The 57,211-nt window shown below is 59.2% G+C and carries 52 protein-coding genes and 1 pseudogene (1 of these 53 cut by a window edge); 24 read left to right on the forward strand and 29 right to left on the reverse strand.

Going from position 1 to position 57,211, the window contains the following annotated elements:
- Positions 1-29: 29 nt before the first annotated feature.
- The 6 genes from dnaA (at position 30) to JQ848_RS00030 (ending at position 9,946) form a co-directional block, all read left to right on the forward strand.
- Entirely contained in the window at positions 30-1,538 is a 1,509-nt protein-coding gene (dnaA, locus tag JQ848_RS00005) for a chromosomal replication initiator protein DnaA (protein ID WP_127196614.1), read from the forward strand.
- Positions 1,539-1,576: 38 nt separating this feature from the next.
- Positions 1,577-2,680 (forward strand): DNA polymerase III subunit beta, encoded by a 1,104-nt coding sequence (gene dnaN / locus JQ848_RS00010; RefSeq protein ID WP_161719240.1) that lies wholly within the window; start codon positions 1,577-1,579, stop codon positions 2,678-2,680.
- Between the two features lie 21 nt (positions 2,681-2,701).
- Positions 2,702-3,805, forward strand: coding sequence for a DNA replication/repair protein RecF (gene recF / locus JQ848_RS00015; protein WP_003437976.1), 1,104 nt, complete (start codon positions 2,702-2,704; stop codon positions 3,803-3,805).
- A gap of 5 nt (positions 3,806-3,810) precedes the next feature.
- Positions 3,811-6,228 carry a DNA topoisomerase (ATP-hydrolyzing) subunit B gene (gene gyrB, locus JQ848_RS00020; protein WP_003437974.1) on the forward strand — a complete coding sequence of 806 codons (2,418 nt, stop codon included), beginning with the start codon at positions 3,811-3,813 and terminating at the stop codon, positions 6,226-6,228.
- A 344-nt stretch (positions 6,229-6,572) separates the two neighbouring features.
- Positions 6,573-8,228, forward strand: a complete 1,656-nt coding sequence (locus JQ848_RS00025; protein WP_202210151.1) for a GMC family oxidoreductase — start codon at positions 6,573-6,575, stop codon at positions 8,226-8,228.
- A 95-nt stretch (positions 8,229-8,323) separates the two neighbouring features.
- Positions 8,324-9,946 (forward strand): MFS transporter, encoded by a 1,623-nt coding sequence (locus JQ848_RS00030; protein ID WP_003437971.1) that lies wholly within the window; start codon positions 8,324-8,326, stop codon positions 9,944-9,946.
- A gap of 232 nt (positions 9,947-10,178) precedes the next feature.
- On the opposite strand, the gene JQ848_RS00035 is transcribed toward JQ848_RS00030, so the two are convergent.
- The 4 genes from JQ848_RS00035 to glyQ all read right to left on the reverse strand — a co-directional run bounded on the left by JQ848_RS00035 (position 10,179) and on the right by glyQ (position 14,588).
- The gene (locus JQ848_RS00035; protein ID WP_003437968.1) at positions 10,179-10,961 is read right to left on the reverse strand and encodes a lysophospholipid acyltransferase family protein; all 783 of its coding nucleotides are present in this window, start codon (positions 10,959-10,961) and stop codon (positions 10,179-10,181) included.
- Positions 10,962-11,038: 77 nt separating this feature from the next.
- Entirely contained in the window at positions 11,039-11,575 is a 537-nt protein-coding gene (gene gmhB, locus JQ848_RS00040; protein WP_029612713.1) for a D-glycero-beta-D-manno-heptose 1,7-bisphosphate 7-phosphatase, read from the reverse strand.
- Between the two features lie 8 nt (positions 11,576-11,583).
- The gene (glyS, locus tag JQ848_RS00045; protein ID WP_003437966.1) at positions 11,584-13,638 is read right to left on the reverse strand and encodes a glycine--tRNA ligase subunit beta; all 2,055 of its coding nucleotides are present in this window, start codon (positions 13,636-13,638) and stop codon (positions 11,584-11,586) included.
- Complete coding sequence (gene glyQ, locus JQ848_RS00050; RefSeq protein ID WP_003437964.1) at positions 13,635-14,588, reverse strand: glycine--tRNA ligase subunit alpha; 954 nt, start codon at positions 14,586-14,588, stop codon at positions 13,635-13,637. Before glyQ ends, glyS begins: the two co-directional genes overlap by 4 nt.
- Positions 14,589-14,669: 81 nt before the next feature.
- On the opposite strand from glyQ, the gene JQ848_RS00055 reads away from it, so the two are divergent.
- Together JQ848_RS00055 and JQ848_RS00060 are read left to right on the forward strand one after the other, a co-directional pair.
- Positions 14,670-15,227, forward strand: a complete 558-nt coding sequence (locus JQ848_RS00055; protein ID WP_202210152.1) for a DNA-3-methyladenine glycosylase I — start codon at positions 14,670-14,672, stop codon at positions 15,225-15,227.
- Between the two features lie 76 nt (positions 15,228-15,303).
- On the forward strand, positions 15,304-16,191 hold the full coding sequence (locus tag JQ848_RS00060) for a lysophospholipid acyltransferase (RefSeq protein ID WP_003437960.1): 888 nt from the start codon (positions 15,304-15,306) through the stop codon (positions 16,189-16,191).
- 80 nt (positions 16,192-16,271) lie between these two features.
- Here the strand turns inward: JQ848_RS00060 and JQ848_RS00065 are convergent, their stop codons facing one another.
- The 5 genes from JQ848_RS00065 to def all read right to left on the reverse strand — a co-directional run bounded on the left by JQ848_RS00065 (position 16,272) and on the right by def (position 20,974).
- The gene (locus tag JQ848_RS00065) at positions 16,272-16,583 is read right to left on the reverse strand and encodes a hypothetical protein (protein WP_160626466.1); all 312 of its coding nucleotides are present in this window, start codon (positions 16,581-16,583) and stop codon (positions 16,272-16,274) included.
- Positions 16,584-16,593: 10 nt separating this feature from the next.
- Complete coding sequence (gene trkA, locus JQ848_RS00070; protein ID WP_003437955.1) at positions 16,594-17,970, reverse strand: Trk system potassium transporter TrkA; 1,377 nt, start codon at positions 17,968-17,970, stop codon at positions 16,594-16,596.
- A 19-nt stretch (positions 17,971-17,989) separates the two neighbouring features.
- Positions 17,990-19,300 (reverse strand): 16S rRNA (cytosine(967)-C(5))-methyltransferase RsmB, encoded by a 1,311-nt coding sequence (gene rsmB / locus JQ848_RS00075; RefSeq protein WP_003437953.1) that lies wholly within the window; start codon positions 19,298-19,300, stop codon positions 17,990-17,992.
- Entirely contained in the window at positions 19,297-20,256 is a 960-nt protein-coding gene (gene fmt, locus JQ848_RS00080; RefSeq protein WP_003437951.1) for a methionyl-tRNA formyltransferase, read from the reverse strand. Before fmt ends, rsmB begins: the two co-directional genes overlap by 4 nt.
- A 211-nt stretch (positions 20,257-20,467) precedes the next feature.
- Positions 20,468-20,974: a peptide deformylase gene (gene def / locus JQ848_RS00085; RefSeq protein WP_003437949.1), complete on the reverse strand. Its 507-nt coding sequence runs from the start codon at positions 20,972-20,974 to the stop codon at positions 20,468-20,470.
- Positions 20,975-21,370: 396 nt separating this feature from the next.
- Between def and dprA the strand changes: the two genes are divergently transcribed.
- Together dprA and JQ848_RS00095 are read left to right on the forward strand one after the other, a co-directional pair.
- Complete coding sequence (dprA, locus tag JQ848_RS00090) at positions 21,371-22,468, forward strand: DNA-processing protein DprA (RefSeq protein ID WP_037001082.1); 1,098 nt, start codon at positions 21,371-21,373, stop codon at positions 22,466-22,468.
- Between the two features lie 35 nt (positions 22,469-22,503).
- Positions 22,504-23,061 (forward strand): L-threonylcarbamoyladenylate synthase type 1 TsaC, encoded by a 558-nt coding sequence (locus JQ848_RS00095; RefSeq protein ID WP_010656728.1) that lies wholly within the window; start codon positions 22,504-22,506, stop codon positions 23,059-23,061.
- A gap of 120 nt (positions 23,062-23,181) precedes the next feature.
- On the opposite strand, the gene JQ848_RS00100 is transcribed toward JQ848_RS00095, so the two are convergent.
- Complete coding sequence (locus JQ848_RS00100; protein ID WP_003437943.1) at positions 23,182-24,159, reverse strand: NADPH:quinone reductase; 978 nt, start codon at positions 24,157-24,159, stop codon at positions 23,182-23,184.
- A gap of 161 nt (positions 24,160-24,320) precedes the next feature.
- Between JQ848_RS00100 and hemF the strand changes: the two genes are divergently transcribed.
- Both hemF and aroE read left to right on the forward strand, forming a co-directional pair.
- Positions 24,321-25,247, forward strand: a complete 927-nt coding sequence (gene hemF / locus JQ848_RS00105; protein WP_003437941.1) for an oxygen-dependent coproporphyrinogen oxidase — start codon at positions 24,321-24,323, stop codon at positions 25,245-25,247.
- Positions 25,247-26,068 carry a shikimate dehydrogenase gene (aroE, locus tag JQ848_RS00110; RefSeq protein WP_003437938.1) on the forward strand — a complete coding sequence of 274 codons (822 nt, stop codon included), beginning with the start codon at positions 25,247-25,249 and terminating at the stop codon, positions 26,066-26,068. The genes hemF and aroE overlap by 1 nt, the downstream gene beginning before the upstream one ends.
- A gap of 84 nt (positions 26,069-26,152) precedes the next feature.
- On the opposite strand, the gene JQ848_RS00115 is transcribed toward aroE, so the two are convergent.
- Complete coding sequence (locus JQ848_RS00115; RefSeq protein ID WP_202210153.1) at positions 26,153-27,721, reverse strand: SulP family inorganic anion transporter; 1,569 nt, start codon at positions 27,719-27,721, stop codon at positions 26,153-26,155.
- Between the two features lie 146 nt (positions 27,722-27,867).
- Positions 27,868-29,376 carry a choline-sulfatase gene (betC, locus tag JQ848_RS00120; protein WP_202210154.1) on the reverse strand — a complete coding sequence of 503 codons (1,509 nt, stop codon included), beginning with the start codon at positions 29,374-29,376 and terminating at the stop codon, positions 27,868-27,870.
- Positions 29,377-29,488: 112 nt separating this feature from the next.
- Here betC and JQ848_RS00125 point away from each other — a divergent pair, with 112 nt between their 5' ends.
- The 3 genes from JQ848_RS00125 (at position 29,489) to betT (ending at position 33,073) form a co-directional block, all read left to right on the forward strand.
- Positions 29,489-30,400, forward strand: coding sequence for a choline sulfate utilization transcriptional regulator (locus JQ848_RS00125; protein WP_010656731.1), 912 nt, complete (start codon positions 29,489-29,491; stop codon positions 30,398-30,400).
- A gap of 28 nt (positions 30,401-30,428) precedes the next feature.
- Positions 30,429-30,755, forward strand: coding sequence for a DOPA 4,5-dioxygenase family protein (locus JQ848_RS00130; protein ID WP_202210155.1), 327 nt, complete (start codon positions 30,429-30,431; stop codon positions 30,753-30,755).
- Positions 30,756-31,075: 320 nt separating this feature from the next.
- A complete protein-coding gene (gene betT, locus JQ848_RS00135) occupies positions 31,076-33,073 on the forward strand; it encodes a choline transporter BetT (RefSeq protein ID WP_202210156.1) in 1,998 nt (665 codons plus the stop codon).
- A 91-nt stretch (positions 33,074-33,164) separates the two neighbouring features.
- Here the strand turns inward: betT and JQ848_RS00140 are convergent, their stop codons facing one another.
- The 4 genes from JQ848_RS00140 to JQ848_RS00155 form a co-directional block, all read right to left on the reverse strand.
- On the reverse strand, positions 33,165-33,905 hold the full coding sequence (locus JQ848_RS00140; protein ID WP_003437932.1) for an SDR family oxidoreductase: 741 nt from the start codon (positions 33,903-33,905) through the stop codon (positions 33,165-33,167).
- A gap of 227 nt (positions 33,906-34,132) precedes the next feature.
- A complete protein-coding gene (locus JQ848_RS00145) occupies positions 34,133-37,195 on the reverse strand; it encodes an efflux RND transporter permease subunit (RefSeq protein ID WP_003437931.1) in 3,063 nt (1,020 codons plus the stop codon).
- Entirely contained in the window at positions 37,192-38,274 is a 1,083-nt protein-coding gene (locus tag JQ848_RS00150) for an efflux RND transporter periplasmic adaptor subunit (RefSeq protein ID WP_003437930.1), read from the reverse strand. The genes JQ848_RS00145 and JQ848_RS00150 overlap by 4 nt, the downstream gene beginning before the upstream one ends.
- Entirely contained in the window at positions 38,271-39,362 is a 1,092-nt protein-coding gene (locus JQ848_RS00155) for an efflux RND transporter periplasmic adaptor subunit (protein WP_003437929.1), read from the reverse strand. Before JQ848_RS00155 ends, JQ848_RS00150 begins: the two co-directional genes overlap by 4 nt.
- Positions 39,363-39,480: 118 nt before the next feature.
- Between JQ848_RS00155 and JQ848_RS00160 the strand changes: the two genes are divergently transcribed.
- Complete coding sequence (locus JQ848_RS00160) at positions 39,481-40,647, forward strand: AAA family ATPase (RefSeq protein ID WP_010656734.1); 1,167 nt, start codon at positions 39,481-39,483, stop codon at positions 40,645-40,647.
- Between the two features lie 51 nt (positions 40,648-40,698).
- Here the strand turns inward: JQ848_RS00160 and JQ848_RS00165 are convergent, their stop codons facing one another.
- From JQ848_RS00165 to JQ848_RS00175, 3 genes are all read right to left on the reverse strand, one after another.
- Entirely contained in the window at positions 40,699-41,481 is a 783-nt protein-coding gene (locus tag JQ848_RS00165; protein WP_003437927.1) for a MetQ/NlpA family ABC transporter substrate-binding protein, read from the reverse strand.
- Positions 41,482-41,681: 200 nt separating this feature from the next.
- Complete coding sequence (locus tag JQ848_RS00170; RefSeq protein WP_127196624.1) at positions 41,682-42,578, reverse strand: sigma 54-interacting transcriptional regulator; 897 nt, start codon at positions 42,576-42,578, stop codon at positions 41,682-41,684.
- Between the two features lie 50 nt (positions 42,579-42,628).
- Complete coding sequence (locus JQ848_RS00175) at positions 42,629-43,210, reverse strand: alpha/beta hydrolase (protein WP_003437925.1); 582 nt, start codon at positions 43,208-43,210, stop codon at positions 42,629-42,631.
- Positions 43,211-43,364: 154 nt separating this feature from the next.
- Here JQ848_RS00175 and JQ848_RS00180 point away from each other — a divergent pair, with 154 nt between their 5' ends.
- The gene (locus JQ848_RS00180; RefSeq protein WP_003437924.1) at positions 43,365-43,844 is read left to right on the forward strand and encodes an Mpo1 family 2-hydroxy fatty acid dioxygenase; all 480 of its coding nucleotides are present in this window, start codon (positions 43,365-43,367) and stop codon (positions 43,842-43,844) included.
- Positions 43,845-43,909: 65 nt separating this feature from the next.
- Here JQ848_RS00180 and JQ848_RS00185 read toward each other — a convergent pair whose 3' ends face one another.
- Both JQ848_RS00185 and JQ848_RS00190 read right to left on the reverse strand, forming a co-directional pair.
- Positions 43,910-44,557 (reverse strand): HAD family hydrolase, encoded by a 648-nt coding sequence (locus tag JQ848_RS00185; protein ID WP_003437923.1) that lies wholly within the window; start codon positions 44,555-44,557, stop codon positions 43,910-43,912.
- Positions 44,558-44,579: 22 nt separating this feature from the next.
- Positions 44,580-45,128: a gamma carbonic anhydrase family protein gene (locus JQ848_RS00190; protein WP_003437921.1), complete on the reverse strand. Its 549-nt coding sequence runs from the start codon at positions 45,126-45,128 to the stop codon at positions 44,580-44,582.
- Positions 45,129-45,203: 75 nt separating this feature from the next.
- Here JQ848_RS00190 and prlC point away from each other — a divergent pair, with 75 nt between their 5' ends.
- Together prlC and JQ848_RS00200 are read left to right on the forward strand one after the other, a co-directional pair.
- Positions 45,204-47,282, forward strand: a complete 2,079-nt coding sequence (gene prlC / locus JQ848_RS00195; protein ID WP_202210157.1) for an oligopeptidase A — start codon at positions 45,204-45,206, stop codon at positions 47,280-47,282.
- Entirely contained in the window at positions 47,279-47,560 is a 282-nt protein-coding gene (locus JQ848_RS00200; RefSeq protein WP_003437919.1) for a YheV family putative zinc ribbon protein, read from the forward strand. The genes prlC and JQ848_RS00200 overlap by 4 nt, the downstream gene beginning before the upstream one ends.
- Positions 47,561-47,607: 47 nt before the next feature.
- Here the strand turns inward: JQ848_RS00200 and JQ848_RS00205 are convergent, their stop codons facing one another.
- From JQ848_RS00205 to oscA, 5 genes are all read right to left on the reverse strand, one after another.
- Positions 47,608-48,588 carry a sulfate/molybdate ABC transporter ATP-binding protein gene (locus JQ848_RS00205; protein WP_003437918.1) on the reverse strand — a complete coding sequence of 327 codons (981 nt, stop codon included), beginning with the start codon at positions 48,586-48,588 and terminating at the stop codon, positions 47,608-47,610.
- 3 nt (positions 48,589-48,591) lie between these two features.
- Positions 48,592-49,464 carry a sulfate ABC transporter permease subunit CysW gene (gene cysW, locus JQ848_RS00210; RefSeq protein WP_003437917.1) on the reverse strand — a complete coding sequence of 291 codons (873 nt, stop codon included), beginning with the start codon at positions 49,462-49,464 and terminating at the stop codon, positions 48,592-48,594.
- A 13-nt stretch (positions 49,465-49,477) separates the two neighbouring features.
- Positions 49,478-50,296, reverse strand: a complete 819-nt coding sequence (gene cysT, locus JQ848_RS00215; RefSeq protein ID WP_003437916.1) for a sulfate ABC transporter permease subunit CysT — start codon at positions 50,294-50,296, stop codon at positions 49,478-49,480.
- A gap of 90 nt (positions 50,297-50,386) precedes the next feature.
- Positions 50,387-51,400: a sulfate ABC transporter substrate-binding protein gene (locus tag JQ848_RS00220; RefSeq protein ID WP_003437914.1), complete on the reverse strand. Its 1,014-nt coding sequence runs from the start codon at positions 51,398-51,400 to the stop codon at positions 50,387-50,389.
- A gap of 68 nt (positions 51,401-51,468) precedes the next feature.
- Positions 51,469-51,651, reverse strand: coding sequence for a sulfur starvation response protein OscA (oscA, locus tag JQ848_RS00225; RefSeq protein WP_003437913.1), 183 nt, complete (start codon positions 51,649-51,651; stop codon positions 51,469-51,471).
- Between the two features lie 406 nt (positions 51,652-52,057).
- Between oscA and JQ848_RS00230 the strand changes: the two genes are divergently transcribed.
- Positions 52,058-52,327 carry a TIGR02647 family protein gene (locus JQ848_RS00230; RefSeq protein WP_003437912.1) on the forward strand — a complete coding sequence of 90 codons (270 nt, stop codon included), beginning with the start codon at positions 52,058-52,060 and terminating at the stop codon, positions 52,325-52,327.
- Between the two features lie 178 nt (positions 52,328-52,505).
- Positions 52,506-53,780 (forward strand): annotated as a pseudogene (locus JQ848_RS00235) (class I adenylate cyclase); the annotation flags it as partial.
- 56 nt (positions 53,781-53,836) lie between these two features.
- Here JQ848_RS00235 and rnk read toward each other — a convergent pair.
- From rnk to cyaY, 3 genes are all read right to left on the reverse strand, one after another.
- On the reverse strand, positions 53,837-54,250 hold the full coding sequence (gene rnk / locus JQ848_RS00240) for a nucleoside diphosphate kinase regulator (protein ID WP_003437910.1): 414 nt from the start codon (positions 54,248-54,250) through the stop codon (positions 53,837-53,839).
- A 144-nt stretch (positions 54,251-54,394) separates the two neighbouring features.
- Positions 54,395-54,616, reverse strand: coding sequence for a DUF1289 domain-containing protein (locus JQ848_RS00245; RefSeq protein ID WP_165439565.1), 222 nt, complete (start codon positions 54,614-54,616; stop codon positions 54,395-54,397).
- The gene (cyaY, locus tag JQ848_RS00250) at positions 54,613-54,945 is read right to left on the reverse strand and encodes an iron donor protein CyaY (protein ID WP_003437908.1); all 333 of its coding nucleotides are present in this window, start codon (positions 54,943-54,945) and stop codon (positions 54,613-54,615) included. The genes JQ848_RS00245 and cyaY overlap by 4 nt, the downstream gene beginning before the upstream one ends.
- 203 nt (positions 54,946-55,148) lie before the next feature.
- On the opposite strand from cyaY, the gene lptM reads away from it, so the two are divergent.
- The 3 genes in view from lptM to dapF are tightly spaced (at most 9 nt apart) and all read left to right on the forward strand, a layout consistent with a single transcriptional unit that may run on beyond the window.
- Positions 55,149-55,304: an LPS translocon maturation chaperone LptM gene (lptM, locus tag JQ848_RS00255; RefSeq protein WP_010656736.1), complete on the forward strand. Its 156-nt coding sequence runs from the start codon at positions 55,149-55,151 to the stop codon at positions 55,302-55,304.
- A gap of 9 nt (positions 55,305-55,313) precedes the next feature.
- Entirely contained in the window at positions 55,314-56,561 is a 1,248-nt protein-coding gene (gene lysA, locus JQ848_RS00260) for a diaminopimelate decarboxylase (RefSeq protein ID WP_003437906.1), read from the forward strand.
- Between the two features lie 4 nt (positions 56,562-56,565).
- Positions 56,566-57,211: the 5' portion of a diaminopimelate epimerase gene (gene dapF, locus JQ848_RS00265; RefSeq protein WP_202210158.1), read on the forward strand. The gene runs 185 nt beyond the window's last position; the window shows 646 of its 831 coding nt (coding positions 1-646); it begins with the start codon at positions 56,566-56,568; its stop codon lies beyond the right edge, outside the window.

Consider the following 57,211-nt stretch of genomic DNA (forward strand, 5'->3'; position numbering starts at 1 on the left):
CTCACCGGCTTTCAACTTAGGGGATATCCGTGTCAGTGGAACTTTGGCAGCAGTGCGTAGAGCTTTTGCGCGATGAACTGCCTGCCCAGCAATTCAACACCTGGATCCGTCCACTACAGGTCGAAGCCGAAGGCGACGAGTTGCGTGTGTATGCACCCAACCGCTTTGTTCTCGACTGGGTCAACGAGAAGTATCTGAGCCGTTTGCTCGAACTGTTGAATGAGCACAGCAATGGCATGGCGCCTGCGTTGTCCTTATTAATAGGCAGCAAACGCAGTTCAGCTCCTCGTGCAGCACCCAATGCGCCGCTGGCGGCCGCGGCTTCTCAACAAGCCCCGGCCCCGGCGAGCACACCGACTGCCTCGGCTCCTGCGTCAGCGCCCGCACCTAAACAGTCGGCTCAAGCAAGCGAAGAACCTTCGCGTGCCAGCTTCGACCCGATGGCGGGTGCCAGTTCGCAACAGGCGCCTGTACGCGCCGAGCAGCGAACTGTTCAGGTTGAAGGTGCGCTCAAGCACACCAGCTACCTGAACCGCACCTTTACCTTCGAAAACTTCGTAGAAGGCAAGTCCAACCAACTGGCCCGCGCTGCGGCGTGGCAGGTGGCGGATAACCCCAAGCACGGTTACAACCCGCTCTTCCTTTATGGCGGCGTTGGCCTGGGTAAGACTCACTTGATGCACGCGGTGGGTAACCACCTGCTGAAGAAGAACCCGAATGCCAAGGTCGTGTACCTGCATTCCGAGCGTTTTGTAGCTGACATGGTCAAGGCCTTGCAGCTCAACGCAATCAACGAATTCAAGCGTTTCTACCGTTCGGTGGACGCCTTGCTGATCGATGATATTCAGTTCTTCGCACGCAAAGAGCGCTCGCAAGAAGAGTTCTTCCATACCTTCAACGCCCTGCTTGAAGGCGGCCAGCAAGTCATCCTCACCAGTGACCGTTATCCGAAAGAAATTGAAGGTCTTGAAGAGCGTCTCAAGTCGCGCTTCGGCTGGGGTCTGACGGTTGCTGTTGAACCGCCGGAGCTTGAGACCCGGGTCGCGATCCTGATGAAGAAAGCCGATCAGGCCAAGGTCGACCTGCCTCACGACGCAGCGTTCTTCATTGCCCAGCGCATTCGTTCCAACGTGCGTGAGCTCGAAGGTGCGCTCAAGCGTGTCATCGCTCACTCGCACTTTATGGGCCGTGACATCACCATCGAGCTGATTCGCGAATCCCTTAAAGACCTGCTGGCGCTACAGGACAAACTGGTCTCTGTGGATAACATCCAGCGCACAGTGGCCGAGTACTACAAGATCAAGATTTCGGACCTGCTGTCCAAGCGCCGTTCGCGCTCGGTGGCGCGACCACGTCAGGTCGCCATGGCACTGTCCAAAGAACTGACCAACCACAGTCTGCCGGAAATCGGTGACGTGTTTGGCGGTCGCGATCACACCACGGTCTTGCACGCATGCCGCAAGATCAACGAACTCAAGGAATCCGACGCGGACATCCGCGAGGACTACAAGAACCTGCTGCGAACTCTGACAACCTGATGACACCAGCGCAGCTTATTAAGGCAAGGGACTAGACCATGCATTTCACCATTCAACGCGAAGCCCTGTTGAAACCCCTGCAACTGGTCGCAGGCGTTGTTGAACGCCGCCAGACCTTGCCGGTATTGTCCAACGTGCTGTTGGTTGTCGATGGCCAGCAACTGTCGCTGACCGGTACCGACCTTGAAGTCGAGCTGGTTGGTCGGGTACAGCTGGAAGAGCCGGCTGAGCCAGGCGAAATCACCGTGCCTGCTCGCAAGCTGATGGATATCTGCAAAAGCTTGCCCAACGATGCCCTGATCGACATCAAGCTCGACGACAACAAGCTGGTGGTCAAGGCCGGGCGTAGCCGCTTTACGTTGTCCACCTTGCCAGCCAACGATTTCCCGACTGTGGAAGAAGGCCCGGGTTCGCTGACCTGCAACTTGCAGCAAAGCAAACTGCGACGCCTGATCGAGCGCACCAGCTTCGCGATGGCCCAGCAGGACGTGCGTTACTACCTCAACGGCATGCTGCTGGAAGTATCGGCCGGCATCATCCGTGCCGTGGCCACTGACGGTCACCGTCTGGCCATGTGCTCGATGAAAGCCGAGATCGGCCAGCCGGACCGTCACCAGGTGATTGTCCCGCGCAAGGGTATCCTTGAGCTGGCGCGCTTGCTGACCGAACCGGATGGTGAAGTCAGCATCGTTCTGGGTGCTCACCACATCCGTGCCACCACCGGCGAGTTCACCTTCACCTCCAAGCTGGTAGACGGTAAGTTCCCGGACTACGAGCGTGTGCTGCCCAAAGGCGGTGACAAGATCGTGATTGGTGATCGCCAGGCACTGCGTGAAGCGTTCAGCCGTACCGCGATCCTGTCCAACGAGAAATACCGTGGTATCCGCCTGCAACTGGCCAATGGCCAGCTAAAGATTCAGGCCAATAACCCGGAACAGGAAGAAGCGGAAGAAGAAGTGGGCGTTGACTACAACGGCGGCTCGCTGGAAATCGGCTTTAACGTAAGCTATCTGCTGGACGTGCTGGGCGTAATGACCACTGAACAAGTGCGACTGATCCTGTCTGACTCCAACAGCAGTGCCCTGGTGCAAGAGTCTGACAACGACGACTCGGCCTACGTTGTTATGCCGATGCGCCTGTAACTTATGCACAGCCCAAGCTAGATGTCCCTCAGTCGTGTCACAGTCACCGCGGTGCGTAACCTGCACCCGGTGACCTTCTCCCCTTCCCCCCGCATCAATATCTTGTACGGCGCCAACGGCAGCGGAAAAACCAGCGTGCTTGAAGCCATTCACTTGTTGGGGCTGGCGCGTTCGTTTCGAAGCGTGCGGCTCAATCCGGTAATTGCCCACGAGCAACAGAGCTGTACAGTTTTTGGCCAGGTCGAGCTGGCTGAGGGCGGGCACAGCGCGCTGGGTATCTCCCGGGACCGGCAAGGGGAGTTTCAAATTCGGATCGACGGCCAGAACGCACGCAGTGCGGCGCAGCTGGCCGAGATCCTGCCGCTGCAATTGATCAACCCGGACAGCTTCCGCTTGCTGGAAGGCGCCCCCAAGATCCGCAGGCAGTTTCTCGATTGGGGTGTGTTCCATGTGGAACCGCGCTTCATGTCGACCTGGCAGCGGCTACAGAAGGCCCTGCGGCAGCGGAACTCATGGCTGCGGCATGGTACACTCGACGCCGTTTCACAAGCGGCCTGGGACCGGGAACTGTGCCTGGCCAGTGCCGAAATTGATGAATACCGCCGCGCCTACATCAAAGCCTTGAAACCAGTCTTTGAGCAGACCTTAAGCGAGTTGCTACAACTCGAAGGCTTAACGCTGAGCTATTACCGTGGTTGGGACAAAGACCGTGAGCTGAGTGCCGTACTCGCCGCGTCCGTCCACCGGGACCAGCAAATGGGTCACACCCAGGCCGGACCACAACGTGCTGATTTGCGCCTTAAATTGGGCTCAAACAACGCAGCAGAGATCCTGTCGCGGGGGCAGCAGAAGTTAGTGGTCTGTGCATTGCGTATTGCTCAAGGGCACTTGGTTAGCCAGGCCCGACGCGGCCAATGTATTTATCTGGTGGATGATTTGCCGTCCGAGCTGGACGAGCAGCATCGCAACGCCTTGTGTCGCTTGTTGGAAGACTTACGCTGCCAGGTATTTATTACCTGTGTAGATCACGAATTATTGAGGGAAGGCTGGCAGACGGAAACGCCAGTTGCCCTGTTCCACGTGGAACAGGGCTGTATCACCCAGACCCACGACCATCGGGAGTGAAGGCATTGAGCGAAGAAAACACGTACGACTCAACGAGCATTAAAGTGCTGAAAGGCCTTGATGCCGTACGCAAACGTCCCGGTATGTACATTGGTGACACCGACGATGGCAGCGGTCTGCACCACATGGTGTTCGAAGTAGTCGACAACTCCATCGACGAAGCGCTGGCTGGCCATTGCGACGACATCACCATCACCATCCACCCGGATGAATCCATCACCGTGCGCGACAACGGCCGCGGCATTCCGGTAGATGTGCATAAAGAAGAAGGCGTTTCTGCAGCCGAGGTCATCATGACCGTGCTGCACGCTGGCGGTAAATTCGATGACAACTCCTACAAAGTATCCGGCGGCCTGCACGGTGTAGGTGTGTCTGTTGTAAACGCCCTTTCCGAATTGCTGGTACTGACTGTACGTCGTAGCGGCAAAATCTGGGAACAGACATACGTTCACGGCGTTCCTCAAGCTCCGATGGCTATCGTTGGCGAGAGCGAGACCACCGGCACCCAGATCCATTTCAAGCCGTCTGATCAGACCTTCAAAAATATCCACTTCAGCTGGGACATCCTGGCCAAGCGGATTCGTGAACTGTCCTTCCTGAACTCCGGTGTCGGCATCGTCCTCAAGGATGAGCGCAGCGGTAAAGAAGAGCTGTTCAAGTACGAAGGCGGTCTGCGTGCATTCGTCGATTACCTGAACACCAACAAGACTCCGGTCAACCAGGTGTTCCACTTCAGTGTTCAACGTGAAGACGGCATCGGCGTAGAAATCGCCCTGCAGTGGAACGACAGCTTCAACGAGAACCTGTTGTGCTTCACCAACAACATTCCGCAGCGCGATGGCGGTACGCACCTGGTGGGCTTCCGCTCTGCCCTGACGCGTAACCTCAACACTTACATCGAAGCAGAAGGTCTGGCCAAAAAGCACAAGGTCGCCACCACCGGTGATGACGCCCGTGAAGGCCTGACCGCGATCATCTCGGTGAAAGTGCCGGATCCGAAGTTCAGCTCCCAGACCAAAGACAAGCTGGTTTCTTCTGAAGTGAAGACCGCTGTTGAACAGGAAATGGGCCGCTTCTTCTCCGACTTCCTGCTGGAAAACCCGAACGAAGCCAAGCTGATCGTCGGCAAGATGATCGACGCGGCACGTGCCCGTGAAGCAGCACGTAAAGCCCGTGAGATGACCCGTCGTAAAGGCGCGCTCGACATCGCAGGCTTGCCGGGCAAACTGGCCGACTGCCAGGAAAAAGATCCGGCGCTGTCCGAACTGTACCTCGTGGAAGGTGACTCTGCTGGCGGTTCCGCCAAGCAGGGACGTAACCGCCGTACCCAAGCGATCCTGCCGTTGAAAGGCAAGATTCTTAACGTTGAGAAAGCGCGTTTCGACAAGATGATCTCTTCGCAAGAAGTGGGCACCTTGATCACTGCACTGGGTTGCGGTATTGGCCGCGATGAGTACAACATCGAAAAACTGCGTTATCACAACATCATCATCATGACCGATGCTGACGTCGACGGTTCCCACATCCGTACCCTGCTGCTGACCTTCTTCTTCCGTCAGCTGCCGGAACTGATCGAGCGTGGCTACATCTACATCGCTCAGCCGCCGTTGTACAAAGTGAAAAAGGGCAAGCAAGAGCAATACATCAAAGACGACGAGGCCATGGAAGAGTACATGACCCAGTCGGCCCTTGAAGATGCGAGCCTGCACTTGAACGAAGATGCCCCTGGCATCTCCGGAGAAGCGCTGGAGCGTCTGGTACACGACTTCCGCATGGTAATGAAGACGCTCAAGCGTTTGTCGCGCCTGTACCCACAGGAGCTGACCGAGCACTTCATCTACCTGCCGGCCGTTACCCTCGAGCAGTTGGGCGACCACGCTGCCATGCAGGAGTGGATGGTGAAATACGAAGCCCGCCTGCGTCTGGTCGAGAAGTCGGGTCTGGTCTACAAGGCCAGCCTGCGCGAAGATCGCGAGCGTAATGTCTGGTTGCCGGAAGTCGAACTGATCTCCCACGGCCACTCGACCTTCATCACCTTCAACCGTGACTTCTTCGGCAGCAACGACTACAAAACCGTTGTGACCCTGGGCGCTCAACTCAGCACTCTGCTGGACGAAGGGGCTTACATCCAGCGTGGCGAGCGCAAAAAAGCCGTGACCGAGTTCAAGGAAGCACTGGACTGGTTGATGGCCGAAAGCACCAAGCGTCATACCATCCAGCGCTATAAAGGTCTGGGCGAAATGAACCCGGATCAGCTCTGGGAAACCACGATGGACCCAAGCGTGCGTCGCATGCTGAAAGTCACCATCGAAGACGCGGTCGGTGCCGACCAGATCTTCAACACCTTGATGGGCGACGCCGTAGAACCGCGCCGTGAATTCATCGAGAGCAACGCACTGGCAGTGTCCAACCTGGACTTCTGATGGTGTAGCGAGCAGTACAAAAAAAGCCAACGCTTAGCGTTGGCTTTTTTTATGGGAAAAAATCCTGTGGCGCCAATAACAGTCCATGCTCAGTTACACAAAATTCCAGCAAACATCCCCACTACCCGCTGCCTTACAGATTTGTGCAAGGTGCACCGGGTGCTGATCCAGTCGCTGGGTTGCAGCGACTTTTGCGGGTCATGCAGTTGGGGAAGCGCAATACCCGTCCCGGCACTTTTGAGGGGGCAGTGCAAAAACGCACAAGCCATGGGCGAAATCACGCGTTTCAAACTCGGAATTAATCAATACGATGGTGCAGGACAAGAACAATAAAAAGGTGATGCATGACATCAGCCAGCAAGGTGTACGACTTTATCGTGGTGGGCGCCGGACCTGCGGGTTCAGTGCTGGCGAATCGGCTGTCTGCCGATCCCCGTCATAGCGTGCTGCTGCTCGAAGCGGGCGGCCAGGATAACTACCCGTGGATTCACATCCCCGTGGGCTACCTCTATTGCATTGGTAACCCGCGTACCGACTGGTGCTTCAAAACCGAGGCCCAGGCCGGTTTGCAAGGCCGCAGCCTGAGTTATCCACGGGGCAAGGTGCTGGGGGGCAGTTCGTCGATCAACGGCATGATTTATATGCGTGGCCAGTCGAGCGATTACGACCGCTGGGCCGAGCTGGGCAATCCGGGCTGGGCCTGGAAAGACGTACTGCCGCTGTTCAAACGCAGTGAAAAACACTTTGCCGGCAACTCGGATTTGCACAGTGCTGACGGCGAGTGGCGGGTCGAGCAACAGCGCTACTCGTGGCCGATTCTGGATGCGTTCCGTGATGCCGCCGAGCAAAGCGGCATTGCCACCGTTGACGATTTCAACGGCGGCGACAATCAGGGCTGTGGATATTTTCAGGTTAACCAGCGGGCCGGTGTGCGCTGGAATGCTTCCAAGGCATTTTTACGGCCAGTACTCAAACGGCCTAACCTGACCGTATTGACCGATGTGCAGGTCGACAAAGTCGTACTTGATCAAGGTCGCGCCACCCGGGTCAACGCCCGCAGGCAAGGTATCGAACAGGCCTTTACCGCCCGTCGCGAAATCATCCTGTGTGCAGGCTCCATTGGTTCTCCGGGTATCTTGCAGCGCTCGGGCATCGGCCCTCGCCCGCTCCTGGAAAGCCTGGGGATAACTGTGCAGCACGCACTGCCCGGCGTCGGCGGTAACCTGCAGGACCACCTGCAACTGCGTCTGATCTTCAAACTGACCAGGGCGCGCACCCTTAACCAGGTGGCCAATAGCCTGTGGGGCAAGATCGGCATGGGCCTGCGATATGCCTACGACCGCAGTGGTCCACTGGCCATGGCACCGAGTCAATTGGGGGCTTTCGTCAAATCCGCTGCGGATCAACCTTCGGCCAACCTGCAATACCATGTGCAGCCGCTGTCCCTTGAGCGTTTTGGCGAGCCGCTGCACAGCTTCCCGGCTTTCACCGCTTCGGTGTGCAACTTGCGCCCCAAAAGCCGTGGCCGGGTTGATATCCGCTCGGCCAACCCGGACGACGCGCCGCTTATCGATCCCAATTACCTGAGCCACCCCGATGATCTAAAGGTCGCGGCAGATGCCATTCGCATGACCCGCCGCATCGTGGCCAGCCCTGCCCTGCAAGTCTTTTCACCCGAGGAATACCTCCCGGGTCAGGCGTTGCAGACCGAGCAGGAGCTCTATGAGGCTGCCGCGCGCATCGGCACCACGATCTTTCACCCGGTGGGCACTTGCCGCATGGGGCAGGACGCAGACGCGGTGGTCGATGCCGAGCTGCGGGTACACGGGGTGCCAGGCTTAAGGGTGGCAGACGCGTCGATCATGCCCTTCATCGTTTCAGGCAATACCTGCTCACCAACCTTGATGATTGGCGAAAAGGCCGCGCAGCTGATTCTTGCGGCGCCTGTTTACACACGAGAAACAGAAAACACCCGCACACAAGCAGCACCGGTCGCCTGAATGCGATCGTGGTTTCGGACGCAGTCATCCGCAACCGACAGTGGACAACAACAATAATCACTGTGGCCCCATTCATGGGGCTGAGGGCATTGCACATGTCAGACTCAATTGCACAACAGGCTGTTTCTGCCAAGGGAACAACCGGCCGTGAAGAACGAAAGATCATTTTTGCGTCATCCCTCGGGACGGTTTTCGAGTGGTATGACTTTTTCTTGTATGGCGCTTTGGCGACCGTTCTCAGCAAACAGTTTTTTGCCGGGGTCAACGACACCACAGCGTTCATTTTTGCCTTGATGGCCTTCGCCGCCGGCTTTCTGGTGAGACCCTTCGGTGCATTGGTATTTGGCCGGTTGGGCGACATGATCGGGCGTAAATACACCTTCCTCATGACCATCATTCTGATGGGTTTATCGACCTTTGCCGTGGGGCTGCTACCCACTTACACCAGCATCGGCATTGCGGCACCGATCATGCTCGTGCTGTTACGCATGCTCCAGGGGCTGGCGCTGGGCGGTGAATACGGCGGCGCGGCGACCTACGTGGCGGAGCACGCAGCGCCCGGCAAACGCGGTTTCAATACCAGCTGGATTCAATCAACTGCCACCCTGGGGCTGCTGCTGTCGCTGGTGGTGGTACTGAGCTGCCGCTACCTGACCGGTGACCAGTTTGAAGTCTGGGGCTGGCGCCTGCCGTTCCTGCTGTCCATCGTGCTGCTGGGCATCTCGACCTGGATCCGCATGAGCATGCATGAGTCCCCGGCCTTCGTAAAAATGAAGGCTGAAGGTAAAACCAGTAAATCGCCGATCCGGGAATCGTTCGGCAAGTGGGAAAACCTCAAGATCGTGCTGATTGCACTGTTCGGCATCAACGCCGGCCAGGCTGTGACCTTTTACACGGCACAGTTTTACGTACTGTTCTTCCTTACCCAGATGCTCAAGATGGACCCGGCCCAGGCCAATATGCTGCTCATCATCAGTGTGGTTATCGGCGCCCCGTTCTTTATCTTTTTCGGCTGGCTGTCGGACCGCGTAGGTCGTAAACCCATTCTGATGCTCGGGCTATTGCTGGCCACGGTGCTGTATTTCCCGCTGTTCAAAGGCCTGAGCCACTATGCCAACCCGCAAATCGATACGGCCAGCCGTCAGTCGCCGATTGTAGTGATGGCTGACCCGGCAACCTGCACCTTCCAGTTCGATCCGGTGGGTAAGGCGCGTTTTGACAGCCCCTGTGACAAGGTCAAGACCTTCCTGGTCAAACAGGGCCTGCCTTACACCTCCCAGGCCGTGGCGCCGGGCACTGATGTCCAGGTGTCGGTGGGTGAGACGCAGATCAAAGGCTTTGACGAAGCGGCCATGCGCGCTGCGATCAACGAAGCGGGCTACCCCGCCAAGGCAGATCCGAGTGCGGTCAACCAGCCGATGGTGGTGCTGATGATGGTTCTGCTGACGCTCATCGCAACCATGACCTACGGCCCACTGGCTGCAGTGATGGTGGAACTGTTCCCGACCCGGATCCGCTACACCTCCATGTCCCTGCCGTATCACATTGGCAATGGCTGGTTCGGCGGCTTTTTGCCCACCGTCTCCTTTGCCCTGGTGGTCTACACCGGGGATATCTTCTACGGGCTGTGGTACCCGGTGGTGATCACCGGGGTCAGCCTGGTAGTGGGCATGCTGTGCCTGAAGGAAACCCGAAACGTGGATATCGACAAGATATAAACGGCGATTACCCTGCAGGAGCGACGCTCGATTGCTTGCGAGCCCTTGAAAAGCTCGCTCCTACACAGGACAGGTATATGTCAGGCACAAAAAAACCGGCTAATCAGCCGGTTTTTTTAGTGCCTGGAAAAACTTATGCACGTTTTTCATTGAAAAGTCATGCCGCGAAATAAGTATATAAATCATTAAGTTACGGATGTTTTATGAAGATAATCCAAAACTTGTGCACAAGTTATCCACAATTCGCCTGGTCTGTGGTTGCAGTGGGTGCCGTCACCGGTGGCAGTGAACCCATTTCGCGCTGAGTGCTCTCGTTCCAGGCTTGCACCCGGTCATTGAGCTCTGCAATTGCCCGGGGCCCAGTGCCATTGGCGTACATCGGTTCGCCAATCACCAGCTCAATGGTTCCGGGCTTTTTCGCCCAGCCTGTCTTGGGCCAGTATTTGCCGGCATTGTGGGCTATCGGCAATACCGGCAACTCGGCGTTTACGGCCAGTGCGGTACCGCCTCGGGAAAACTTGCCCACCTGACCGAATGGCACACGTGTGCCTTCCGGAAAGATCAGCACCCAAATGTTGTCCTTGAGCAGCTCGTCGCCCTTTTTGGCGATGTGCTTGAGCGCCGCCTTGGGGTTGTCGCGGTCAATGGCAATCGGGCGCAGCATCGCCATCGCCCAGCCAAAGAACGGTACATACAGCAGCTCGCGCTTGAGTACCTGACTCAACGGCTGAAAGTAGGCCGAGAGAAAAAACGTCTCCCAGGTACTTTGATGGTTGGCCAGGATCACGCAAGGCTGTTGCGGAATATTTTCAGCACCCTTCACTTCAACCTGAATGTTAAGAAACACCCGGGTCAGCCACAGAGCGCAGCGGCACCAGTACACGTTAATAAACCGGTAACGCGCACGAAACGGCAGGAACGGGGCGACAAAAAAGCTCAGTGAGCACCACAGCAGGGCGCTGGTGCCCAGCAGCAGGTAAAAGAAGAAGGTTCTGATGGCCTGCAGTATCGACATAGCGACTTTTACCGTTGCGGATAAAGCACCGCTTAACCGGCCTGCACCTAGGGTTCAGGCGGGTGTTCGGGGGTGCTTTATTTGTGGATAAGTTCTGCGGCAACTGCCGCCAGATCGTCAAATATTAGGGTATTGACCGGTAACTTCTTGGCCAAAGTCAGCAGGCCTTTTCCGGTCTTTACCAAAACTGGCTGAGAATCGACGGCTTGTGCGGCCTGCAAGTCACCCAAACTGTCGCCGACAAACCAACATTCGGCCAAATCAGCACCGTAATGCTCGGCAATGGTCTGCAACATGCCCGGTTTTGGCTTGCGGCAAGCGCAACCCTCGTCGGGGCCGTGAGGGCAGTAAACAATCAAGCCGACCTCGCCACCCTGCTCGGCCACGAGCGCCCGTAAACGCTCATGCATGGCCTCCAGGGTCGCGACGCTGTAGTAGCCGCGGGCAATGCCGGACTGGTTGGTCGCGACCGCGACGGTCCAGCCCGACTTGCTCAACTGCGCAATGGCCTCGATCGCGCCAGGGAGCGGGAGCCACTCCTCGACAGACTTGATGTAAGCGTCGGAGTCATAATTGATCACTCCGTCCCGATCGAGAATCAGCAGTTTCAACAGTAAACCCCTTAGCCCAGCAGCGAAATGTCGGCAACGCCCAGGAACAGACCGCGCAAGCGCGCCAGCAGTGCATAGCGGTTAGCCCGCACACTCGGGTCTTCAGCGTTGATCATGACCGCTTCAAAGAACGCATCCACAGGCTCGCGCAACGATGCCAGACGTGTCAGCGCTTCGTTGTACTGGCGGGCAGCTGCCATTGGCTGTACTGCTTCGTCGGCTTTCTGGATGGCCGAGAACAGCGAGAACTCACTGGCATTATCGAAATAACGTGCCTCGACATGGGTCGAAACCGTGCCTTCAACTTTGCTCAGCAGGTTCGATACGCGCTTGTTCACCGCGGCCAGGGCGGCGGCTTCCGGCAACTGACGGAAGGCCTGTACTGCTTGCACACGCTGATCGAAGTCCAGTGCCGAGGTCGGGTTCAACGCACGTACCGAAAGGTAAGTGGCGACGTCCACGCCTTCATCTTCGTAACGCGCACGCAGGCGGTCGAAGATGAACTCCAGCACCTGGTCAGCCAGGCCGGCCGACTTGATCTTGGCGCCGAATGCGCTGACAGCGAAGTTCACCGCTTCGGTCAGGTCGAGGTCGAGTTTCTTGTCGATCAGTATCCGCAAGATACCCAGCGCTGCACGACGCAGTGCATAGGGGTCTTTGCTACCGGTAGGCAGCATGCCGATGCCGAAAATACCGACCAGGGTGTCGAGCTTGTCAGCAATGGCCACTGCCGCGCCGGTCAGGGTACCCGGCAACTCGGCACCAGCACCGCGTGGCATGTACTGTTCGTTCAATGCCAGCGCAACATCCTGCGGCTCGCCATCGTTGAGGGCGTAGTAGTAACCGGCAATGCCTTGCATCTCCGGGAACTCGCCGACCATTTCAGTGGCCAGGTCGCACTTGGACAGCAGGCCGGCACGGGCTGCGCGCTGTGCGTCGCCACCAATGCGCGGAGCAATCAACGCTGCCAGCTTGGAAACCCGCACCGCCTTGTCGTAAACGCTGCCCAGTTGCGCCTGGAACACTACGTTTTGCAGGCGCAGGTTGAAGCTTTCCAGAGTCTGCTTTTTGTCTTGCTTGAAGAAAAACTCGGCGTCGGTCAGGCGCGGGCGAACCACTTTCTCGTTACCCGAGACGATCTGCTGCGGGTCTTTGCTCTCGATGTTGGCCACAGTAATGAAACGCGGCAGCAACTTGCCATCAACGTCCAGCAGGCAGAAATACTTCTGGTTGTCCTGCATGGTGGTGATCAGGGCTTCTTGCGGCACATCGAGGAAGCGCTCTTCGAAAGAGCACACCAGCGGTACCGGCCACTCAACCAGCGCGGTCACTTCGTCCAGCAGGGCTGGCGGCACGATTGCGGTACCTTCCTGCATGGTTGCCAGTTCGGCCACACGCTTGGAAATCAACTCGCGACGCTCGTTGAAATCCGCCAGCACGTGGGCTTGGCGCAAGTCTTCGAGGTAGTTGGCCGGAGCGCTGATGCGCACACTTTCCGGGTGGTGGAAGCGGTGACCACGGGAGTCGCGACCGGATTTCTGAGCCAGGATCGTGCAGTCGATGACTTCATCGCCCAGCAACATCACCAGCCATTGGGTCGGACGCACGAACTCGACCTTGCGGGCACCCCAGCGCATGCGCTTGGGAATAGGCAGATCGTTCAGCGAGTCTTCAACGATGGTCGGCAGCAGGCTGGCGGTCGGCTTGCCGACGATGACCTGGCTGAAACGCAGTTTTGGACCGCTCTGATCGATTTCGCTCAGTTCAACGCCACATTTCTTGGCAAACCCGAGGGCCGCCTGGGTCGGGTTACCTTCAGCATCGAAGGCGGCCTGGCGCGGCGGGCCGTCGATGTTGATGCTGCGATCCGGTTGCTGGGTTTCGAGCTGAGTCAGCAGCACGGCCAGACGACGGGGCGCGGCGTAAACTTTTTTCGCGCTGAATTTCAAACCTGCGCTTTGCAGGCCTTTTTCAATCCCGGCCAGGAAAGCTTCGGCCAGGGTATTCAGGGCTTTTGGCGGCAGTTCTTCAGTGCCCAGTTCAACCAGAAAATCTTGAGCACTCATTGTGCAGCCTCCAACTTAGCCAACACTTCATCACGCAAATCAGGTGGAGCCATCGGGAAGCCGAGCTTGGCGCGGGCTTCGAGATACGCCTGGGCCACCGAGCGCGCCAGGGTCCGCACACGCAAGATGTACTGCTGGCGTGCAGTGACCGAAATGGCCCGGCGCGCATCCAGCAGGTTGAACGTGTGGGATGCCTTGAGCACCATCTCGTAGCTTGGCAGCGGCAGCGGTTGATCGAGCTCGATCAGACGCTTGGCTTCGCTTTCATAGAAATCGAACAGTTCGAACAGTTTGTCGACGTTGGCGTGTTCGAAGTTGTAAGTCGATTGCTCGACTTCGTTCTGGTGGAACACGTCGCCGTAGGTCACTTTACCGAACGGGCCGTCAGTCCATACCAGGTCGTAGACTGAATCCACACCCTGCAGGTACATCGCCAGACGCTCGAGGCCGTAGGTGATTTCGCCGGTTACCGGGTAGCACTCGATGCCGCCTACTTGCTGGAAGTAAGTGAACTGCGTGACTTCCATGCCGTTGAGCCAGATTTCCCAGCCCAGACCCCAGGCGCCCAGTGTCGGCGATTCCCAGTTGTCTTCCACGAAACGAATGTCGTGCACCAGCGGATCCAGGCCGATGTGCTTCAGCGAGCCCAGGTACAGCTCCTGAAAATTAGGCGGATTGGGCTTGAGTACTACCTGGAACTGGTAGTAATGCTGCAGACGGTTCGGGTTTTCGCCGTAGCGGCCGTCAGTCGGACGACGACTGGGCTGCACATAAGCGGCGTTCCAGGTTTCCGGGCCCAGAGAGCGCAGAAACGTGGCGGTATGGAATGTGCCGGCGCCCACTTCCATATCGTAGGGCTGAAGCACCACACAACCTTGCTCGGCCCAGTATTGCTGGAGGGCGAGGATCAAGTCTTGGAAGGTACGCACTGCTGGCGTAGGCTGGCTCACAAATTCACCTGTTTCTTGGGCTGCGATTTAAAGAGCGGGAGTATACCCGATTCGGTCGCGCCTCCACCCCTTGGAGCCTATATGCCACGTTGTTTCTGGTGTCCAGAAGACCCGCTGTATGCGGCGTACCACGATCAAGAGTGGGGCGTGCCGTTGCGCGACGCGCATGGGCTCTTCGAGTTGTTATTGCTCGAAGGGTTCCAGGCCGGTTTGTCCTGGATCACTGTTCTGCGCAAACGCGAGCACTATCGCAAGGTCATGTTCGGCTTTGATGTGCAGCGTCTGGCAGCCATGATCGATGCCGAAATCGAGGCCTTGATGCTCGATCCCGGGATTATCCGTAACCGCCTGAAAATTACCGGGGCAAGGCGTAACGCCCGGGCCTGGCTGGCGCTGGATAACCCGGTCGAGTATCTATGGTCCTTTGTGGGCGGCAAACCGAAGATCAACCACTTCACTGAACGCCATGAGTTTCCGGCCGTCACCGCAGAGGCTGAAGCCATGAGCAAAGGGTTGAAAAAAGCCGGATTCACGTTCGTCGGACCGACCATTTGTTATGCCTTCATGCAGGCCAGTGGCATGGTCATGGATCACGCCACCACCTGTGACCGCTACGCTCAGCTGGCGAACGGCGGTTAGAATGCTGCCCAATACAGACCTGCAGGAGCGAGCTTGCTCGCCCCTGCAGAAAACGTTTTTTTAAAGAGAAAACCCTGTGGAAAAGTTTAAAGGCGCCCTGCTGGTCGGGGCTCTGCGGTTATTCGCCATGCTCCCGTGGAGTGCGGTTCAACGGGTCGGCTCCGGTATCGGCTGGCTAATGTGGAAACTGCCCAATCGCTCGCGCGAGGTGGTGCGCATCAACCTGGCCAAATGCTTCCCCGAGATGGACCCGGTGGCCCGTGAACAACTGGTGGGACAAAGCCTCAAGGATATCGGCAAGAGCCTGACCGAGAGCGCTTGCGCCTGGATCTGGCCCGCCCAGCGTTCGATTGACCTGGTGCGTGAAGTCGAAGGCCTGGACGTGCTCAAGCAGGCCCTTGCCTCAGGTAAAGGTGTCGTCGGCATCACCAGCCACCTTGGCAACTGGGAAGTGCTCAACCACTTCTATTGCAGCCAGTGCAAGCCGATCATTTTCTACCGTCCGCCCAAGCTCAAGGCGGTAGACGAACTGTTGCGCAAGCAGCGCGTGCAGCTGGGCAACCGCGTGGCCGCGTCGACCAAAGAAGGCATTTTGAGTGTCATCAAGGAAGTGCGCAAAGGGGGGCAGGTAGGCATTCCGGCAGACCCGGAACCCGCTGAGTCGGCCGGTATTTTCGTGCCATTCCTCGGCACCATGGCCCTGACCAGCAAGTTCGTGCCGAACATGCTGGCGGGTGGCAAAGCGGTGGGGGTATTCCTGCACGCATTGCGCCTGCCGGACGGTTCGGGTTTCAAGGTGATTCTCGAGGCGGCCCCTGAAGCCATGTACAGCACCGACACTGAAACTTCGTGTGCAGCCATGAGCCAGGTGGTGGAGAAGTATGTACGGGCTTACCCGAGCCAGTACATGTGGAGCATGAAGCGCTTCAAAAAGCGTCCGCCTGGCGAGGCGCGCTGGTACTAGGGCGTTAGACCGCTGTATCTGTAGGAGCGAGCTGTGCGAAGGGCTCGCGAGCAAGCTCGCTCCTACGCAGATCAGTGGTGTTAAAGCTGTTTATCCAGCTTCTTCAAAAACACGGTCATTTCTTTCTCGGCCTGTTTGTCGCCATGGGCTCGGGCTGCCTCAAGCCCCTGCTCCCACGCCGTGCGGGCCGCCCCGCGATCCCCTGCCGCCAGATGCGCCTTGCCCAGCAATTTCCAGGCCGCGGAATATTTGGGATCAAACCCCACACAGCGCTGTAAATGCTCCGCCGCCTTGAGGTTTTCCCCAAGGTCGAGATAACCCTTGCCCAGGCCGAAGCGCAGCAGTGAGTTATCCACACCCTTGGCCAGCATTTTTTCCAGTGATTCGAGCATCCGTGACTCCTTAGAAAAAACTCAGGCCCACGTGGAACAGCTTCTCCACGTCGCGAATATGCTTTTTATCCACAAGGAACAAAATCACGTGGTCGCCGGCATTGATCACAGTGGAGTCGTGGGCAATCAGCACTTCTTCGTCGCGAATGATTGCGCCGATCGTGGTGCCCGGCGGCAAGTGGATTTCGCCGATCCGGCGGCCAATCACTTTGCTCGACTTCGAATCACCGTGGGCAATCGCTTCGATGGCCTCCGCTGCGCCCCGGCGCAATGAGTGCACGCTGACAATGTCGCCACGCCGCACGTGGGCCAGCAAGGTGCCGATGGTCGCCAGTTGCGGGCTGATGGCGATGTCGATTTCACCGCCCTGGATCAGGTCCACGTAGGCCGGGTTGTTGATGATGGTCATCACCTTCTTCGCGCCCAGGCGTTTGGCCAGCAGCGAGGACATGATGTTGGCCTCGTCGTCGTTGGTCAGGGCCAAAAACAGGTCGGCATCGGCGATGTTCTCTTCGAGCATCAAGTCGCGATCCGAAGCGCTGCCCTGCAGGACTACGGTGTTGTCCAGGGTATCTGACAGATACCGGCAACGCGCCGGGTTCATCTCGATGATCTTGACCTGATAACGGTTTTCAATGGCTTCGGCCAGGCGTTCGCCGATCTGCCCGCCACCGGCAATCACAATGCGTTTGTAGCTTTCATCGAGGCGGCGCATTTCGCTCATCACTGCGCGAATGTTGGCCTTGGCGGCGATGAAAAACACTTCATCGTCTGCCTCGATGACCGTGTCGCCCCGGGGCGTAATGGGACGGTCACGTCGGAAAATTGCCGCTACCCGCGTATCCACATTTGGCATGTGTTCGCGTAACTGGCGTAACTGCTGGCCGATCAGAGGGCCGCCGTAGTACGCCTTGACCGCCACCAGCTGGGCTTTGCCTTCGGCAAAGTCGATAACCTGCAAAGCGCCGGGGTGTTCGATCAGGCGCTTGATGTAGTTGGTCACCACTTGCTCGGGACTGATCAACACGTCCACCGGGATCGCGTCGTTATCGAACAGTTCGCCACCCCGTGTCAGATAGGCGGCTTCACGTACCCGGGCGATTTTGGTCGGGGTGTGAAACAGGGTGTAGGCCACCTGGCACGCCACCATGTTGGTTTCGTCACTGTTGGTCACTGCCACCAGCATGTCGGCATCATCGGCCCCGGCCTGACGCAGCACATTGGGCAGCGAGGCGCGGCCTTGAATAGTACGAATGTCGAGCCGGTCGCCCAGATCCCGCAGGCGATCGCCATCGGTATCGACCACGGTAATGTCGTTGGCTTCGCTGGCCAGATGCTCGGCCAGCGAGCCGCCGACCTGACCTGCGCCGAGGATGATGATTTTCATGCCGTCAGTCCTTTGTCGATTAGCCGCGGGCGGCTGCGATCTTGATCAGTTTGGCGTAATAGAAGCCATCGTGCCCGCCCTCCTGGGCCAGCAACTGGCGGCCATGGGGCTGCTTGATGCCGAACTGACCGGCGATATCCAGCTCCCGCGCACCCGGCGTACGGGCCAGGAACGCCTCGATCACCTCGGTGTTTTCGGTCGGCAATGTCGAGCAGGTGGCGTAGAGCAGGATGCCGCCGACTTCCAGGGTTGGCCACATCGCGTCCAGCAATTCACCTTGCAGGGTGGCGAGTGCGGCAATGTCGTCCGGTTGGCGGGTCAGCTTGATGTCCGGGTGACGACGAATCACCCCGGTCGCCGAGCACGGTGCATCGAGCAGAATGCGCTGGAAAGGCTTGCCGTCCCACCAGGTGGCGGTGTCACGGCCATCGGCAGCAATCAGTTCGGCGCTCAGGCCCAGACGCTCAAGGTTTTCCCGCACCCGTACCAGGCGCTTGGCTTCCAGATCCACCGCCACTACGCCGGCCAGTTCTGGCTCGACCTCAAGAATGTGGCAGGTCTTGCCGCCCGGGGCGCAGCAGGCATCAAGTACCCGTTGGCCCGGCGCCAGGTCCAGCAGGTCGGCGGCCAGTTGTGCGGCTTCGTCCTGCACGCTGATCCAGCCTTCGGCAAAGCCCGGCAGGTTGCGTACATCGCAGGGTTCAGCCAGCACAATGCCGTCCTGGCTGAACACGCAGGGCTGAGCTTCGATACCGCTCTCGACCAGCAGTTGCAGGTAGGCATCACGGGTTTTATGGCGCCGGTTGACCCGCAGAATCATTGGCGGATGCGCGTTGTTGGCGGCGCAAATGGCTTCCCATTGTTGCGGCCAGAAAGCTTTCAGGGATTTTTGCAGCCAGCGCGGGTGTGCGGTACGCACCACCGGGTCGTGCTCCAGCTCGGTCAGCAGGGCTTCGCTCTCGCGTTGTGCATTACGCAGCACGGCGTTGAGCAGGGCTTTGGCCCAGGGTTTTTTCAGCTTGTCAGCACAGCCCACGGTTTCGCCAATGGCGGCGTGGGCCGGAATGCGGGTGTACAGCAGTTGATACAGACCCACCAGCAGCAGCGCCTCGACATCGGCGTCGGCCGCCTTGAACGGCTTTTGCAGCAGCTTGTTGGCCAGCGCCGACAAGCGTGGCTGCCAGCGGGCAGTACCGAATGCCAGATCCTGGGTCAGGCCGCGATCACGGGCCTCAACCTTGTCCAGTTGCAGCGGCAACGAGCTGTTGAGTGATGCTTTGCCGTTCAGTACTGCAGTCAGTGCCTTGGCGGCGGCCAGACGAGGATTCATTGCGCGCTTTCCGTTTGACCGAGGGTAATGCCGACGGCGAATTTCTCACGGCGACTGTTGAAAAAATCGCTGAAGTTCAGCGCTTTACCGCCGGGCAATTGCAGACGTGTCAGGCACAACGCGCCTTCACCGCAGCCGACGATCAGGCCGTCTTTGCTCGCTGCGAGGATTTGTCCCGGTGCGCCCCGGGCGTCGGCGACAGTGGCGGCCAGTACTTTCAGAGCTTCGCCATTGAGTGTGCTGTGGCAAATCGGCCACGGATTGAAAGCCCGAACCAGACGCTCCAGCTCCACTGCCGGGCGGCTCCAGTCGATGCGCGCCTCGTCTTTATTCAGCTTGTGGGCGTAGGTGGCCAGACTGTCGTCCTGCACTTCGCCTTGCAGCGTGCCTGCTGCCAGGCCTGCGATTGCTTCAATCACCGCAGGTGGGCCCAGTTCGGCCAGACGGTCGTGCAGGCTGCCACCTGTGTCTGCACCGGTGATCGGGGTGACGGTCTTGAGCAGCATCGGGCCGGTGTCCAGACCCGCCTCCATGCGCATCACGGTCACGCCGCTTTCGCTATCGCCGGCCTCGATGGCCCGCTGAATCGGCGCCGCCCCGCGCCAGCGTGGCAGCAAGGAGGCATGGCTGTTGATACAGCCCAGGCGCGGAATATCCAGCACCACTTGCGGCAGGATCAGACCGTAGGCCACCACCACCAGCAAGTCGGGCTTGAGGGCTGCCAGCTCGGCTTGAGCCTCGGGAGCCCGCAGCGTGGGCGGCTGCATGACAGCGATGTGGTGTTCCAGCGCCAGTTGCTTGACCGGGCTCGGCATCAGCTTTTGCCCGCGCCCGGCCGGGCGATCCGGCTGGGTGTAGACCGCGACGATCTCGTAAGGGCTGTCGAGCAGCGCCTTGAGGTGTTCCGCGGCGAATTCCGGGGTGCCGGCAAATACGATGCGCAGTGGCTCAGTCATGAATTACTCACTTGGAATGGGGGGGCGGGAGTAATCCCGATAGATGCCTGTAGTCGCTGTCGAGGTACGAGGCTGCGATCAGGTTCGACGCAGCTCTCGTCAATCACTCAACTTCGGTATGCCAGGCACTTGGGAATAGCGGGCTTTACGGGCTCTGCCCGATCGCAGCCTTAGTGCCTGGGCAGCGACTACAGAATTGAGATAAGGACTATCAAGCGTTCTGGCGGTGCAGTTTTTCCAGCTTCTTCTTGATCCGGTCACGCTTGAGCGTAGACAGATAATCGACGAACAGCTTGCCATTGAGGTGGTCGCATTCGTGCTGGATGCACACGGCCAGCAGGCCTTCGGCGATCATTTCGAAAGGTTTGCCGTCACGGTCCAGCGCCTTGATTTTTACCCGCTGCGGGCGGTCAACGTTTTCGTAGTAACCCGGTACCGAGAGGCAGCCTTCCTGATACTGGCCCATCTCGTCGGTGAGCATTTCAAGCTCGGGGTTGATCAGCACCAGCGGTTCGCTGCGGTCTTCGCTCAGGTCCATGACGACAATGCGTTTATGCACGTTGACCTGAGTCGCGGCCAGGCCAATGCCCGGCGCCTCGTACATGGTTTCAAACATGTCATCGATCAACTGACGGACTTCGTCGTCCACAACCGCCACGGGTTTGGCGATGGTGCGCAGACGCGAGTCTGGGAATTCGAGGATGTTTAAAATAGCCATAAGTTTGATTGATGCACTGTGTGAAAGATTCATAAACGGTTGTCAGGTGGTCCTGAGGACATCGGGCAACCTGTGCAAAACGTCTCCTTCAGAGATAGCCCGCTCGGGCTCTGGCGTTTCACGCGAACGCACATAATAAAGGGATTCAGCAACGGATGAAACGACTAGCTGCCGGGCTGCCCGCGACTGGCCCGGGCCAGGGTGTGTCGCAGTTTGAAACCTATGGCCGCCGGCTCTGCCAGTCACTTCACTAAAATTGGGTTTCCACGTGCTGTTTCAAGGGCAGACCGGCCGTTCAGGAGGGTCTTTCCGGGCGTTTTCCAAACAACTTGTCAACAGACTTATCCACAGGTTGTGCTGTCTTTGAAGGCGCTGAAACCGATCAAGGATGATCCCATGCCGCTGCCTGAAATTTCCCCTGCCGAACTCGAAGCCCGCCTGCGTTTACATCGTTTGCCCGAGGTCGGGCCCCGGCGTTTTTACACCCTGCTCAGTGCATTCGGTTCGGCCAGCTCGGCGCTGAGCGCGCCCGCCAGTGCCTGGTCCGCCCTGGGGTTGCCGGCGGGCTGTGCCCAGGCCAGGCGCAGCCCGCAAGTTCGTGACGGTGCCAGCGCTGCATTGCGCTGGCTTGAGAGCTCCAGCCAGCATGTGCTGCTGCACGACCGGGCAAATTATCCGGCCCTGTTGGGGGAACTTAGCGATGCGCCACCGTTGCTGTTCGTGGCGGGAGATCCGGGCATTCTGGAAAAACCGCAATTGGCGATGGTCGGTAGCCGACGTGCATCAAGGCCGGGTCTGGACACTGCTGCGGCCTTTTCCCGCTGTCTGGCCGGGGCCGGATTTGTGATTACCAGCGGGCTGGCGGCGGGCATCGATGCTGCTGCACATGAAGCGGCGCTGGGCATTGGCGGGCAGACTGTGGGGGTGTTGGGCACCGGCCTGGAAAAACTTTATCCACAGCGCCATCGCGCCCTGGCTGATGCGATGATTGCCAGTGGCAGCGCGGTGGTTTCGGAGTTCCCTCTGGACGCCGGGCCACTGCCGGCCAACTTCCCACGCCGTAACCGCATTATCAGCGGCTTGTCGCTGGGGGTACTGGTGGTCGAGGCCAGTGTCGCCAGCGGTTCGCTGATCACTGCCCGGCTGGCCGCCGAACAGGGGCGTGAGGTTTACGCGATGCCGGGTTCTATCCATCATCCGGGCGCGCGGGGCTGTCATCAACTGATTCGCGATGGCGCCACCCTGGTGGAAACCGTCGAGCACATTCTGGAACAGCTGCGTGGCTGGCGCTCGATGCCGATTACCACTACGGATCAGCTCGCGTCAGTCTGTCATCCGTTAGTGCAATTGTTGCAGGCAGCGCCTCACACCAGCGAAGCCCTGGTCAGCGCCAGCGGTTGGGACTTGCCCCGATTGCTCGCCGCGTTGACCGAACTGGAGCTGGAGGGGCATGTGGTGCTGGAGGGGGGGCGTTGGTTTGCTCGCCCCAGCTAAGTACACTGCGCACAGCACATATCCGGAGACATTCAATGATCAGCACCTGGCGCGTCCAACAAGCGGCAAGAGCCATTCGCGCAGGCGCGGTGATCGCCTATCCAACCGAAGCTGTTTGGGGTTTGGGATGCGACCCGTGGGACGAAGAAGCAGTTGAGCGTTTGCTGGCTATCAAGTCGCGACCTGTGGATAAGGGCCTGATTCTGGTGGCCGACAACATTCATCAGTTCGACTTTCTGTTTGAGGATTTCCCGCAGAAATGGCTCGACCGCATGGCCAGTACCTGGCCGGGGCCCAATACCTGGCTGGTGCCGCATCAGGGCTTGTTGCCGCAATGGATCACCGGTGTGCACGACACCGTGGCCTTGCGAGTGAGCGATCACCCCCAGGTGCGCGAATTGTGTTCGCTGGTGGGGCCGATCGTTTCGACTTCAGCCAACCCTGCGGGATTGCCTGCTGCGCGCACGCGGTTGAAGGTTGAGCAGTACTTTCGCGGGCAGGTCGACCATGTATTGGGCGGTAATCTGGGCGGACGGAAAAATCCGAGCCTGATCCGTGATTTGGCTACCGGCAAGGTCGTACGCCCGTCTTAACAAACCTGTAGCAGCGCCCCAGACTCTGTAGGAGCGAGCTTTTCCTCGAAATCGCTAAAAGCTCGCGAGGCAAGCTCGCTCCTACAGATGGGAGCTCGCTCCTACAGGGGGGTGGGGGGATCAAGGCACCAGGATGGTCGACCCGGTGGTGCGACGTGCCGACAATTCGGTCTGCGCCTTGGCCGCGTCACTCAGCGCAAAACGCTGGCTGATGTCGATCTGGATTTTGCCACTGCGGATCATCCCGAACAGCTCATCGGCCATCGCTTGCAGCTTTTCAGGGCTGCTGGCGTAGCTCGCCAGGGTCGGGCGGGTCACGTACAGCGAGCCCTTCTGCGACAAGATCCCCAGGTTCACCCCGGTCACTGCGCCCGACGCATTGCCAAAACTGACCATCAGCCCCCGTGGTGCCAGGCAGTCGAGTGAGGTAAGCCAGGTGTCCTTGCCAACACCGTCGTACACCACCGGGCATTTTTTGCCGTCGGTCAGTTCCAGCACCCGGCGGGCTACATCTTCATGGCTGTAGTCGATGGTTTCCCATGCGCCCAGTGCTTTGGCGTGGGCGGCCTTTTCTGCCGAGCTGACAGTGCCGATCAACTTCACGCCCAGGGCTTTTGCCCATTGGCAGGCGATCGACCCGACGCCACCCGCGGCGGCGTGGAACAGAATGGTTTCACCGCCTTTGAGTTCGTAGGTCTGGCGCAGCAAGTATTGGGTGGTCAGCCCTTTGAGCATTACGCCAGCGGCTTGCTCAAACGAAATGTCCTCAGGCAGCTTCACCACGTTGGCGGCAGGCAATACATGCAAGTCGCTGTACGCGCCCAGCGGTCCGGTGCCGTAAGCCACACGATCGCCGACTTTAACGTTGTGCACTTCACTGCCTACCGCATCGACAATGCCTGCGCCTTCATTGCCCAGCCCGGACGGCAGCTCGGGTAGCGGGTACAAGCCGTTTCTGTAATAGGTATCGATGAAGTTGAGGCCGATGGCCTGGTTGCGTACGCGCACTTGCAGCGGGCCCGGCTCTGCGGGCTGGTAGTCGACATACTCAAGTACTTCCGGTCCGCCGTGGTTCCGAAACTGGATACGCTTAGCCATCTGCACTGTCCTTGCTGAATTGACGAGGCCACTATCCAACGCTTAAGCGTGATCTTCGTCAACTGCGGTGAAGCTGGGTGCGGTGTTATGCTAGCGGCCTTTGCCGCCGGCCCCGCTCTGAATGATGTGCCGCGTCGCTTGGCCCGATTTAAGGTGATGTCATGACTACCCGCACCGAGGCTGTAAAAGCCTACCTGCTCGACCTTCAAGACCGCATTTGCGCTGCTCTGCAGACTGAAGACGGTGGCACCCCGTTCGTCGAAGACGCCTGGGAGCGCCCGGCAGGCGGTGGGGGTCGCACCCGTGTGATGGAAAACGGCAACCTGATTGAAAAAGGCGGGGTTAACTTTTCCCACGTATTTGGTAGCGGCTTGCCGCCTTCAGCCAGCGCCCATCGCCCGGAACTGGCCGGACGTGGTTTTGAAGCCCTGGGTGTGTCGCTGGTGATCCATCCGCACAACCCCCATGTGCCGACGTCCCACGCCAACGTACGCTTTTTTATTGCCGAAAAAGAAGGCGAAGAGCCGGTGTGGTGGTTTGGCGGCGGCTTTGACCTCACCCCCTACTACGCCGTTGAAGAAGACTGCGTGCACTGGCACCGGGTGGCCGAACAGGCCTGCGCACCCTTTGGCGCAGACGTGTACCCGCGCTACAAGGCCTGGTGCGACAGCTACTTTCACATCAAGCACCGCAACGAGCCCCGCGGTATCGGCGGCCTGTTCTTTGATGACCTGAACCAGTGGGACTTCGACACCTGCTTTGCCTTTATTCGCGCCATTGGCGACGCCTATATCGACGCCTATCTGCCGATTGTTCAACGCCGCAAAAACGACGAATACACGGTCAAGCAGCGTGAGTTCCAGGAGTTTCGCCGTGGCCGCTACGTCGAGTTCAACCTGGTCTATGACCGTGGCACCCTGTTCGGCCTGCAATCAGGCGGCCGTACCGAGTCGATCCTGATGTCGCTGCCGCCGCAAGTTCGCTGGAGTTACGACTGGAAAGCCGAACCTGGCAGCGAAGAAGCACGTCTTACCGACTATTTTCTGCAAGATCGTGACTGGCTGGCATTGTCCGGGGAACCTGTCTGATGGACAGTTACGTGGTTTTTGGCAACCCGATTGCCCACAGCAAATCCCCGGTACTGCACCGACTGTTTGCCGAGCAGACTGCCCAGTCCATGCAGTACGAGACCTTGTTGGCGCCGCTGGATGATTTTGCTGGCTGTGCTTCGGCGTTTTTTCGCCAGGGTCGCGGCGCCAACGTCACGGTGCCCTTCAAGGAAGACGCCTACCGTCTGGCCAGCAGCCTTACGCCGCGGGCGCAAAGGGCTGGCGCAGTCAACACCCTGAGCAAACTGGCTGACGGCACATTGCTGGGTGACAACACCGACGGCGCGGGGCTGGTGCGTGATTTGACGGTGAATGCGGGCTTCAGTCTCAAGGGCAAACGCATTCTGCTGCTGGGCGCCGGGGGTGCAGTAAGGGGTGCCCTCGAACCTTTACTAGCCGAGCAGCCGGCGTCGGTCACCATAGCCAATCGCACGGTAGAAAAAGCCGAAGTACTGGCCGAACTGTTCAGCGATCTGGGACCAGTGGCCGCCAGCGGCTATGACTGGCTGCGCGAACCGGTCGACCTGATCATCAATGCCACCTCGGCCAGCCTGGCCGGAGAATTGCCGCCGATTGCCAGCAGCCTGATCGAGCCGGGTAAAACCCTGTGCTACGACATGATGTACGGCAAGCAGCAGACGCCGTTTTGCGCGTGGGCGGTCGAGCACGGCGCGGGTCAGGTCATGGACGGTCTGGGGATGCTGGCCGAGCAGGCGGGCGAAGCGTTCTTCCTGTGGCGCGGAGTGCGCCCGGATACGGCGCCAGCACTGGCTGAACTGCGCCGGTTACTGGCGCTGTAACCGCCACCCCAATCCTGTAGGAGCGAGCTTGCTCGCGAGCTCTTGGCTGCTGGTTCAAAAGCTCGCTCCTACAGGGGTACAGGTTTAACCCTCAAAAGAAATCGGGCAGCTGTCCGGCCCCTCGAGTTTTTTCAATTCCTCCACCACCTGCGGCCGTGCCCGGCGCAAGGTCAGACTACGGCCCAGGCCGCGCAAGCGTCGTGCTTCCTGGTGGAGCATTTCTACCCCCGAGTAATCAATAAAGTTGATGTGCTGCGCATCGATCACCACCCGCAACCCCTGGGTGCGTTGCAGGCGTACTTGCAGGTAATGGCTGGCGCCGAAAAAAATCGAGCCGCCTACCCGTAGAATCTCCTCGTCGCCATCGCGCCACTGTTGAATGCGTGGACGTGAAGTGCGTTTGAGATAGAAAAACAGCGAGGCCAGCACTCCGGCATAAATCGCTGTTTGCAGCTCCAGCAACAGGGTGGCGACGCATGTCAGCGCCATCACCACGAACTCGGCACGACTGACCCGCCACAGCGCGCGAATGCCCCGGGTGTCCACCAGGCCCCAGCAGATCAGCAAAATGCTGCCCGCCATCGCCGGGATCGGAATGTGTGCGATCAGTTTCGAACCCGCCACCGCAAACAACGTGACCCACAGCGCGGAAAACACCCCGGCCAGTGGTGAGCTGGCGCCCCCTTCATAGCTCAGCCCCGAGCGTGTGAACGAGCCCGACGACAGATACCCCGAGAACAGCGAACCCACCACATTGGACAAACCCTGTGCCCGGCTTTCCTGATTGGCGTCGATCATTTGCTGGGAACGTGTCGCCAGCGATCGGGCGATCGACAAGCTGGTGACCAGCCCCAGCATGCCCACCGCCACGGCGCTCGGTAGAAGGCGCAGGACCGTCTCGAGATCCAGGGGCAAGGGGCTGAAGGGCGGCAAGCGGCCGACAAACGACTGCACCAGTTCGACATGGCCAAATACCCCGGGCAGCAGCCATACCGCCAGGCTGGCAAGCCCCAGAGTCAGCAGCAAGGTGGGCCAGCGCGGCACCCACAGTTTGAGCACGATGCCCAGCACCAGGGTGCCCAGACCCAGCCCCAGCGAGGCGGGATCAAATTGGCGAATATGGGCGATCAGGGTCAACAGGCTATCCAGGGCCGTGGCCTTGCTCGATAAATGCAGGCCCAGCACGTTCGGCAATTGGCCCAGAGCAATCACAATGGCGGCGCCCAGGGTGAAGCCCACCACCACCGAGTGCGATACGAAATTGGCCAGCGCGCCGAATTTCAACATGCCCAGCAGCCACTGAAAAATTCCGGCCAGAAACGTCAGCAATAGAATCAGGCTGATGTAGTCCTGCGTGCCGGGCACTGCCAGGGGGCTGACGCTGGCATACAGCACGATGGAAATCGCCGCCGTCGGGCCGCAGATCAAATGCCACGATGAGCCCCACAGGCAGGCGATGATCACCGGCACAATCGCCGCATACAGCCCGTACTCGGGGGGCAAGCCTGCAATCAGCGCGTAGGCGATGGACTGCGGCAACGCCAGAATCGCCCCGCTAAGGCCCACCAGTGCATCGCGGCTGACGCTGACGCGGGTCTGTTTTGGCAGCCAGCTTAAAAATGGCAGCAGGTGGGTGTATTTGGGCCAGGCCATGGGGCTCTCGTCGGGTTAAACAGATTCTCTGCAGGAGCGAGCTTGCCTCGCGATGGTTGTTAACGATAACGCATTGTTTGCTGAATAAACGAGGCGTCCCTCAGGCTATCGCGAGGCAAGCTCGCTTCTGCGGATTGCCCGTCGCTTTAGCCGCCGACCTGTGGATAACGCGCCTTGCGCTCAAGGTCGTCGAGGTCGATGTGGTTGCGCATGTACTGCTGGCTGGCGTCGACCCAGGGCTGGTGATCCCAGCTGGTCAACTTGCCTGTGGCCAGCGATTGGGTAACCAGGCGACGGCGGCGCTGGCTGGCGAGCACTTGCTGGTGAATCGCCGGAATATCCCATTTGGCCCGGGCCTCGGCCAAAAAGTCGTTGAACAGTGACTGGTGCCCGGGGCACTGGCTCAGCTCTTCGCGTTCACCCGGGTCGTTGTGCAAATCAAACAGCAGGCACGGATCGTCTTCGCTATAGATGAACTTGTAGGCACCACGGCGGATCATCATCAGCGGGCTGATCGTGCCTTCGGCCATGTACTCGCCAAATACTTCGTCATGCCCGCCTTCGCCTCGCAGGTGCGAGACCAGCGAGCGTCCGTCCAGGTCCAGCCCGGCCTCTAACGTACCGCCCGCCAGCTCGACAAAGGTCGGTAACAGATCGGCAGTGGATACCGCGGCGCCAACCCGGGCCGGTTCGAACTGCCCTGGTGCGTACACCAGCAACGGCACCCGGGCGGCCATGTCGAACCAGTGCATTTTGTACCAGAGCCCGCGTTCGCCCAGCATGTCGCCGTGATCGCCGGAAAACACGATAACAGTGTTATCGGCCAGCCCCGTGTCTTCAAGGGTTTGCAGCAGCTTGCCGATATTGTCGTCGATGTAGCTGCAGGCGCCGAAGTACGCACGGCGGGCGTCGCGAATTTTATCCACAGGCAGCGGTTTGTCCCACAGGTCGTAGGCCTTGAGCAGACGTTGCGAATGCGGGTCAAGGCTGGCCTGGGGCGGGGTTTCGGGTAACGGGATGTCTTCGTTGCAGTACATGTCCCAATACGGCTTGGGGATGGTGTACGGGTCGTGCGGGTGAGTCATGGAGACCGTCAGACAAAACGGCCGGTCGCCGTCCTGGCGAATATGGTCGAACAAGTATTGCTGGGCCTTGAACAGCACTTCTTCGTCGAAATCCAGTTGATTGGTGCGCACGCACGGCCCGGCTTGCAGCACCGAGGCCATGTTGTGATACCAGCTGGGGCGAGCATCGGGCTCATCCCAGTTGACCGACCAGCCATAGTCGGCGGGGTAAATATCACTGGTCAGGCGCTCTTCAAAACCATGCAGCTGGTCGGGCCCGCAAAAGTGCATCTTGCCCGCCAGCGCGGTGCGATACCCCATACGGCGCAGATAGTGCGCGTAAGTCGGCACATCTGCGGGCAAGTCCGCAGCATTGTCGTAGGCGCCGATTTTGCTCGGTAGCTGGCCGCTGACCAGGGTAAAACGCGAGGGCGCACACAGCGGGCTGTTGCAATAGGCGGCGTCAAACACCACGCCCTGCTCAGCCAGGCGGCTCAGGTTCGGCAGTTTTATCGGGGACGGGCCGTAGATCGGCAACAACGGGGCGGCCATTTGATCGGCCATGATGAAGAGAATATTTTTACCTGACATGGGGGCGGCCTTTCATGGTGAATATTTATGCGAAAGTGCTGACTGTCAGCATGATGGCCGGATAACTCGTGGTAAAACCCATGGATCGCAATGACTAGGATAAGCACAGCTAATGTATAAAGCCTTGGGCGATCTCTCTCTGGACCTGTTGCGCACCTTTGAAGCGGCCGCCCGCCACCGCAGCTTTACCGCGGCAGCCCTGGAGCTGGGCACTACCCAGCCGGCCGTCAGCCAGCAGCTCAAACGCCTGGAGTCGCGCCTGGGGATTCGCTTGTTTGACCGCATCTACCGCGGCATCGCCCTGACCGAGGCCGGGCTTGGCCTGTTTTTGCAGGTGCAGGCAGGTTTGCAGCAAATAGACGCGGGTTTGCAGGCGTTAAGCGAACAACCGGACCGTGAAGTGCTGCAAGTGGCTACCGATTTTGCCTTTGCTGCCTATTGGTTGATGCCCCGACTGCCACGTTTTCATGCGGCCTGGCCGCAAATTGACGTCAGTCTGGTAACCCGTGAGCGCAGCCATGATGCGCTGCAGGGTGATATCGATGTGGGGGTGCTGTTTGGTCAGGGGCGCTTCAGCCAGGGTGAATCCCGATGGCTATTCAATGAAGAAGTGTTCCCGGTATGCAGTCCGCACTTACTGGCCGGGCAGACACTGCCGTTATCGGCCCGGGCCCTGGGGGACTTCCCGTTGCTGCAATTGCGCGGCGAACATGCCCGCCAGTGGTTTGACTGGTACAGGCTGTTTGACGCCCTCAAGCTCGGCCCGCCGCCTGCCCCCGGCCAGCTGCGTTTCGACAACTACACCTTGCTGATCCAGGCCGCGATTGCCGGTCAAGGCATGGCCATCGGTTGGAAGCACCTTGTGGATAACTTGCTGGAACAAGGGGTTCTGTGCCGGCCTTTTGCTGAATCGGCGCAATCGGCCAGCGGTTATTACGCGGTGATGCCGCAGCGCAAACGACGTAACCGGCTGGCCCAGGTTTTTGTCGACTGGATGCTGGCGGAGCAGAATGCCGAGCGATAGCTCACTCATTTCCTGCAGGAGAATCTTCATGCAACGCATCAAGGGTTACCACGCCCACGTATATTTCGACGCCACGACCATCGGGCAGGCGCGGGCCTTGTGTGAAGAGGCTGCGCAGCTGTTCGGCCTCACCATGGGCCGGGTTCACGAGCGCCCGGTCGGTCCGCACCCGGACTGGAGTTGCCAGTTGGCCTTCGGCCCCGAGTTGATCGGCGTAGTGCTGCCCTGGTTGGCATTGAACCGCCAGGGCCTGGTGGTGTTTTTGCATCCCGATACCGGCCATGACCTGCTGGACCACACCGATCACGGGATCTGGATGGGGGCGGTACGACCCTTGAATCTGGCTGTTTTTTGATCAAAACATGGCGGGTTAAAAAAAAATTCAGCTTTTTTTCACCCCGGTAATTTCCTGCAAATCCTGATGGCCGGCAAAAGCCTGATAGCCCCACGCTATAACGGCTGAACGTTGGTCATGGCCATGTGTCATAGCTTTCCATGAGCTAACGTATGACACGTGAAGCTGAGGGCAGTGATTAGTTCTAAAAGGCCATCCATGTTTAACTTGAACGGTTATTCAAGTTAAACGGTGGTCCGCTGCCCGCTCACAACAGGAGGCTTACCTTTGCCGAACGCGCTCTTTTTGCTCTCGTTTTACCTCTACAAGGTGCACATCCAATGAGTGCTCCAGTGACGTCAGAGACGTCTCAAATTCGCATGAACCCGCCGGTGTTTTACTTTGCTGCCGCGTTTATCCTGATCTTTGGGTTAGTGGTTATTGCCACACCACAAGCCGCCGGTGAATGGCTGCTGGCGGCGCAAAACTGGGCGGCCAATACGGTCGGCTGGTACTACATGCTGGCAATGACCCTGTACCTGATCTTTGTGATCACCACCGCCTTGTCTGGCTACGGCAAGATCAAGCTGGGGGCCGATCATGATGAGCCCGAGTTCAGTTACCTGTCCTGGGCGGGCATGCTCTTTGCCGCCGGGATCAGCATCACGCTATTTTTCTTCTGTGTGTCCGAACCCCTGACCCATATGCTCGCCCCGCCGCAAGGCCCGGCCGGTACGTCAGAGGCTGCGCGCCAGGGCATGCAGTTGCTGTTTTTGCACTGGGGCTTGCATGGCTGGGGTGTGTTTGCCTTTGTCGGCATGGCGCTGGCGTACTTCGCTTATCGCCACAACCTGCCGCTGGCGCTACGTTCGGCGTTGTACCCGCTGATCGGCAAACGCATCAACGGGCCCATCGGCTACGCCGTGGATGGCTTCGGCATCATTGCCACGGTGTTTGGTCTGGGGGCCGACATGGGGTTTGGGGTGTTGCACCTCAATTCCGGACTCGACTACCTGTTTGGCTTGCCGCACACCCAGTGGGTGCAGGTGGGTTTGATCACCCTGATGATGGGCGCTGCAATTCTGGTGGCCATTGCCGGTGTGGACAAGGGTGTACGGGTTATGTCCGACATCAACATGCTGCTGGCCTGTGCGCTGCTGCTGTTTGTGTTGTTCGCCGGCCCTACCCAGCATTTGCTCAACACCCTGGTGCAGAACATCGGTGACTATCTGGGCGCGTTGCCGACCAAGAGTTTCGATGTGTATGCCTACGACAAACCTAGCGACTGGCTGGGTGGCTGGACTGTGTTCTATTGGGCCTGGTGGATCGCATGGTCGCCGTTTGTAGGCCTGTTCATTGCGCGCATTTCCCGTGGTCGCACCATCCGCGAGTTCGTGTTCGGGGTGCTGTTGATCCCGCTGGGCTTCACTTTGGCGTGGATGTCGATCTTCGGTAACAGTGCCATTGATCAAGTGCTCAACCACGGCATGATTGCCCTGGGCCAGTCGGCCATCGACGATCCCTCGCGCACGCTATACCTGCTGCTTGAAACCTACCCGTGGAGCCGGACCGTGATTGCGGTGACGGTGTTCATCAGCTTCGTGTTCTTCGTGACCTCGGCTGACTCCGGCACTGTGGTGCTCTCTACCCTCTCTGCGCGTGGCAACAATGCCGACGAAGACGGTCCGAAATGGCTGCGGGTGTTCTGGGGCGCGATGACGGCCCTGGTGACCAGCGCGCTGCTGTTCTCGGGGAGCATCGATGCGCTGAAGTCAGCGGTCGTGCTCACCTCGTTGCCGTTCTCGCTGATTTTGCTGCTGATGATGTGGGGCCTGCACAAGGCGTTCTACCTCGAGTCGCAGAAGAAGATTGCGCAGATGCACTCACTGGCGCCGGTGTCTCACGCCCGTCGTGGCGGCTGGCGTCAACGCTTGAGCCAGGCTGTGCACTTCCCGTCCCGTGACGAGGTGTACCGCTTTATGGACACCACGGTGCGCCCGGCGATTGAAGAAGTGAGTGCGGTGTTCCGGGAAAAAGGACTTAACGTCGTCACCCAGCCGGATCCGGCCAACGACAACGTGAGTCTGGAAATCGGCCATGGTGAGGAACACCCGTTCATCTACCAGGTGCAGATGCGCGGCTACTTCACGCCGTCATTCGCCCGGGGCGGTTTTGGCAAAAAAGAGCAATTGCGCAACCGCCGCTACTACCGTGCTGAAGTGCACTTGAGTGAAGGCAGTCAGGACTATGACCTGACTGGCTACACCAAAGAGCAAATCATCAACGACATCCTCGACCAGTACGAACGCCATATGCAGTTCTTACACCTGGTTCGCTGATTCGGGTAACGGATCGAGGTCAACGCGAGCAAGCTCGCTCCTGCAGGAACGGTGAAAATCCTGTAGCAGCGAGCTTGCCCGCCACTGGCCTTTAAACCAGTCCGCCATTGGCCCGCAGCACTTGCCCGTTTACCCACTCCGCCGCCGGACTCACCAGAAACGAGATGATTCTGGCGATGTCTTCGGGCTGCCCCAAGCGTTCCAGGGGCGGCATTTTGGCGAAGCTCTGGATCTGCTCTTCAGTCTTGCCCTGCATGAACAGTTGCGTCGCCACTGGCCCCGGTGCCACGGCGTTTACTGTGATTTGCCGGCCACGCAACTCTTTGGCAAACACCTGGGTCAGCGACTCGACCGCTGCCTTGCTGGCGATATAGACCGCATAGCCCGGCAAATTCATGCCCACCGTACTGCTGGAGAAATTGATGATGCGCCCGCCGCTGTTGAGCCGGGTGGCCGCTTCGCGCAGGGTGTTGAAAGTACCCCGGGTGTTGATGTTGAAGGTCTGTTCGTACAGTTCATCGCTGTGTTGCGCCAGCGGCAACACTTTGAGCACGCCTGCGTTATTGATCAGCACATCGATTTTGCCCAGTTGCTCTTCAGCCTCATCGAACAGCCGCGCGACGTCCGCGGCACTGGCCACATCGGCCTGTACGGCAATGGCTTGATGCCCCGCACTGTGCAGTTCAGCAACCAGGGCTGAAGCTTCGTCGGCACTGTTGGCATAGTTGATAACGACGGCAAACCCTTCGCCGGCCAGTTGTCTGGCAATCACGGCACCGATGCCCCGGGATGCACCCGTGATCAGCGCGACTTTAGGCAGAGAAGTACTCATGGCAACACTCCATAGTGGATTTGGCGTGGGGCTAGATTCACATCTGTATCCAGGCAGATAAAGATGGTGAATTCGATAGCGGTATTCGCAAACGCCCAACAATCCTCCCGCCCTCTTGTGGGCGCGGGCTTGCCCGCGATTGCAGCAACTCGGTTGAAACTGTCACACCGGGTCGTTTGCATCGCGGGCAAGCCCGCTCCCACAAGGGATATCGCCCTCAGAGGGCATCAGGCATGGGCGGGTGGCGCGTCCTTGCTTTCCTTGATCTTGTACCAGGCCACGTACAACGCGGGCAGGAACAACAGGGTGAGCAAGGTGGCGGAAATGATGCCGCCGATCATGGCGTAGGCCATTGGCCCCCAGAACACGTCACGGGCAATCGGGATCATGCCCAGGCTGGCCGCAGCAGCGGTCAGCAGGATCGGCCGGCGGCGGTGCTGGGTGGCTTGCATGACCGCGTGCCAGGGGTCGTAGCCATCGCGTTCGTACTGGTCGATCTGGGTCACCAGAATCACCGAGTTGCGCACGATGATCCCCACCAGGGCCAGAATCCCCAGGATCGCCACAAAGCCCATCGGCGTGCCGGTCGGCACCAGCGCCAGCACCACACCGATCAGCCCCAGTGGCGCCACACTCACCACCAGGAACATCTTCTGCACGCTTTGCAGCTGGATCATCAGGAAGGTCGCCATCAGAAACAGCATCAGGGGCACCACCTTGGCGATCGGGCCCTGGGCCTTGGCGCTTTGTTCAACCGTGCCGCCGGTTTGCAGGGTGTAGCCCTGGGGCAGGCTGGCGGCGAACTTGTCGACTTCTGGCTTGAGCTTGGCCACCAGATCGGTCGGTTGCATCGAGCCGCGCACCGAGGCCTTGAGGGTCAGGGTGGGAATCCGGTCGCGGCTCCAGATCAGCGGTTGCTCCAGTTCGTAGCGCACGGTGGCAAAGGCCAGCAACGGAATCGAGGTGCCGCTGGGGGTGGTGATTTGCAGGTTCAGCAGGGTTTCCGGGCTGCCCCGCTCGCTGCCGACGGCACGGCCTATGATGTTGATCAGGTAGATGTCGTCCTTGACCTGGCTGACCGCCGCGCCGCTGACGATGCTGTTCATCACATGGGCGACGTCTTCGGATGACAGCCCGAACTGGCGGGCCTTGTCCTGGGCAATGTCGATGCGCAGTACCTTGCCCGGTTCGTTCCAGTTGAAGATGGTTTCACCGACATTGGGGTTGGCGTCCAGCACGGAGGCCAGGTCGAGGGAATACTTGCGTACCAGATCGATGTTTTTGCCACTGACCCGATATTGCAGCGGCTGACCCACCGGCGGCCCCAGTTCCAGGGTGTGCACAAAGCTGCCGACCCCAACGTAATCTTCACGCAGGCGTTTATTGAGACGTTCCATCAGGGCATCCCGGCTATCCAGCCCGGTGCTGACAATCACCAGCTGGGCGTAGAACGGGTTTTGCAGTTGCTGGTCCAGTGGCAGGTAGAAACGAATCGCGCCCTCGCCGATGTACGAACTCCAGCGCAGGATATCCGGGTCGCCCTTGAGCGACTCTTCAAAGCGCTGGGTGACCTTGAGGGTTTCCTGAATCGAAGCGTTTTGCGGCAGGTTCAGGTCCACCAGGATTTCCGGGCGGTCGGAGGCCGGGAAGAATTGGTTCTGCACCAGCCCCATGCCGAAAATGGCCAGTACGAACATCAGTACCGTGACGCCGATGGTCATCCAGCGGTGGCGCATGCACCACAGCAGGCCATTATCGAAGGACCGGGCCAGGCGTCCGGGTTTCTCGGGCTTGGGTTTGACCTTGGAGCTGAGGATATGCACCCCCAGTACCGGCGCAAACAGTACCGCCACCACCCACGACACCAGCATCGCCACGGCAATCACCGCAAACAGGGTGAAGGTGTATTCCCCTGCCGAGCTGTTGTTGAGGCCGATGGGCACGAAGCCTGCCACCGTCACCAGGGTGCCGGTGAGCATGGGGAAGGCCGTGGAGTGGTAGGCAAAGGTTGCCGCCTGTTCCTTGGTCTCCCCCAGCTCGAGCCGGGTGATCATCATTTCCACCGTGATCATCGCGTCGTCCACCAGCAGGCCCAGGGCGATAATCAGCGCACCCAGGGATACCCGCTGCATGGCAATGCCGGTGAACTCCATGAACACAAAGACCAGCGCCAGCACCAGCGGGATCGAGATCGCCACCACCAGGCCCGCACGCAGCCCCAGGCTGAGGAAACTGACCGCCAGCACGATGACCACCGCCTCAAACAGCGCACTGGTGAAGCCGCCTACGGCCACCTCTACCACCTGCGCCTGATCGGAGACCATGTGCACGCCCACCCCCACCGGCAGTTCGGCGGTGAGGTCGTCGATGCGTTGCTGCAGCTGTTTGCCGAACTCTTGAATGTTGCCGCCGTCGATCATGGCAATCGCCAGACCGATGGCAGGCTTGCCGTTGTAATGGAACATGGGCGCGGACGGGTCGACGTAACCGCGGCTGATTTCGGCGATATCGGCCAGCCGGTAGAAGCGGTCGTTGACCCGCAGGTTCACCGCTTCCAGGTCTTCGACACTGTGGAACTGTCCCGAAGTGCGGACCGACATGCGCTCGGGCCCGGCTTCAACGACCCCGGCCGGGGTCACGGCGTTTTGCGCCTGCAGGCTTTCCAGAACGTGCTGTTGATCGAGGCCCAGGGCCGCCAGTTTGCGGGTCGAAAAGTTCAGGTAGAAGGTTTCATCCTGCTCACCTATGGTCATCACCTTGCCGCGGTTGGGCACATCGCGAATCCCGGTGCGCACCTGTTCGACGTAGTCGCGCAGCTGGCGCATGGTGAAGCCGTCACCGGTAAAGGCGAAAATGGTGCCATACACATCACCGAACTCATCGTCGAACCCCGGGCCCTGAATGCCCTGGGGGAAATCGCCGCGAATGTCGTTGATCTTTTTGCGCACCTCATACCAGATATGGGGAATGGCATCGGCCTTGGTCGTGTCCTTGAGGAACACGAAGACCGTGGATTCGCCGGGCCTGGTATAGCTTTGCACGTAGTCGAGAGAGTCCAGCTCCTCGAGCTTTTTCTCGATGCGGTCAGTGATTTGCAGCCGGGTTTCATCGACCGTGGCACCTGGCCATCTGGTCTGGATGACCATGGTTTTGATCGCGAAGGACGGGTCTTCCGCGCGGCCCAGGTTCATGTAAGAAAAGATCCCGGCGACCACCGCCATAAACATCAAGTACCAGACAAACGACTGATGTTTCAGAGCCCACTCGGACAGGTTGAATTTCCCATTCATTGCGAGCTTTCCTTATCGAATCTGACTTTCTGTCCGGGGGTGAGGCTGTTGACGCCGGCGCTGACCACGTAATCGCCGTTTTTCAGGCCACCCTGGAGCAGCACGGTTTGCGCGTCACGGCGCAGCACGTTGACGTCACGCGGGCTGACGGTTTTGGTCTGCGGGTCGATGACCCAGATGCGGCTGTGACCGTCGGTTTCCTGCAGGGCGGTGAGCGGTAATTCAAAGTGCTCGGCAATCGGGCTGCTGACGGTCACGCTGACCGAACTGCCAAGGCGAAAGGCTGGCGGGGTCTGGTCCAGGGTCAGCCGGGTGCGCCGGGTGCGGGTTGCACTGTCGGCTTGCGGGGCGATTTCGCGGATATGGGCGCTGGTGTTGACGTTCGGGTCGAGCTGGCCGGCGACCAGAAACTCGATACCTTTGGGTAGCGCCTCGGCCAGGGGCCCGGGCAGATCAATCACCGCCTCCTTGATTTCAGGGCGGGCCAGGGTGACCACTTCTTCGCCGACGCTGACCACCTGCCCTGCTTCGGCGTGCCATTGGGTGATTACCGCGTCATGGTCGGCGCGCAGGTCGCAGTAACTGAGCTGGTCCTGTGCCTGGCTGACCGCGGCCACGGCCTGCTGCATGGAGGCCGCGGTGGTTTTGAGGTCGGCCTGGGCCGTGTCCAGTTGCGCCTGGGCGCCGACCCCGCGGTTGAACAGCTCCTGCTGGCGCCGGGCGTTGGCTTGAGCGTTGATCAATTGCGCCTGCACCTTGGCCAGGTCGCCCTGGGCCGAGCGCAGCTGGTTTTGCTGATCGGTGGGATCGAGGTTGGCCAGAATGTCCCCTTGCTTGACCACTGCACCCACGTCGTAATGACGGCGCACGATACGGCCCGGCACGCGAAAGCCCAGGGTGCTTTCGTAGCGCGCTTCGATGTTGCCGGCAAAGCGCCCGAGATTGTCGGAAAGCATCGGCTGAGCCACCACATACAAGGCAGGGCGGACAGGCTCGGGGGCTTTTTTCTCGGAGCAACCCGCCAGCAACAAGGCTGCCAGCGGCACTGTCCACAAGTGGTTAATCAATGATCGGCTCATAACCGGGCTCCCCCGCTCGGGATGGGCGCGACTTCAACCTTCATGCCGGGGTGCAGCAATTGTCCGCCTGCGACCACGACCTTTTCTCCGTCCTTGAGACCTTCACTGACTATCACGCTACCGGTCAGGTAGCGTCCGACCTTGACCCGTTGCAGGCGCACGATGCTTTGCTCGTCGGCGATCCATACGGCAGGCTCGCTGATGTCTTTGGTCAGGGCGGACCAGGGCAGCTCAATGCTGCGACTGGGGGGCGGGGTCAGATTGACGCTGACAATCGAACCCAGATCCATGCCTTTGGGCAGCGCGTCCAGTTGCACCTTGATTTGCAGGGTGCCGCTTTGTGCCGACACGGTGGGGGTGATCTCGCGGATCTGGCCGTTAACCTTGATCGCCGGATTACTCAGCAGCGTGACTTGCACGGTAGGGTTTTTCGGCGGCTCGATAAACAGCGATTCATACACGTTGAATACCGCGTCGCGGGCTCCGTCGCGGGCCAGGGTGAAAATCGGCATGGTGGCCTGCACCACTTGCCCCACTTCGGCCTGGCGCGCGGTAATCACACCCGGCGCCTCGGCCTGCAATTGGCTGTAGCTCAGTTGCTCGCGGGCATTGGCCAACTGCGCCTGTGCGGCAGTCAGGGCACTTTGCGCGCTGAGCCGGGCAGCATTGGCAGCATCGTATTCGCTTTGGCTGGTGTAGCCTTTTGGCAGCAGTTTCTGCTGCCGGATAAATGCGGCACGGGTCTGGACCACTTGGGCCTGTTGCGCATTGACGCTGGCCTGGGCCGTTTCAACCTGGATTTTCAAGTCTTTGGGGTCGAGACGGGCCAGCACCTGATTGGCCTGGATGTGGTCACCGACATCGACCTTGCGCTCGATGATTTTGCCGCCGACCCGGAATGAAAGCTGGGTTTCGACCCGGGCCTGAATATCGCCGCTGAGTTGAATTGGCGGGGCAAATTCCCGGGTGCTGACCTGTTGTACATAAACCCGCGGGGACAAAGGCTCAGTGGGCCTCTCTTTGCCGCAAGCGGTCAGAAGTACCAAAAGGCTCAAGCCCATAACAGCCTTGTTTCGTGGACCAGCCATGCAAGCTCCTTTGCGTGATGCTGTTTTACATCCTGATACGACACACAGCGTAGAACAGGGTTCGGCGTCTGTGGGACTCTATGTGCACTGCACCTGTAGCTGTACTTCGAGGTCAACCATGCTCACCACCCTGGCTGTGGCCAACTACCGCTCCATCAACCAATTGGTGGTGCCCCTGGCCAGACTTAATCTGATTACCGGCCCCAATGGAAGTGGCAAATCGAATCTTTACCGTGCCCTGCGTTTATTGGCCGAAACCGCCCAGGGCGGGGTGATCAACGCGGTAGCCCGTGAAGGAGGGCTGGAATCAACATTCTGGGCCGGGCCGGAGGTGATTTCACGACGCATGAAGCTCGGCGAGGTGGATATCAGCAGAACCGTACTCAGTGGCGTAAAGCGCCTGCGTCTGGGCTTCGCTGCCGATGATTTCAGCTATGCAATTGCCTTGGGGTTGCCACCGAACGATGAGACTTCGTCGTTCAATCTCGATCCGCAAATCAAGCACGAGAGTATTTGGTCGGGACCGATTTATCGCAAGGCCAGCGAGCTGGTTGAACGTAAAGGTCCGGTGGTCCGGTCCCGTGATGGCCGCGCCTGGAAGGTGTTGGCGCAGCACACGCCGGTTTTCGACAGTCTGTTTGATCAGGTCGGCAGTATGGATGCTTCGCCGGAAGTCTTGCAGTTGCGTGAGTCCATTCGCGGATGGCGTTTTTATGACCACTTTCGCACCGACCCCGATGCGCCCGTTCGCCAGCCGCAGCTTGGCACCCGCACCCCGGTCTTGCATCACGACGGGCGCGACCTGGCAGCCGCGTTGCAAACCATTATTGAGATCGGCGACCCTCAAGCGTTACACACGGCAATCAGCGATGCCTTTCCCGGTGCGCGGCTGGAGATCCAGTTTGTTTCCGGCGGGCGCTTTGCCCTGGAGTTCTATCAGGAGGGGCTGCTGCGTCCATTGTCGGTGGCTGAACTGTCAGATGGCACCTTGCGCTACCTGCTGCTGATCGCAGCCCTGCTCACCCCTCGCCCACCCACCATGATGGTGCTGAACGAACCCGAGACCAGCCTGCATCCCGATCTGCTGCCGGCGCTGGCGCGGTTGATCATTCGTGCTTCGCAACAATCGCAAGTCTGGGTGGTGTCCCACGCCCGGCGTCTGATCGCGGCGCTGCAGCAAGATCTTGAGTGCAACTGCATCGTGCTGGAAAAAAACTTCGGCCAGACCGAGATCGTTGGCCAGCGCCTGCTGGATCAGCCCGCCTGGTACTGGGCGGACAAATAAAAACGCCGACGCTTTAAAAGCCGTCGGCGTTTTCACAAGGGCGGGCGCTGTTTAGAACGCAGGGACTACCGCACCTTTGTATTTCTGTTCAATGAAGGCTTTGACTTCAGGGCTGGTCAGGGCCTTGGCCAGCTTCTGGATTGCGTCGCTGTCCTTGTTGTCAGGACGGGCCACCAAGAAGTTCACGTATGGCGAATCGGCGCCTTCAATGATCAGCGCGTCGGTGGCCGGGTTCAGGCCCGCTTCCAGCGCGTAGTTGGTGTTGATCATGTCCAGGTCAACCTGATCCAGCACCCGTGGCAGCAGCGCGGACTCAAGTTCCTTGAACTTGAAGTTGTGCGGGTTCTTGGCGATGTCTTTCGGTGTGGAGACAGCATTGGTCGGGTCTTTGAGTTCGATCAGACCGGCCTTTTGCAGCAGGATCAACGCACGGCCACTGTTGCTGCCTTCGTTCGGGATGGCGATGGTCGCGCCGTCTTTCAACTCAGACAGGTTTTTGACTTTTTTCGAGTAGCCACCGAAGGGTTCAACGTGAACGCCGATCACGGTCACCAGATTGGTGCCTTTGCCTTTGTTGAAGCTTTCGAGGTACGGCAGGGTCTGGAAGTAGTTGGCATCCAGGTGCTTCTCGGCCACTTGTACGTTGGGCTGCACATAATCGGTGAACACTTTGACTTCCAGATCCACGCCTTCTTTGGCGAGGGTCGGTTTGATCAGCTCAAGGATTTCGGCGTGGGGTACCGGGGTCGCAGCGACCACCAGTTTCTCGCCAGCCTGTGCCAGGCCTGCAGTCAAAGCAGCCGCCAATGCGGTAAACAACAGAACCTTTTTCATGCAATGCCCTTAAGTGTGTGACCGTTCGGATGACGGTTTTATTGGAAGACGAAACGAACAATACCGAGATTCTTTATTCCCGAACAATAATATTTATTCAGCTTCTTATGCCATTTTGTTCACTTGCGATTTTCGTCGCAACCGTGGGAGCCGGCTTGCCGGCGATGCCATCCCTGGCTTGCCAGCTCCCACAGTGATGCTCAGGTCAGCAGGTTTTTCAGTGCCGCCAGCTCCTGCGCCGTTGCGCCTTTTATGAACAGCTCAATCTGGCTCAGGGTGTCGGGCAGGTTCAGATGCTCGGGCTGGATCTCTTCGCCGGTACTGACCAGCAGCGCAAAGTGGATCACGTTCTCCAGCTCCCGGGTGTTGCCCGGCCAGCTGTGACGTTCCAGGACGCGCTGGGCACTGGTGCTGATAAAGGGCACGGGCAGGTTCAGGCGCTGGCTATAAATGCCCAGAAAGTATTCCGCCAGCGACAAGATATCCCCTGGCCGTTCGCGCAAGGCCGGCAAGTCCAGGCGGCCTTCGCTGAGGTAGTGATACAGCCGTTCGTGGAACTTGCCGGCGCTCACTGCCTGCGCCAGATCAATGCTGGTGGCCGCGACCAGGCGCACGTCTACCGGGCTCGGCTGATGGGCGCCCACGCGGGTGACTTCGTGGGTTTCCAGGGCGGCCAGCAGCTTGACCTGAATTGCCAGCGGCAAATCGCCGATTTCGTCCAGATACAACGTGCCGCCATTGGCCGAGCCGAACCATCCGGCACGGCTGCTGGCCGAACTGTTGTGTGCACCCGGGGCGTAGCCGAACAACTCTGCGTCGGCATAGGTGGGGCTGATCGCACCGCAGTTCACCGATACGAACAGGCCGGGGCGATCACTGCCACGGTGGATGTGGCGGGCGAGCAACTCCTTGCCGCTGCCGGTCTCGCCGCGAATCAGTACCGGCAACGCGCGTGGTGCCAGCTGTTCAAGGTCGTTGCGTAGCTGGCGCGAGCGCGGATCAACGAATACCAGCGCTTTGGCGCGAATACTCAACGGGCTTTTTTCAGCGTCGGGAAAGGTCAGCAATGGCTGACCGAAGGTTTCATGCAGGCTCATGGCTGGCTCCCGCCCGCCGCCGATGGGTGGGCGCGGGCGTTACAAAAAATTCATGCGCGGCGCAGTGCGCCTTGCTCGATGCGGGTTTGCAGGCGGTACAAAAAGGCGAACCCTTGTTCCCAGCGCTGGTGACCGGATTTGACGTTGATATGTCCGGCGCCGCTGATGATCCCGATCTTGGCTCCCCACTGGCGGGCAAACTCCATGGCCCGTGGCGCACTGACCGCGGAGTCGTTATCGGAGCTGACAATCTGGCTCGGGAACGGCAACGGTTGCCGGGGAATCGGTGCAAAGTTACGCAAGGCCGGGGCGCAGGCCGGGCGTTCGACATCGGCCGGGGCCACCAACAAGGCACCGCGTACCTGGCTCAGCAGGCTGGACGGCGCGCGCTCGGCCCAGTGCGCCACCGTGATGCACCCCAGGCTATGGGCAATCAGAATCACCGGGGTGCTGTCGGCGGCAATCGCTTCGGCCAGGGCTGCGATCCAGTCTTCACGCCGCGGCGTCAGCCAGTCGTCCTGCTCCACCCGGGTACTGTTCGGTAAGCTGTTTTGCCAGTGGGTTTGCCAATGATCGTCGGACGAACCTTGCCAGCCCGGCACTATCAAATAGCGTATCGATTCGTTGCCCATGGGTGTGCGTCTCCAGCGGTATGTGTGTTACCGAGTCAGTATAGGGACGGTTTTTAGATTCTCTAAGGAATAAGAAGCTATTTATTAATAACCAAAAAATCATTTTCGGCGCTGGGCTAAGCTCAGCACATCGTCCACTCCAAGAGCTGCCGCCATGAAAAGCCTGGTCGACCATCTAAGCCAATACGCCGCTTACCACCGTGACCCGCGCAATATCGTCAGCCATTTCATTGGTATCCCGCTGATCGTGGTGGCTGTTGCGGTGTTGTTGTCGCGCCCGCAATGGGCAGGGGTTTCTCCCGCGGTGCTGCTGATGCTGGGTGCGGCGGTGTTTTACTTGCGCCTGGAGCTGCGCCTGGGGCTGCTGATGACGCTGCTGTTGGGTCTTGCCGTATGGCTGGGGCACAGCCTGGCGGCGCTGAGTACAGGCGCGTGGCTGGGCTGGGGGGTTGGCTTGTTTGTTGTCGGCTGGGGGATTCAGTTTGTCGGGCATTACTACGAAGGGCGCAAACCGGCGTTTATCGATGACGTGACCGGGCTGATCGTGGGGCCGCTGTTTGTGGTGGTGGAGCTGGGCTTTTTGCTGGGCTGGCGCGGGGATTTAAAGCGCGAGATCGAGGCGCGGCAGGTTTGACTGTGTGGGAGCCCGCTTGCTGGCGATGGCTGCATCGCTGGCAAGCCAGCTCCCACAGCCTTTTGTCAGCCTTTGAATGCCTGATGCAGCTGGGCCAGCGTCTCAAAGTGGTATTTGGGGGCGAACGAATTCAGCTCTTCAAAGCTGCCAAAACCATAGCCCACGGCTGCCGCGTCCATGCCGTTGTCCCGGGCACCGATCAGGTCATGCTTACGGTCGCCGATCATCAGGGTCTGGGTCGGGTCCAGCCCTTGCTCCTGCATCAAATGGGCAATCAGCTCGACCTTGTTGGTGCGGGTGCCGTCCAGTTCGCTGCCGTAGATCACTTTGAAGTGTTTGGCGAAATCAAAATGCCGGGCGATTTCCCGCGCGTAGACGTGGGGTTTGGACGTCGCGATAAACAGCTGGCGGCCCTGCCCTTGCAGCTCTTCAAGCAGCTGCTGGACGCCGTCGAAGACGTGGTTTTCATACAGGCCGGTGACCGCAAAACGCTCGCGATAGAAGCCCATCGCTTCCCACGCCCGAGCCTCGTCAAAGCCATAGGTGGCCATGAACTGTTGCAGCAGGGGCGGGCCGATGAAGTGTTCGAGTTTGCTCAGGTCGGGCTCATCAATGCCCATTTTGCCCAGGCCAAACTGGATCGAACGGGTGATGCCTTCACGCGGGTCGGTCAGGGTGCCGTCGAGGTCGAACAAAACGTTTTGGTAATGCATGCAGGGCTCCAGAATGGTGAGCTTAAACCGGCTGGTCGTAGCCTTCGGCCAGGTGCTGGTCTTTGAGTTTTACGTAGTTGCCGGCGCTGTAAGTGAAGAAGGCCTGTTCTTTTTCGGTCAGTTCGCGCACTTGCCTGACCGGGCTGCCGACATACAGAAAGCCGCTGGCCAGACGTTTGCCCGGGGGAACCAGGCTGCCGGCACCGACTATTACCTGGTCTTCGATGATGGCGCCGTCCATGACGATGCTGCCCATGCCGATCAGGATACGGCTGCCCACGGTACAGCCATGCAGCATGACTTTGTGCGCGATGGTCACGTCATCGCCGATCAACAGCGGGAAACCGTCCGGATTAAAGGGCCCGGCGTGGGTGATGTGGAGCACGCAGCCGTCCTGCACGCTGGTGCGCGCGCCGATGCGGATGCGGTGCATGTCGCCGCGGATGACGGTCAGCGGCCAGACAGAGCTGTCGGCGCCGATCTCGACATCGCCGATCACCACCGCCGAGCGATCGACAAAGGCGCGCTCGCCCAGGGTCGGTGTGTGCTGCTGGAACGGACGAATGGACACAAATTGCTTCCTTCTTTAGCAGTGATAGGGCGTAGCAGTGCTGCGGTCTGCAGCGATTGTAATTAAGATGGCCCAATGTTTCTTCAAGCCAAGGTGCCTAACGTGAGCGAGAACAACCCTCTTTTGCAGCCCTACGACCTGCCGCCGTTCTCGGCGATCCGTCCTGAGCACGTACAGCCGGCCATCGAGCAGATCCTCGCCGACAACCGCGCCGGCATTCAAAAAATCCTCGCCGACCAGGGTCAGAAGCCGACATGGGCCGGCCTGGTATTGGCGATGGATGAGTTGAACGACAGACTGGGCGCCGCCTGGAGCCCGGTCAGCCACCTGAATGCGGTGTGCAACAGCGCCGAACTGCGCGAAGCCTACGAGGCCTGCTTGCCTGCATTGAGCGCCTATTCGACCGAGATGGGCCAGAACCGCGAACTGTTCCAAGCCTTCGAAGCCCTGGCCCACAGCCCGCAAGTAGCGGACTTCGACCAGGCACAAAAAACCATTCTCGAGCATTCGCTGCGTGACTTCCGCCTGTCGGGTATCGATCTGCCGCCAGCCGAGCAAAAGCGCTACGCCGAGGTGCAGAGCAAGCTGTCGGAGCTGGGCAGCAAGTTTTCCAACCAGCTGCTGGACGCGACCCAGGCCTGGACCAAGCACATCACCGACGAAGCTGCGCTGGCGGGCCTGACAGAGTCGGCCAAGGCGCAAATGGCGGCAGCCGCCCAGGCCAAAGGCCTCGACGGCTGGCTGATCAGCCTGGAATTCCCGAGCTACTTCCCGGTCATGACCTACGCCGAAGATCGCGCCCTGCGTGAAGAAGTCTATGCCGCGTACTGCACCCGTGCCTCGGACCAGGGCCCGAATGCGAGCAAGTTCGACAACGGCCCGGTGATGGAAGAAATCCTCGACCTGCGCCAGGAACTGGCTCGGCTCCTGGGTTTTGCCAGCTTTGCCGAGCTGAGCCTGGCCACCAAAATGGCTGAAACCCCGGATCAGGTGCTGACCTTCCTGCGGGATCTGGCCAAGCGCAGCAAGCCATTTGCCGTCCGCGATCTGCAGCAGTTGCAGGCCTATGCTGCCGAGCAGGGTTGCCCAGAGCTGAAAAGCTGGGACAGCGGGTTCTTTGGCGAAAAGTTGCGCGAGCAGCGTTACAGCGTGTCCCAGGAAGCACTGCGGGTTTACTTCCCGATCGACAAGGTACTGGGCGGCCTGTTTGCCATTGTGCAGAAGCTGTACGGCATCGAAATCGCTGAAATCAAGGGCTTTGATACCTGGCACCCGGACGTTCGACTGTTCGAAATCAAGGAAAACGGCCAGCACATCGGGCGTTTCTTCTTTGACCTCTATGCCCGCGCCAACAAGCGTGGCGGTGCATGGATGGACGGCGCTCGTGATCGCCGCCGCACAGCTGCCGGCACCCTGCAAAACCCGGTGGCCAACCTGGTGTGCAACTTCACGCCGGCGGTTGCGGGCAAGCCTGCGTTGCTGACCCACGATGAAGTCACCACGTTGTTCCACGAATTTGGTCACGGCCTGCACCACATGCTGACCGAGATCGAGCACGCGGGCGTGTCCGGTATCAACGGCGTGGCCTGGGATGCGGTCGAGTTGCCGAGCCAGTTCATGGAGAACTGGTGCTGGGAACCTGAAGGCCTGGCGCTGATTTCCGGTCACTACGAAACCGGCGAAGCCCTGCCCAAAGACCTGCTGGACAAGATGCTCGCGGCCAAGAACTTCCAGTCCGGGCTGATGATGGTTCGCCAGCTGGAATTCTCGCTGTTCGACTTCGAATTGCACGCCACCCATGGTGACGGGCGCAGCGTGGCGCAGGTGCTGGACGGTATCCGCGACGAAGTGTCGGTCATGCGTCCGCCGGCCTACAACCGCTTCCCCAACAGCTTTGCGCATATCTTTGCCGGCGGTTACGCGGCGGGTTATTACAGCTACAAATGGGCTGAAGTGCTGTCGGCGGATGCTTTCTCGCGCTTTGAAGAAGAAGGCGTGTTCAACCCGCAAACCGGCAAGGCTTTCCGTCAGGCGATTCTGGCCCGGGGCGGTTCGCTGGCACCGATGGAGTTGTTCAAGGACTTCCGTGGTCGTGAGCCTTCGATCGACGCGTTATTGCGTCACAGCGGTCTGACCGAGGACGCGGCAGCATGAGTGACACACCGGTGAACGTGACCAAAAAACGCTTTATCGCCGGGGCTGTCTGCCCGGCGTGCAGCGAGCCTGACAAGTTGATGATGTGGAACGAAGATGACGTACCGCACCGCGAATGCGTGGCCTGCGGTTATTCGGACACGTTGAATGAACAAGGCCTGTCGGTGCCCAAGGAATTGGGTACGCGGGTGAATGTTTCAGCCCTGAAAAAAGCCCCGGACCCCAAGGTCCAGGCCGTTCAGTTTTTTCCGAATCCGAAGCTGAAAAAACCGGAATAAAACACCCGCAGGAGCGAGCAAGCTCGCTCCTGCAACAGGTGTTGCTGTCAGCCCTTCTGCCATACCTTCGGCTTGAAGAACAACGTCTGGCCACGGGCCAGATCGGTCAGGCTGTCGTGGTCCTTGACCACTTCAACTTCGATCAGCTCGCTTTGCCCTTCAACTTTCAACGTCACCCGGGTGGTCGCACCCAACGGGCGGATGTCGCGTACCTCGGCACCATGGTGGTCTTCGAGTTCATGCCGCGACAGCGACACTTCGTGCGGGCGGAACAGCAGGTGCTGGTCTTCACCGACATGCAGGCGGTTGGAGTCGCCCAGAAAGTGGTACACGAAATCGCTGGCCGGGTTTTCGTAGACTTCGCCCGGTGAGCCGATCTGCTCGATAACACCCTTGTTCATGACCACGATGCGGTCGGCGACTTCCATCGCTTCTTCCTGGTCGTGGGTCACGAATACCGAGGTCAGGTTGATGTCTTCGTGCAGGCGCGCCAACCAGCGGCGCAGCTCTTTACGGACCTTGGCATCAAGCGCGCCGAACGGTTCGTCCAGCAACAGCACCTTGGGCTCTACCGCCAGGGCGCGGGCCAGGGCGATACGCTGGCGCTGACCACCGGACAATTGCTCCGGGTAACGATCCGACAACCAGTCCAGTTGCACCATGTTCAGCAGTTCATGAACTTTTTCGGCGATGCGGGTTTCACTCGGGCGCTCTTTTTTCGGCTTCATGCGCAGGCCGAAGGCGACGTTGTCGAACACCGTCATGTGGCGGAACAGGGCGTAATGCTGGAACACGAAACCGACGTTGCGATCGCGTACATCGTGGCCCGAGACGTCTTCACCGTGGAACACGATGTTGCCTTCGTCCGGAGTTTCCAGGCCTGCGATGATGCGCAGCAAGGTGGTTTTGCCACAGCCGGACGGGCCGAGCAGGGCCACCAGTTCGCCGCTGTGAATGTCCAGGTTGATGCTGTTCAGGGCCTTGAAGGCATTGAAGTTCTTGCTGACGTTACGGACTTCGATCGACATGGTTTATTCCTCCGCGGCGCTGGCGCGCAGGCGGTTAATACGGGATTCGCTCCACTGCTTGAGCAGCAGGATGAAGAGCGCCAGGATCAGCAACAGGGTGGCCACAGCGAAGGCGGCAACGTGGTTGTACTCGTTGTAGAGGATCTCGACGTGCAGCGGCAGGGTGTTGGTCACCCCGCGAATGTGCCCGGAAACCACCGACACCGCGCCAAATTCGCCCATCGCCCGTGCAGTACACAGCACCACACCGTAGATCAGGCCCCATTTGATATTGGGCACCGTGACGTGCCAGAACATCTGCCAGCCATTGGCGCCCAGCAGGCGTGCGGCTTCTTCTTCCTGCGTGCCCTGCTCCTGCATTAGCGGGATCAGCTCACGGGCGACGAAGGGCACGGTGACGAAGATGGTTGCCAGCACAATACCCGGCAGCGCGAACACGATCTGGATGTCGTGGTCCTGCAGCCATGGGCCCAGGAAGCCCTGGGCGCCGAACATCAGCACGTAGACCAGACCGGCGATGACCGGCGATACCGAGAACGGCAGGTCGATCAGGGTGACCAGGATGCTTTTGCCGCGGAAGCTGTATTTGCTCACGCACCAGGCTGCGCTGACGCCGAACACCACGTTCAGCGGTACCGAAATCACCACCGCAATGATGGTCAGCTTGAGTGCCGACAGGGCGTCAGGTTCGAGAATGGCGTCGAAGAACGTGCCGACGCCCATTTTCAAACCCTGGGACACCACGATCAGCAGTGGCAGCAACAGGAACAGGGTGAAAAACAGCCAGCCGAAGCCGATCAGCAGGCGCCGCGACAGCGGGCTGCCACGGCGGGCGGCGTTGGCTACGGTCGAGGCGCTCAGTGTTGAATTGGACATGGTCAGGCCTCCTTCACGGTTTTTCGATGCGCCGCTGAATCAAATTGATCACCAGCAGCAAAATGAAGGAAACCACCAGCATCATCACGCCAATGGCCGTGGCACCGGTGTAGTCGTATTGGTCCAGCTTGACCATGATCAGCAGCGGCAAAATTTCAGTTTTGAACGGCATGTTGCCGGCGATGAAAATCACCGAGCCGTACTCGCCGACGCCACGGGCAAAGGCCAGGGCAAAACCGGTCAACCAGGCCGGTAACAAGGCCGGTACCAGGATGTAGCGGAACACTTGCAGAGGCTTGGCCCCCAGGCAGGCGGCGGCTTCTTCGATTTCACGGGGGATATCGGCCAGCACCGGCTGCACGGTACGCACCACAAACGGCAAGGTGACGAAGGTCAGTGCCAGGGTGATACCCATCGGGGTGTAAGCGATTTTGAAGCCCAGGTCGGCAGCGAACTGGCCGATCCAGCCGTTGGGGGCATACAGCGCAGTCAGGGCAATACCCGCTACGGCAGTCGGCAGGGCAAATGGAAGGTCGATCATGGCATCGATGACCTTGCGCCCGGGGAAGGTGTAGCGCACCAGGATCCAGGCCAGCACAGTGCCGATTACACCGTTGATGATCGCGGCAAAGAAGGCCGTACCAAAGCTCAGCTGCAATGCAGCCAGCACTCTGGGGGCGCTGATGATGGCCCAGAACTGGTCCCAGGTCAGTTGGGCGGCATGTACAAACATCGCCGCCAGTGGAATAAGCACGATGAGGCTGAGGTACACCAAGGTGTAACCCAGCGTCAGCCCGAAGCCGGGTATGACGGGGGAGATACGACGCGACATAAAAGTCCTTGGTTAACGCACGAAGCCCGCAAACCGATTGCGGGCTTAATGTTCTAGCTTTCAGCGAGGCTAACGCCCCGCTCCCACAGGTTATTGCGCCTGGTAGATCTGGTCGAACACGCCACCGTCATTGAAAAATTTCGGTTGCGCAGTCTTCCAGCCGCCGAAGTCTTTGTCGATAGTCACCAGTTCCAGTTTCGGAAACTGCGCGGCGTATTTGGCAGCGACTTTTTCGTCACGGGGACGGTAGAAGTTCTTCGCTGCTATTTCCTGACCTGCCGGGCTGTACAGGTGCTCGAGGTACGCTTTGGCGATCTCGGCATTGCCTTTTTTGTCGGCGTTTTTGTCGACTACAGCTACTGGCGGTTCGGCCAGAATCGACAGTGAAGGTACGACGATGTCGAACTTGTCAGCGCCGCCATCTTCTTTCAGGGCCAGGAAAGCTTCGTTTTCCCACGCCAGCAGTACGTCGCCCTGACCGTTGTTGACGAAGGTAATGGTCGACCCACGTGCACCGGTATCCAGCACCGGTACGTGTTTGAACAATGTTTTCAGGTATTGCTTGGCTTTTTCCTCGTCGCCACCGTTGGCTTTAAGGCCATAGGCATAGGCTGCAAGGAAGTTCCAGCGTGCGCCGCCGCTGGTTTTAGGGTTCGGGGTAATCACCGACACCCCGTCTTTGGTCAAATCAGCCCAGTCCTTGATCCCTTTAGGGTTGCCCTTGCGCACCAGGAACACGATGGTCGAGGTGTAAGGGGTGCTGGCATCCGGCAGGCGGGTTTGCCAGTTTTCCGGCAGGGAGCCTTTATTCAGTTTGGCGATTTCGTCGATGTCACCGGCCAGGGCCAGGGTCACTACGTCGGCACGCAGGCCATCGATGACGCCGCGCGCCTGTTTGCCCGAGCCGCCATGGGATTGCTGGATTTTGACGTTATCGCCGGGATGGCTGGCTTTCCAGAAATTGGTGAATTCGGCGTTGTAATCCTGGTACAGCTCACGGGTTGGATCGTAGGAAACGTTGAGCAATTCGTAATCTTTGGCCACAGCGGAGCCAGCAAAAATGGCACTGGCCAGCGCGGCCAAAGCGTAACGGCGTAGGGACATAGGTGAGGCTCCAAAGCATGCGTTTTTAGTTTTTATAAGCGTACCCGGCTGAGTACGCGTTCAACGATTCAGCTGGTTTTCTGGGTGGAGTTCTGCAGCCGGAATTTCTCTTTACGTTCGATTTGAACCACCTGAGCGTTGTGCACGGTGATTTCCACAGCACCAAAGCGCAGGTCTCGAAGCGCGCTCTGGATTTCCCGCAGAATGGTGGCTTCGTCCTGACCGTCAACGCTACGCAGAGATGCGCTCATGGTGTGCTCCTGAAAGATGGAATGGCTGGCGTGGGGGCAATAGTAGTGAGGCGGGGATATTCTTAAAAATACTATTTAAGAATGCTTATATAACTGAAAACTCATTTCTCCCTGAATGCCCGGATAACGCTCGGCTGCAGGCGCGCGCTGGCGTGGCATAGGCACAAAGCTATTTGGCTGCAATGGCGGGCGGATGCCGACGCGAGCAAGATTGCGCCTGCAGAGATTCGATTTGATCGGGCGCAAATGACGACTGCGACTACACTCCCAGAGCCTCGCCTGCGCGTCGACGCGAGGCAGGTACGACACGCTGCTTTACAAAGGTGGGAACTATCACTGGACAGCCAGCGACAGTGCGATCACTTTAGAGCGGAAGTCGTCTTTTCCTGCATAGTCTGGAGTCTTTATGTCGTTTACCCCTGAGTTGGTTGCCGAACTGGAAGTCCTCGCACAATTTAGTCTGGACAGTTCCCAGGAGGGTTTGAAAGTCCATCAAAGCGCTGATAAAAAGCTGGTTGAAGCTGCCAAGCGCCTGTATGCAAAAGATCTGATCACTCAGCCGGATGGTGGTTACCTCACGAGCCTGGGACGTGATGCAGTTGAACATGTGCAAACCCTGTTGACGATTCTGACTACCAAGCCTTTTGTAGCCGTACCCCTGGCAGAACTTGCCTGACGCCACGCATCGCCCTCGGGATCTAAAAGAATCATGATTCCGCGGGCACACTTCCTGCCCGCGTAAAAAATCTGACGTCAAAAACACAATCGTTCTAAGCCTTTCTTGTGGCTGGCTGTAAACTCCCGTTCTGTAGCTCCCTACTCTTTCTTACCTGGCGAGCCGGTTTGAGTGTGAAATGACACCCCACCCTGAAATGCATTGCGCCTTCCATGAGGGAGTTGACCGACCGATTCTCAATCAACTGCGTGGGCGCTTCCTGACGGTCAATCAAGGACGTCTGGCCCGTGCAATGGAAGGCCTTGCACCACGTCAGCAGCGATTGCTGAACCTGCTGGCGCTGCTATTTCATGTGAACCACCCGTTATTGCCCGGCTATGTGTCGGACTGCACCCCGGCCGGGGTGTCAGGTTATGAACCCGATGCCGACACACTCGCCCTTGCGCAGCATCTTGTCTGCAACTTTTCCTACACGAGCTGTTCAGCCAGGCCGCAGTTGATTCATGGGCTTTTTTTGATGGGCAGTCTGGGGACGTTGGCCCAGACCGATCAAAGCGACATGGATGTGTGGCTTTGCCATGGTCCGGATTTGTCGCAAGTGGCGTTGCAGGCATTGCGCAATAAATGCCATCGCCTGGAGCAGTGGGCGGCGAGCCAGGGCTGTGAAGCCCACTTCTATCTGATCGACGCGCAACGCTTTGCGCGGGGCGAACGTGAGGTTCAGCCGTGTTCGGGCAATGGCAGCACAACGCAGCACAATTTGCTGCTCGATGAGTTTTATCGCACCGCCATCTGGCTCGCGGGGCGCATACCGCTGTGGTGGTGGGTGCCGGTCAATGCAGAAGTCCGGTATGACGAGTTCACCCGTAATTTGTTGAGCAAAGGCCTTATCGGATCCGGTGAGGTGATTGATCTGGGGCATCTGGCGCACATTCCGCCAGGCGAGTTCCTGGGCGCCGGGCTGTGGCAATTGTTCAAGGGCATAGAGTCGCCCTACAAGTCGGTGCTCAAGCTGTTACTGATTGAGGTCTATGCCAGCGAGCACCCGCAGGTGCACTGCCTGAGCCTGCGTTTCAAGCAGGCGGTATACGCCAACCAGTTGAATCTCGATGAGCTGGACCCTTACGTGGTGGTGTACCGGCGTATCGAGCGCTACCTGATTGCCCGTGGTGACCTGCGACGACTGGAACTGGTGCGCCGCAGCCTGTACCTGAAGGTTAATTGCAATCTGACCGGCAGCGCCGTACCGCGCGGGGTGCCGTGGCAGCGCCAGTTGCTTGAGCGCCTTACCCGGGAGTGGGGCTGGGGGGAGTGTCAGCTGGCTTCGCTCGACAATCGTTCGCAGTGGAAGGCTGAAGAGGCCTGCCACGAACGCCTGGCGCTGGCTCAAGAGCTGAGTGTCAGCTATCGGTTTTTGAGCCGGTTCGCCCTTGATGAGCAGGCTGGCGCGTTGCAAAGAAGCTGGGGTAGCGCCGCGAAGCCGAGCGCTACCGTCGTGACGTCGGGGGCTTAAGCGGTAAAGTCGGCGGGGGCTTTTGGCTGGTATTCCACTTCGAGCAGTTCCAGCTTGAGGGTTTTGCCGCCCGGCGCTGGCCAATTGATGTGCTGGCCTACTTGCAGACCCAGCAGTGCGCTGCCGACGGGCGCCAGAATCGAAATCTTGCCTTCGTCCGCATTGGCGTCCTTGGGGTAAACCAGGGTCAGGCGATAGTCCTTGCCACTGCTTTCTTCGCGGCAATGGACACGCGAGTTCATGGTCACAACGCCAGCAGGCACTTCTTCGTGGCCGACGATGGTTTCGGCGCGATCGAGTTCAGCTTGCAAAGCCTCAACGCCAGGAGTCGTTTCCGGCAGGCTGTCGATGAGTTGCTCAAGACGCTGAACGTCCAGACGGGTGAGGATGAGTGGGGTTGGGGTGCTCATGACCTGGCAGACTCCTTTTTTCTGCACAAAAAAGCAAAACCCCGCCGGAAAATGGCGGGGTTTTGACGAACCTCGTTAGTGCGAGGCGAACCCGGACACTACCACAGCAAAATAAATACACAAGCTGGTGACAGTGATCCGGGGTCAGTGGCCTGGCATGCGGCGTTGCCGGGCCTGTTCACAAATCACCCGACGCCGCTGGTCGTCTGCCGAGCGCCACTCGCGGATATCTTCAACGTGGCGAAAGCAGCCCAGACACACTTTGTGTTCATCCAGCCGGCAAGTGCTGATACATGGGGACGGCACTGCCGGACTGATATTGCTGTACAGGGGTTTAGCGGGTTTAGCAGGAGCAGTCACAATCAGATCTCTTCAAATTCCAGCTCGGCGCCTGCGTGTTCCTTGGTCAGCCGATGGACCATTTCGCTGAGCAACTCGTCGCTTTTATCGCACTTCCACGAACTGCGTTTTTCATCGTAGTCAAAGTGAAAACCGCCATTGGGAGCGGCAAGCCAGAGCTGAAGCACAGGTGCCTGGCGGCTGAAGATCAGCGCTTTGCCATTCTCAAACTTGACCGTCAGGATTCCGGCGGAATTTTCTACATCTACGTCCAGATTACAGTCGTCGAAGATGTCTTCCAGATTTTCCTGGGTGGCATCGACCAGATCGTGAAAACGGGCTTCAGTCAAACTCATGGTGGAACCTCGTAGTGTCTAGTCATGCTCGGAACTCGCAAGATACGGGCGCTCCAGGCCGATTGCAAACCCTAAGACAGCGTTCGGCCAACCACCACTGATTATCCAGACAGGTGCTCCTGTTCGAGCTGTCTGCTGCATAGGCAAGCTGGTAGGCGCTGGGTATACTCGGGCGCAATTAACGCTTTCCAAAGGATTTCGCCATGAAGCGCCTGATCTCTTCTATTGCTGCGCTCGTCGCGGTCGCCTGCCTTGTTTCTGCCTGTGGTCAAAAAGGTCCGCTGTATCTGCCCGATGACAGCCAAAACCCCGATGACCAAGCGAAATCGTCGCAATCGCAAGCGCATAAGCACCAATAAGGGAACACCATGGACGCTTTTAACTATCGGGACGGCGAGCTGTTCGCCGAAGGTGTCGCACTGACGGCCATTGCCGAGCGCTTTGGCACGCCGACGTACGTTTATTCCCGGGCGCACATCGAGGCGCAATACAACGCTTTTGCCAATGCGCTGGACGGCATGCCGCACCTAGTGTGTTTTGCGGTCAAGGCCAACTCCAACCTGGGCGTGCTCAATGTCCTGGCGCGTCTGGGCGCCGGTTTCGACATTGTGTCCCGTGGTGAGCTGGAGCGTGTGCTGGCCGCGGGCGGCTCGGCAGACAAAATCGTGTTTTCCGGTGTCGGCAAGACCCGCGACGACATGCGTCGCGCCCTGGAAGTGGGCGTGCACTGTTTCAACGTCGAGTCCACCGATGAGCTGGAGCGCCTGCAAGTGGTGGCCGCCGAGCTGGGTGTTCGCGCGCCGGTTTCGCTGCGGGTCAACCCGGACGTCGATGCGGGGACGCATCCGTACATCTCCACCGGCCTCAAGGAAAACAAGTTCGGCATCGCCATTGCCGATGCCGAGGATGTGTACATCCGCGCCGCCCAGTTGCCGAACCTGGAAGTGGTTGGCGTCGATTGCCATATCGGTTCGCAACTGACCACCCTCGAGCCTTTCATCGATGCCCTCGACCGCCTGCTGGGGCTGGTTGATCGCCTGGGCGATTGCGGCATCTATCTGCGTCATATCGACCTTGGCGGTGGCCTGGGTGTGCGTTACCGCGATGAAGAGCCGCCTCTGGCCGGGGATTACATCAAGGCCGTGCGCGAGCGTCTCGACGGTCGCGATCTGGCGCTGGTATTTGAGCCGGGCCGTTTTATTGTGGCCAACGCGGGCGTACTGTTGACCCAGGTTGAGTATCTCAAGCACACCGAGCACAAAGATTTCGCCATCGTCGATGCGGCCATGAACGACCTGATTCGCCCGGCGCTGTATCAGGCCTGGATGGACGTGACTGCGGTTCGCCCGCGTGACACTCAGGCCCGTGCTTACGACATCGTGGGGCCGATCTGCGAAACCGGCGACTTCCTGGCAAAAGACCGCCAGTTGGCGCTGGCTGAAGGTGATTTGCTGGCTGTGCATTCGGCCGGTGCCTACGGCTTTGTCATGAGCTCGAACTACAACACCCGTGGTCGCGCCGCAGAAATTCTGGTGGATGGCGACCAGGCGTTTGAAGTTCGCCGCCGCGAGACCGTAGCTGAGTTGTTTGCCGGCGAAAGCCTGTTGCCGGAGTAATCCCATGTTGCTGCGTTTTACTAAAATGCACGGGCTGGGCAATGACTTCATGGTTCTCGACCTGGTCAGCCAGCACGCGCATATTTTGCCCAAGCATGCCAAGCAATGGGGTGATCGGCACACGGGCGTCGGTTTCGATCAGCTGTTGCTGGTCGAAGCGCCGAGCAATCCTGAGGTGGACTTCCGTTACCGGATCTTCAACTCCGACGGTTCCGAAGTTGAGCAGTGCGGTAACGGTGCACGCTGCTTCGCGCGCTTTGTGCTCGACAAGCGTTTGACCACCAAGCGCCAGTTCAAGGTCGAAACCAAAGGCGGCATTATCGAACTGAATGTGCGCAGCGACGGGCAAATCAGCGTTGACATGGGGCCGCCGCGACTGGTCCCTGAAGAGATCCCGTTCATTGCCGACGCCCAGGCGCTGAGCTATGAACTGGATGTCGACGGCCAGCGCGTTGAACTGGCAGCCGTCTCGATGGGCAACCCCCATGCGGTGTTGCGCGTTGAAGATATCAACGCTGCGCCGGTGCATGAACTGGGGCCAAAAATTGAACATCACCCGCGCTTTCCGGCGCGGGTCAATGTCGGTTTTCTGCACGTTATAGATCGTCAGCGCGGGCAACTGCGGGTCTGGGAGCGTGGTGCCGGGGAAA

Source organism: Pseudomonas paraversuta (genome assembly GCF_904067025.1).
Lineage (GTDB): Bacteria > Pseudomonadota > Gammaproteobacteria > Pseudomonadales > Pseudomonadaceae > Aquipseudomonas > Aquipseudomonas paraversuta.

Coding starts and splice junctions, on each gene's coding strand:
- betT (WP_202210156.1), top strand. CDS start 31,076: ATGAGTGCTCCAGTGACGTCAGAGACGTCTCAAATTCGCATGAACCCG.
- cysT (WP_003437916.1), bottom strand. CDS start 50,296: ATGTCGCGTCGTATCTCCCCCGTCATACCCGGCTTCGGGCTGACGCTG.
- JQ848_RS00220 (WP_003437914.1), bottom strand. CDS start 51,400: ATGTCCCTACGCCGTTACGCTTTGGCCGCGCTGGCCAGTGCCATTTTT.
- JQ848_RS00180 (WP_003437924.1), top strand. CDS start 43,365: ATGAAAAGCCTGGTCGACCATCTAAGCCAATACGCCGCTTACCACCGT.
- JQ848_RS00200 (WP_003437919.1), top strand. CDS start 47,279: ATGAGTGACACACCGGTGAACGTGACCAAAAAACGCTTTATCGCCGGG.
- JQ848_RS00025 (WP_202210151.1), top strand. CDS start 6,573: ATGACATCAGCCAGCAAGGTGTACGACTTTATCGTGGTGGGCGCCGGA.
- JQ848_RS00130 (WP_202210155.1), top strand. CDS start 30,429: ATGCAACGCATCAAGGGTTACCACGCCCACGTATATTTCGACGCCACG.
- prlC (WP_202210157.1), top strand. CDS start 45,204: ATGTTTCTTCAAGCCAAGGTGCCTAACGTGAGCGAGAACAACCCTCTT.
- oscA (WP_003437913.1), bottom strand. CDS start 51,651: ATGAGCGCATCTCTGCGTAGCGTTGACGGTCAGGACGAAGCCACCATT.
- JQ848_RS00115 (WP_202210153.1), bottom strand. CDS start 27,721: ATGGCCTGGCCCAAATACACCCACCTGCTGCCATTTTTAAGCTGGCTG.
- JQ848_RS00185 (WP_003437923.1), bottom strand. CDS start 44,557: ATGCATTACCAAAACGTTTTGTTCGACCTCGACGGCACCCTGACCGAC.
- JQ848_RS00125 (WP_010656731.1), top strand. CDS start 29,489: ATGTATAAAGCCTTGGGCGATCTCTCTCTGGACCTGTTGCGCACCTTT.
- JQ848_RS00065 (WP_160626466.1), bottom strand. CDS start 16,583: ATGCTCGAATCACTGGAAAAAATGCTGGCCAAGGGTGTGGATAACTCA.
- JQ848_RS00205 (WP_003437918.1), bottom strand. CDS start 48,588: ATGTCGATCGAAGTCCGTAACGTCAGCAAGAACTTCAATGCCTTCAAG.
- JQ848_RS00100 (WP_003437943.1), bottom strand. CDS start 24,159: ATGGCTAAGCGTATCCAGTTTCGGAACCACGGCGGACCGGAAGTACTT.
- JQ848_RS00055 (WP_202210152.1), top strand. CDS start 14,670: ATGCCACGTTGTTTCTGGTGTCCAGAAGACCCGCTGTATGCGGCGTAC.
- trkA (WP_003437955.1), bottom strand. CDS start 17,970: ATGAAAATCATCATCCTCGGCGCAGGTCAGGTCGGCGGCTCGCTGGCC.
- JQ848_RS00095 (WP_010656728.1), top strand. CDS start 22,504: ATGATCAGCACCTGGCGCGTCCAACAAGCGGCAAGAGCCATTCGCGCA.
- rnk (WP_003437910.1), bottom strand. CDS start 54,250: ATGAGCACCCCAACCCCACTCATCCTCACCCGTCTGGACGTTCAGCGT.
- JQ848_RS00175 (WP_003437925.1), bottom strand. CDS start 43,210: ATGGGCAACGAATCGATACGCTATTTGATAGTGCCGGGCTGGCAAGGT.
- aroE (WP_003437938.1), top strand. CDS start 25,247: ATGGACAGTTACGTGGTTTTTGGCAACCCGATTGCCCACAGCAAATCC.
- def (WP_003437949.1), bottom strand. CDS start 20,974: ATGGCTATTTTAAACATCCTCGAATTCCCAGACTCGCGTCTGCGCACC.
- JQ848_RS00145 (WP_003437931.1), bottom strand. CDS start 37,195: ATGAATGGGAAATTCAACCTGTCCGAGTGGGCTCTGAAACATCAGTCG.
- JQ848_RS00230 (WP_003437912.1), top strand. CDS start 52,058: ATGTCGTTTACCCCTGAGTTGGTTGCCGAACTGGAAGTCCTCGCACAA.
- JQ848_RS00160 (WP_010656734.1), top strand. CDS start 39,481: ATGCTCACCACCCTGGCTGTGGCCAACTACCGCTCCATCAACCAATTG.
- lptM (WP_010656736.1), top strand. CDS start 55,149: ATGAAGCGCCTGATCTCTTCTATTGCTGCGCTCGTCGCGGTCGCCTGC.
- JQ848_RS00165 (WP_003437927.1), bottom strand. CDS start 41,481: ATGAAAAAGGTTCTGTTGTTTACCGCATTGGCGGCTGCTTTGACTGCA.
- dnaN (WP_161719240.1), top strand. CDS start 1,577: ATGCATTTCACCATTCAACGCGAAGCCCTGTTGAAACCCCTGCAACTG.
- JQ848_RS00150 (WP_003437930.1), bottom strand. CDS start 38,274: ATGAGCCGATCATTGATTAACCACTTGTGGACAGTGCCGCTGGCAGCC.
- lysA (WP_003437906.1), top strand. CDS start 55,314: ATGGACGCTTTTAACTATCGGGACGGCGAGCTGTTCGCCGAAGGTGTC.
- rsmB (WP_003437953.1), bottom strand. CDS start 19,300: ATGAATCCTCGTCTGGCCGCCGCCAAGGCACTGACTGCAGTACTGAAC.
- betC (WP_202210154.1), bottom strand. CDS start 29,376: ATGTCAGGTAAAAATATTCTCTTCATCATGGCCGATCAAATGGCCGCC.
- JQ848_RS00170 (WP_127196624.1), bottom strand. CDS start 42,578: ATGAGCCTGCATGAAACCTTCGGTCAGCCATTGCTGACCTTTCCCGAC.
- cyaY (WP_003437908.1), bottom strand. CDS start 54,945: ATGAGTTTGACTGAAGCCCGTTTTCACGATCTGGTCGATGCCACCCAG.
- JQ848_RS00030 (WP_003437971.1), top strand. CDS start 8,324: ATGTCAGACTCAATTGCACAACAGGCTGTTTCTGCCAAGGGAACAACC.
- recF (WP_003437976.1), top strand. CDS start 2,702: ATGTCCCTCAGTCGTGTCACAGTCACCGCGGTGCGTAACCTGCACCCG.
- cysW (WP_003437917.1), bottom strand. CDS start 49,464: ATGTCCAATTCAACACTGAGCGCCTCGACCGTAGCCAACGCCGCCCGC.
- glyS (WP_003437966.1), bottom strand. CDS start 13,638: ATGAGTGCTCAAGATTTTCTGGTTGAACTGGGCACTGAAGAACTGCCG.
- hemF (WP_003437941.1), top strand. CDS start 24,321: ATGACTACCCGCACCGAGGCTGTAAAAGCCTACCTGCTCGACCTTCAA.
- fmt (WP_003437951.1), bottom strand. CDS start 20,256: ATGACTGAGCCACTGCGCATCGTATTTGCCGGCACCCCGGAATTCGCC.
- JQ848_RS00140 (WP_003437932.1), bottom strand. CDS start 33,905: ATGAGTACTTCTCTGCCTAAAGTCGCGCTGATCACGGGTGCATCCCGG.
- JQ848_RS00155 (WP_003437929.1), bottom strand. CDS start 39,362: ATGGCTGGTCCACGAAACAAGGCTGTTATGGGCTTGAGCCTTTTGGTA.
- JQ848_RS00035 (WP_003437968.1), bottom strand. CDS start 10,961: ATGTCGATACTGCAGGCCATCAGAACCTTCTTCTTTTACCTGCTGCTG.
- dprA (WP_037001082.1), top strand. CDS start 21,371: ATGCCGCTGCCTGAAATTTCCCCTGCCGAACTCGAAGCCCGCCTGCGT.